The organism is Micromonospora sp. NPDC007271 (assembly GCF_040634005.1).
Classification (GTDB): Bacteria; Actinomycetota; Actinomycetes; order Mycobacteriales; family Micromonosporaceae; genus Micromonospora.
The window spans coordinates 1-55,740 of the sequence record NZ_JBEYER010000042.1 but is presented as its reverse complement, the minus strand read 5'-3'; the positions used below and the strand labels follow the sequence as shown (position 1 = coordinate 55,740).

At 73.5% G+C, this 55,740-nt stretch carries 58 protein-coding genes and 1 riboswitch (1 of these 59 only partly in view); of the genes, 44 read left to right on the top strand and 14 right to left on the bottom strand.

What is annotated here, in order from left to right; all coding sequences use genetic code 11:
• The 3 genes from fmt to ABZ570_RS17070 all read left to right on the top strand — a co-directional run.
• On the top strand, positions 1–101 hold the 3' portion of the coding sequence (fmt, locus tag ABZ570_RS17080) for a methionyl-tRNA formyltransferase (protein WP_358063743.1). Its footprint begins 826 nt before the window's first position; only the last 101 of its 927 coding nucleotides appear in the window; the start codon falls outside the window, past its left edge; its stop codon occupies positions 99–101.
• 101 nt (positions 102–202) lie between these two features.
• Entirely contained in the window at positions 203–1,609 is a 1,407-nt protein-coding gene (locus tag ABZ570_RS17075) for a transcription antitermination factor NusB (protein ID WP_358063767.1), read from the top strand.
• A gap of 316 nt (positions 1,610–1,925) precedes the next feature.
• Entirely contained in the window at positions 1,926–3,653 is a 1,728-nt protein-coding gene (locus tag ABZ570_RS17070) for a M28 family peptidase (RefSeq protein ID WP_358063740.1), read from the top strand.
• 55 nt (positions 3,654–3,708) lie between these two features.
• Here ABZ570_RS17070 and ABZ570_RS17065 read toward each other — a convergent pair whose 3' ends face one another.
• Entirely contained in the window at positions 3,709–4,599 is an 891-nt protein-coding gene (locus ABZ570_RS17065) for a septum formation family protein (protein ID WP_358063737.1), read from the bottom strand.
• A 214-nt stretch (positions 4,600–4,813) separates the two neighbouring features.
• Here ABZ570_RS17065 and rpe point away from each other — a divergent pair, with 214 nt between their 5' ends.
• From rpe to pheT, 17 genes are all read left to right on the top strand, one after another.
• The gene (rpe, locus tag ABZ570_RS17060) at positions 4,814–5,494 is read left to right on the top strand and encodes a ribulose-phosphate 3-epimerase (protein ID WP_358063734.1); all 681 of its coding nucleotides are present in this window, start codon (positions 4,814–4,816) and stop codon (positions 5,492–5,494) included.
• A 1-nt stretch (position 5,495) separates the two neighbouring features.
• Positions 5,496–6,452 carry a response regulator gene (locus ABZ570_RS17055; RefSeq protein ID WP_358063731.1) on the top strand — a complete coding sequence of 319 codons (957 nt, stop codon included), beginning with the start codon at positions 5,496–5,498 and terminating at the stop codon, positions 6,450–6,452.
• 81 nt (positions 6,453–6,533) lie between these two features.
• Positions 6,534–6,706: riboswitch (FMN riboswitch) on the top strand.
• Between the two features lie 168 nt (positions 6,707–6,874).
• Complete coding sequence (gene ribD / locus ABZ570_RS17050; protein WP_358063728.1) at positions 6,875–7,936, top strand: bifunctional diaminohydroxyphosphoribosylaminopyrimidine deaminase/5-amino-6-(5-phosphoribosylamino)uracil reductase RibD; 1,062 nt, start codon at positions 6,875–6,877, stop codon at positions 7,934–7,936.
• Positions 7,937–7,938: 2 nt separating this feature from the next.
• Complete coding sequence (locus ABZ570_RS17045; RefSeq protein WP_358063725.1) at positions 7,939–8,553, top strand: riboflavin synthase; 615 nt, start codon at positions 7,939–7,941, stop codon at positions 8,551–8,553.
• Positions 8,553–9,248: a nicotinamide riboside transporter PnuC gene (gene pnuC / locus ABZ570_RS17040; RefSeq protein WP_358063722.1), complete on the top strand. Its 696-nt coding sequence runs from the start codon at positions 8,553–8,555 to the stop codon at positions 9,246–9,248. Before ABZ570_RS17045 ends, pnuC begins: the two co-directional genes overlap by 1 nt.
• Positions 9,245–10,510: a bifunctional 3,4-dihydroxy-2-butanone-4-phosphate synthase/GTP cyclohydrolase II gene (locus tag ABZ570_RS17035; RefSeq protein ID WP_358063719.1), complete on the top strand. Its 1,266-nt coding sequence runs from the start codon at positions 9,245–9,247 to the stop codon at positions 10,508–10,510. The genes pnuC and ABZ570_RS17035 overlap by 4 nt, the downstream gene beginning before the upstream one ends.
• A gap of 2 nt (positions 10,511–10,512) precedes the next feature.
• On the top strand, positions 10,513–11,010 hold the full coding sequence (gene ribH / locus ABZ570_RS17030; protein WP_358063716.1) for a 6,7-dimethyl-8-ribityllumazine synthase: 498 nt from the start codon (positions 10,513–10,515) through the stop codon (positions 11,008–11,010).
• Between the two features lie 609 nt (positions 11,011–11,619).
• Positions 11,620–11,892 (top strand): phosphoribosyl-ATP diphosphatase, encoded by a 273-nt coding sequence (locus tag ABZ570_RS17025; protein ID WP_358063713.1) that lies wholly within the window; start codon positions 11,620–11,622, stop codon positions 11,890–11,892.
• A gap of 48 nt (positions 11,893–11,940) precedes the next feature.
• A complete protein-coding gene (gene hisG / locus ABZ570_RS17020) occupies positions 11,941–12,786 on the top strand; it encodes an ATP phosphoribosyltransferase (RefSeq protein ID WP_358063710.1) in 846 nt (281 codons plus the stop codon).
• Entirely contained in the window at positions 12,783–13,745 is a 963-nt protein-coding gene (locus ABZ570_RS17015) for a DMT family transporter (protein WP_358063707.1), read from the top strand. Before hisG ends, ABZ570_RS17015 begins: the two co-directional genes overlap by 4 nt.
• A 26-nt stretch (positions 13,746–13,771) precedes the next feature.
• The gene (locus tag ABZ570_RS17010; protein ID WP_358063704.1) at positions 13,772–14,242 is read left to right on the top strand and encodes a PH domain-containing protein; all 471 of its coding nucleotides are present in this window, start codon (positions 13,772–13,774) and stop codon (positions 14,240–14,242) included.
• Positions 14,243–14,575: 333 nt separating this feature from the next.
• A complete protein-coding gene (gene infC / locus ABZ570_RS17005) occupies positions 14,576–15,211 on the top strand; it encodes a translation initiation factor IF-3 (protein ID WP_073835293.1) in 636 nt (211 codons plus the stop codon).
• Positions 15,212–15,229: 18 nt separating this feature from the next.
• Positions 15,230–15,424, top strand: a complete 195-nt coding sequence (rpmI, locus tag ABZ570_RS17000) for a 50S ribosomal protein L35 (protein ID WP_358063700.1) — start codon at positions 15,230–15,232, stop codon at positions 15,422–15,424.
• Positions 15,425–15,456: 32 nt separating this feature from the next.
• Positions 15,457–15,849 carry a 50S ribosomal protein L20 gene (gene rplT, locus ABZ570_RS16995; RefSeq protein WP_089008309.1) on the top strand — a complete coding sequence of 131 codons (393 nt, stop codon included), beginning with the start codon at positions 15,457–15,459 and terminating at the stop codon, positions 15,847–15,849.
• A 32-nt stretch (positions 15,850–15,881) separates the two neighbouring features.
• On the top strand, positions 15,882–16,721 hold the full coding sequence (locus tag ABZ570_RS16990) for an RNA methyltransferase (RefSeq protein WP_358063696.1): 840 nt from the start codon (positions 15,882–15,884) through the stop codon (positions 16,719–16,721).
• 214 nt (positions 16,722–16,935) lie between these two features.
• Positions 16,936–18,009, top strand: coding sequence for a phenylalanine--tRNA ligase subunit alpha (gene pheS / locus ABZ570_RS16985; RefSeq protein ID WP_358063693.1), 1,074 nt, complete (start codon positions 16,936–16,938; stop codon positions 18,007–18,009).
• A 40-nt stretch (positions 18,010–18,049) separates the two neighbouring features.
• The gene (pheT, locus tag ABZ570_RS16980; RefSeq protein WP_358063690.1) at positions 18,050–20,599 is read left to right on the top strand and encodes a phenylalanine--tRNA ligase subunit beta; all 2,550 of its coding nucleotides are present in this window, start codon (positions 18,050–18,052) and stop codon (positions 20,597–20,599) included.
• A 73-nt stretch (positions 20,600–20,672) separates the two neighbouring features.
• Here pheT and ABZ570_RS16975 read toward each other — a convergent pair whose 3' ends face one another.
• Genes ABZ570_RS16975 through ABZ570_RS16965 form a run of 3 tightly spaced genes read right to left on the bottom strand, consistent with a single transcriptional unit; the run spans position 20,673 to position 22,688 of the window.
• Complete coding sequence (locus ABZ570_RS16975) at positions 20,673–20,906, bottom strand: hypothetical protein (RefSeq protein WP_358063687.1); 234 nt, start codon at positions 20,904–20,906, stop codon at positions 20,673–20,675.
• A gap of 22 nt (positions 20,907–20,928) precedes the next feature.
• Entirely contained in the window at positions 20,929–21,771 is an 843-nt protein-coding gene (locus ABZ570_RS16970; protein WP_358063684.1) for a hypothetical protein, read from the bottom strand.
• Complete coding sequence (locus ABZ570_RS16965) at positions 21,768–22,688, bottom strand: ABC transporter ATP-binding protein (RefSeq protein WP_358063681.1); 921 nt, start codon at positions 22,686–22,688, stop codon at positions 21,768–21,770. Before ABZ570_RS16965 ends, ABZ570_RS16970 begins: the two co-directional genes overlap by 4 nt.
• Before the next feature lie 488 nt (positions 22,689–23,176).
• Here ABZ570_RS16965 and ABZ570_RS16960 point away from each other — a divergent pair, with 488 nt between their 5' ends.
• From ABZ570_RS16960 to argH, 18 genes are all read left to right on the top strand, one after another.
• Entirely contained in the window at positions 23,177–25,309 is a 2,133-nt protein-coding gene (locus ABZ570_RS16960; RefSeq protein WP_358063678.1) for a TOMM precursor leader peptide-binding protein, read from the top strand.
• 53 nt (positions 25,310–25,362) lie between these two features.
• On the top strand, positions 25,363–25,545 hold the full coding sequence (locus ABZ570_RS16955; RefSeq protein ID WP_046564715.1) for a hypothetical protein: 183 nt from the start codon (positions 25,363–25,365) through the stop codon (positions 25,543–25,545).
• Between the two features lie 188 nt (positions 25,546–25,733).
• Complete coding sequence (locus tag ABZ570_RS16950; protein WP_358063675.1) at positions 25,734–25,949, top strand: thiazolylpeptide-type bacteriocin; 216 nt, start codon at positions 25,734–25,736, stop codon at positions 25,947–25,949.
• A 77-nt stretch (positions 25,950–26,026) separates the two neighbouring features.
• The gene (locus ABZ570_RS16945) at positions 26,027–26,212 is read left to right on the top strand and encodes a thiazolylpeptide-type bacteriocin (RefSeq protein WP_046564718.1); all 186 of its coding nucleotides are present in this window, start codon (positions 26,027–26,029) and stop codon (positions 26,210–26,212) included.
• 101 nt (positions 26,213–26,313) lie between these two features.
• The gene (locus ABZ570_RS16940) at positions 26,314–28,281 is read left to right on the top strand and encodes a TOMM precursor leader peptide-binding protein (protein ID WP_358063672.1); all 1,968 of its coding nucleotides are present in this window, start codon (positions 26,314–26,316) and stop codon (positions 28,279–28,281) included.
• 10 nt (positions 28,282–28,291) lie between these two features.
• Positions 28,292–29,971: a SagB family peptide dehydrogenase gene (locus ABZ570_RS16935; protein WP_358063669.1), complete on the top strand. Its 1,680-nt coding sequence runs from the start codon at positions 28,292–28,294 to the stop codon at positions 29,969–29,971.
• A 38-nt stretch (positions 29,972–30,009) separates the two neighbouring features.
• Positions 30,010–32,796, top strand: a complete 2,787-nt coding sequence (locus tag ABZ570_RS16930; RefSeq protein WP_358063666.1) for a lantibiotic dehydratase — start codon at positions 30,010–30,012, stop codon at positions 32,794–32,796.
• Positions 32,793–33,842 carry a thiopeptide-type bacteriocin biosynthesis protein gene (locus tag ABZ570_RS16925; protein WP_358063663.1) on the top strand — a complete coding sequence of 350 codons (1,050 nt, stop codon included), beginning with the start codon at positions 32,793–32,795 and terminating at the stop codon, positions 33,840–33,842. Before ABZ570_RS16930 ends, ABZ570_RS16925 begins: the two co-directional genes overlap by 4 nt.
• The gene (locus ABZ570_RS16920; protein WP_358063660.1) at positions 33,839–35,062 is read left to right on the top strand and encodes a M50 family metallopeptidase; all 1,224 of its coding nucleotides are present in this window, start codon (positions 33,839–33,841) and stop codon (positions 35,060–35,062) included. Before ABZ570_RS16925 ends, ABZ570_RS16920 begins: the two co-directional genes overlap by 4 nt.
• 44 nt (positions 35,063–35,106) lie before the next feature.
• Positions 35,107–36,321, top strand: coding sequence for a low temperature requirement protein A (locus ABZ570_RS16915; RefSeq protein WP_358063657.1), 1,215 nt, complete (start codon positions 35,107–35,109; stop codon positions 36,319–36,321).
• A 142-nt stretch (positions 36,322–36,463) separates the two neighbouring features.
• A complete protein-coding gene (argC, locus tag ABZ570_RS16910; protein ID WP_358063654.1) occupies positions 36,464–37,465 on the top strand; it encodes an N-acetyl-gamma-glutamyl-phosphate reductase in 1,002 nt (333 codons plus the stop codon).
• Positions 37,462–38,634, top strand: a complete 1,173-nt coding sequence (argJ, locus tag ABZ570_RS16905; protein WP_358063651.1) for a bifunctional glutamate N-acetyltransferase/amino-acid acetyltransferase ArgJ — start codon at positions 37,462–37,464, stop codon at positions 38,632–38,634. The genes argC and argJ overlap by 4 nt, the downstream gene beginning before the upstream one ends.
• A gap of 58 nt (positions 38,635–38,692) precedes the next feature.
• A complete protein-coding gene (gene argB / locus ABZ570_RS16900; protein ID WP_358063648.1) occupies positions 38,693–39,580 on the top strand; it encodes an acetylglutamate kinase in 888 nt (295 codons plus the stop codon).
• Entirely contained in the window at positions 39,577–40,788 is a 1,212-nt protein-coding gene (locus tag ABZ570_RS16895) for an acetylornithine transaminase (protein WP_358063645.1), read from the top strand. The genes argB and ABZ570_RS16895 overlap by 4 nt, the downstream gene beginning before the upstream one ends.
• Complete coding sequence (gene argF / locus ABZ570_RS16890) at positions 40,785–41,714, top strand: ornithine carbamoyltransferase (protein ID WP_358063642.1); 930 nt, start codon at positions 40,785–40,787, stop codon at positions 41,712–41,714. Before ABZ570_RS16895 ends, argF begins: the two co-directional genes overlap by 4 nt.
• Entirely contained in the window at positions 41,711–42,226 is a 516-nt protein-coding gene (locus ABZ570_RS16885; RefSeq protein WP_358063639.1) for an arginine repressor, read from the top strand. The genes argF and ABZ570_RS16885 overlap by 4 nt, the downstream gene beginning before the upstream one ends.
• On the top strand, positions 42,223–43,428 hold the full coding sequence (locus ABZ570_RS16880; protein ID WP_358063636.1) for an argininosuccinate synthase: 1,206 nt from the start codon (positions 42,223–42,225) through the stop codon (positions 43,426–43,428). Before ABZ570_RS16885 ends, ABZ570_RS16880 begins: the two co-directional genes overlap by 4 nt.
• Positions 43,429–43,442: 14 nt before the next feature.
• Entirely contained in the window at positions 43,443–44,906 is a 1,464-nt protein-coding gene (gene argH, locus ABZ570_RS16875) for an argininosuccinate lyase (RefSeq protein ID WP_358063764.1), read from the top strand.
• A gap of 82 nt (positions 44,907–44,988) precedes the next feature.
• Here argH and ABZ570_RS16870 read toward each other — a convergent pair whose 3' ends face one another.
• Both ABZ570_RS16870 and ABZ570_RS16865 read right to left on the bottom strand, forming a co-directional pair.
• Entirely contained in the window at positions 44,989–45,342 is a 354-nt protein-coding gene (locus ABZ570_RS16870; RefSeq protein WP_358063634.1) for an MmcQ/YjbR family DNA-binding protein, read from the bottom strand.
• A 58-nt stretch (positions 45,343–45,400) separates the two neighbouring features.
• Positions 45,401–45,835 carry a DNA-binding protein gene (locus ABZ570_RS16865; RefSeq protein ID WP_358063631.1) on the bottom strand — a complete coding sequence of 145 codons (435 nt, stop codon included), beginning with the start codon at positions 45,833–45,835 and terminating at the stop codon, positions 45,401–45,403.
• A 76-nt stretch (positions 45,836–45,911) separates the two neighbouring features.
• Here ABZ570_RS16865 and ABZ570_RS16860 point away from each other — a divergent pair, with 76 nt between their 5' ends.
• On the top strand, positions 45,912–46,541 hold the full coding sequence (locus ABZ570_RS16860; RefSeq protein ID WP_358063628.1) for a DNA-3-methyladenine glycosylase: 630 nt from the start codon (positions 45,912–45,914) through the stop codon (positions 46,539–46,541).
• Positions 46,542–46,575: 34 nt separating this feature from the next.
• Here ABZ570_RS16860 and ABZ570_RS16855 read toward each other — a convergent pair whose 3' ends face one another.
• Both ABZ570_RS16855 and ABZ570_RS16850 read right to left on the bottom strand, forming a co-directional pair.
• The gene (locus ABZ570_RS16855; RefSeq protein ID WP_358063626.1) at positions 46,576–46,707 is read right to left on the bottom strand and encodes a hypothetical protein; all 132 of its coding nucleotides are present in this window, start codon (positions 46,705–46,707) and stop codon (positions 46,576–46,578) included.
• A gap of 84 nt (positions 46,708–46,791) precedes the next feature.
• Positions 46,792–46,980 carry a hypothetical protein gene (locus ABZ570_RS16850; RefSeq protein ID WP_358063623.1) on the bottom strand — a complete coding sequence of 63 codons (189 nt, stop codon included), beginning with the start codon at positions 46,978–46,980 and terminating at the stop codon, positions 46,792–46,794.
• A 14-nt stretch (positions 46,981–46,994) separates the two neighbouring features.
• Between ABZ570_RS16850 and ABZ570_RS16845 the strand changes: the two genes are divergently transcribed.
• The gene (locus ABZ570_RS16845; protein ID WP_358063620.1) at positions 46,995–48,098 is read left to right on the top strand and encodes an LLM class flavin-dependent oxidoreductase; all 1,104 of its coding nucleotides are present in this window, start codon (positions 46,995–46,997) and stop codon (positions 48,096–48,098) included.
• A complete protein-coding gene (locus ABZ570_RS16840) occupies positions 48,095–48,721 on the top strand; it encodes an FMN reductase (protein ID WP_358063617.1) in 627 nt (208 codons plus the stop codon). The genes ABZ570_RS16845 and ABZ570_RS16840 overlap by 4 nt, the downstream gene beginning before the upstream one ends.
• A 17-nt stretch (positions 48,722–48,738) precedes the next feature.
• On the opposite strand, the gene ABZ570_RS16835 is transcribed toward ABZ570_RS16840, so the two are convergent.
• Both ABZ570_RS16835 and ABZ570_RS16830 read right to left on the bottom strand, forming a co-directional pair.
• Positions 48,739–49,626 carry a universal stress protein gene (locus tag ABZ570_RS16835; protein ID WP_358063614.1) on the bottom strand — a complete coding sequence of 296 codons (888 nt, stop codon included), beginning with the start codon at positions 49,624–49,626 and terminating at the stop codon, positions 48,739–48,741.
• A gap of 192 nt (positions 49,627–49,818) precedes the next feature.
• Positions 49,819–50,100, bottom strand: a complete 282-nt coding sequence (locus tag ABZ570_RS16830) for a hypothetical protein (protein WP_358063761.1) — start codon at positions 50,098–50,100, stop codon at positions 49,819–49,821.
• Positions 50,101–50,360: 260 nt separating this feature from the next.
• On the opposite strand from ABZ570_RS16830, the gene ABZ570_RS16825 reads away from it, so the two are divergent.
• Together ABZ570_RS16825 and ABZ570_RS16820 are read left to right on the top strand one after the other, a co-directional pair.
• Positions 50,361–50,864, top strand: a complete 504-nt coding sequence (locus ABZ570_RS16825) for a GNAT family N-acetyltransferase (RefSeq protein WP_358063611.1) — start codon at positions 50,361–50,363, stop codon at positions 50,862–50,864.
• Between the two features lie 10 nt (positions 50,865–50,874).
• The gene (locus tag ABZ570_RS16820; protein ID WP_358063608.1) at positions 50,875–51,498 is read left to right on the top strand and encodes a hypothetical protein; all 624 of its coding nucleotides are present in this window, start codon (positions 50,875–50,877) and stop codon (positions 51,496–51,498) included.
• A gap of 4 nt (positions 51,499–51,502) precedes the next feature.
• Here the strand turns inward: ABZ570_RS16820 and ABZ570_RS16815 are convergent, their stop codons facing one another.
• The 4 genes from ABZ570_RS16815 to ABZ570_RS16800 all read right to left on the bottom strand — a co-directional run bounded on the left by ABZ570_RS16815 (position 51,503) and on the right by ABZ570_RS16800 (position 53,901).
• Entirely contained in the window at positions 51,503–51,820 is a 318-nt protein-coding gene (locus ABZ570_RS16815) for a PRC-barrel domain containing protein (RefSeq protein WP_358063606.1), read from the bottom strand.
• A complete protein-coding gene (locus tag ABZ570_RS16810) occupies positions 51,807–52,187 on the bottom strand; it encodes a hypothetical protein (protein ID WP_358063603.1) in 381 nt (126 codons plus the stop codon). Before ABZ570_RS16810 ends, ABZ570_RS16815 begins: the two co-directional genes overlap by 14 nt.
• Positions 52,184–53,410, bottom strand: a complete 1,227-nt coding sequence (locus tag ABZ570_RS16805; RefSeq protein ID WP_358063600.1) for a divalent metal cation transporter — start codon at positions 53,408–53,410, stop codon at positions 52,184–52,186. The genes ABZ570_RS16810 and ABZ570_RS16805 overlap by 4 nt, the downstream gene beginning before the upstream one ends.
• 101 nt (positions 53,411–53,511) lie before the next feature.
• The gene (locus ABZ570_RS16800) at positions 53,512–53,901 is read right to left on the bottom strand and encodes a PaaI family thioesterase (RefSeq protein WP_358063758.1); all 390 of its coding nucleotides are present in this window, start codon (positions 53,899–53,901) and stop codon (positions 53,512–53,514) included.
• A 100-nt stretch (positions 53,902–54,001) separates the two neighbouring features.
• On the opposite strand from ABZ570_RS16800, the gene tyrS reads away from it, so the two are divergent.
• On the top strand, positions 54,002–55,285 hold the full coding sequence (gene tyrS, locus ABZ570_RS16795) for a tyrosine--tRNA ligase (protein ID WP_358063755.1): 1,284 nt from the start codon (positions 54,002–54,004) through the stop codon (positions 55,283–55,285).
• Positions 55,286–55,740 lie beyond the last annotated feature (455 nt).

Sequence of the window (55,740 nt, the reverse complement as noted above, 5' to 3'; positions counted from 1 at the left end):
CGGTGCGGCTCGGTGAGGTGCGGGCGGCAGGCAAGAAGGCCATGTCGGCGAGCGACTGGGCGCGTGGCGCCCGGGTCGCCGCCGGCGAGGAGTTCGCGTGACCGGGCCGTCCGCGCCCGGAGGCGAATCCTTCTCGGACCGCCCGCGCGGCGGGTCCGCCGCCCGTCCGTCCCGCGCCGACGACGTCCGGCGCACCCGTGGCGTGGGCGCGGGGGACCGCGCCGACCGGCGGGGCCGTCGCCCGGTCCGGCCTGCCGTCGACCTGCCCCGGCACGTCGCGTACCAGGCGATCGCGGCGGTGCACCGGGACGACGCGTACGCCAACCTGGTGCTGCCGGCGATGCTGCGCGACGAGGGGCTGACCGGGCGGGACGCCGCGTTCGCCACCGAGTTGACCTACGGCACGTTGCGCCACACCGGCACGCTGGACGCGATCATCACCGACGCGGCCGGCCGGGACGTGCAGCGGATCGATCCGCCGGTGCGGGACGCGCTCCGGCTCGGGGCGTACCAGCTGCTGCACACCCGGGTGCCGGCGCACGCGGCGGTCTCCTCCACGGTGGACCTGGTCCGGGCCGTCGGCCCCGGAGCCACCGGCTTCGCCAACGCGGTGCTCCGCGAGGTGGCGGGCCGCGATGTCGACGGCTGGGTGGCGAAGCTCGCCCCGTCGGCCGAGACCGACCCGATCGGTCACCTCGCGTTGGCGTACAGCCATCCGCAGTGGATCGTCCGAGCGTTCGCCGAGGCGCTCGGCGGCGACCTGGGCGAGACCGCTCGCCTGCTCATCGAGGACAATGAGCGGCCGCCGGTGCACCTGTGCGCGCGTCCGGGCCTGGCTGACCCGGTGGAGCTGGCCGACGAGGTCGGCGGTGCCCCCGGTGCGTTCTCCCCGTACGCGGTCTACCTGCCCGGTGGCGCGCCGGGGGAGCTGCCGGCGGTGGCGCAGGGGCGCGCCCACGTCCAGGACGAGGGCTCCCAGTTGGTGGCGAACGCGCTCGCGGTCGCGCCGCTGGACGGCCCGGACGGCCGCTGGCTGGACCTGTGCGCCGGCCCGGGCGGCAAGGCCGGCCTGCTCGGCGCGCTCGCCGCGCAGCGCGGCGCCCGGCTCACCGCGGTCGAGGTCGCCGAACACCGGGCCCGGCTGGTCGCCCAGACCACCCGGGGCCTGCCGGTGACCGTGCTGAACACCGACGGGCGCTCCGTCGGCGCCGACCCGCAGCTGGCGGAGGGGCACTTCGACCGGGTACTGGTCGACGCCCCGTGCACCGGGCTCGGCTCGCTGCGGCGCCGGCCGGAGTCCCGCTGGCGGCGCCAGCCGTCGGACCTGCCGCCGCTGACCCGGCTGCAGCGGGAACTGCTCACCGCGGCGCTGCGCGCTGTCCGGCCGGGCGGGGTCGTCGCGTACGTGACCTGCTCGCCGCACGTGGTGGAGACGCACGTGACGGTGACCGAGGCGTCCCGCCGCTGCGGTTTCCCGATCGACTTCGTCGATGCCAGGCCCCTGCTGCCCGCCGGCATGCCCGGGCTCGGGGACGGGCCGACCGTACAGCTGTGGCCGCAGCGGCACGGCACCGACGCGATGTTCCTGGCGGTGCTGCGCCGGGGCTGATCCCCGGGGCAACCCGTGCCACCCGCGACCCGGGGCAGGAGACCTGCCCCGGGTCGCGTCGTCCGGGGCGTACCCCGGTGGCCCGGCCCGTCCGCCCGGCGGACGCGGCGCGGGTCCGGTCCGCGCGGCCGGTACGACCGTTCCGCCGGCACGTGCGAAAGCGGGCGAACGTCCACCGGTTGTGACACGCCGTTGACTTCTCTGATCGATACATGTAACTGTTTCGACCGCAGTTCGTCGACGCCGAGGCTCCCAGCTGAGCCCACCGGTCGCGCCACCCCACCGCACACCCCGCCGACCCCCACGAGGAGTCCCCATGAGACGCCGCACCCCGACCGCGGGCCTCGCACTCGCCCTGTTCGCCACCGTGACGGCAACCCTGGCCGGCGCCCCCGCCTCCGCCGCCCCGGTCGCCGCCGCTCCCGCGCTGGCCGCCGCACCGGACATCTCGGTGACCAACGTCCAGGCCCATCTGACCCAGTTCAACACCATCGCCACCAGCAACGGCGGCAACCGGCGGGCCGGCTCGGCCGGCTACACCGCCTCGGTGAGCTACGTGAAGTCCAAGCTCCAGGCCGCCGGCTACACGGTTACCGAGCAGACCTGCACCAGCTGCACCTACCCGGCGAGCAACCTGATCGCCGAGTGGCCGCAGGGCCCCGCCGACCAGGTCATCATGTTCGGCGCGCACCTGGACAGCGTCTCCGCCGGCCCGGGCATCAACGACAACGGCTCCGGCTCGGCCACGCTGCTGGAGAACGCGCTGGTGCTGGCGCAGCAGAACCCGACCATGTCCAAGCGGGTCCGGTTCGCCTGGTGGAACGGCGAGGAGCAGGGCCTGCAGGGTTCGAAGTTCTACGTCAACTCGCTCAGCACCACCCAGAAGGGGTACATCAAGGCGTACTACAACTTCGACATGGTCGCCTCGCCCAACGGCGGCTACTTCATCAACCGAATCACCTCGACCACGGCCGCGCCGCTGAAGGCGTACTGGGACTCGTTCGGCCTCCAGCCCGAGGAGAACACCGAGGGGCAGGGCCGCTCCGACGACTACTCCTTCGCCAACGCCGGCATCCCCACCTCCGGCTACGCGGCCGGTGCCAGCTACACCAAGACCTCCGCCCAGGCCAGCAAGTGGGGTGGCACCGTCGGCGCGGCGTACGACTCCTGCTACCACAGGTCCTGCGACACCACCGCCAACATCAACGCGACCATCCTCAACCGCGCCGCGGACGGGGTCGCGTACGCCATCTGGCAGCTCGGGGTCGGCGGCACCCCGACGAACGACTTCTCCGTCTCGGTGAGCCCGACCTCGGGCAGCGTGGCCCGGGGCGGCTCCACCACCGCGACCGTCAGCACCGCCACCACCAGCGGCAGCGCCCAGACCGTCAGCCTCTCCGCCACGGGTGCGCCCAGCGGGGTGACGGTGTCCTTCAGCCCGTCGTCGGTCACCTCGGGCGGCTCGGCCACCATGACGGTCACCGCCTCGTCGACGGCGGCCACCGGCACGTACACCATCACGGTGACCGGCACCGGGTCGACCACCCGCAGCGCCAGCTACAGCCTCACCGTCACCGGCACCGGCGGCTGCGCCGGCGGGCAGCTCATCGGCAACAGCAGCTTCGAGTCCGGCACCACGCCGTGGACGGCGACGTCGGGTGTGATCACCAACGCCCAGGGCCAGCCGGCGCGGACCGGGTCGTACAAGGCGTGGCTGGACGGGTACGGCAGCTCGCACACCGACACGCTGTCGCAGTCGGTGACCCTCCCGGCCGGCTGCTCCAGCTACACCCTGGCGTTCTGGCTGCACATCGACACGGCGGAGACGACCTCGACGACGGCGTACGACACGCTGACCGTCCAGGTGGGCAGCACCACGCTGGCGACCTACTCGAACCTCAACGCCGCCACCGGCTACACGCAGCGCACCTTCAACCTGGCCTCGTACGCCGGGCAGACGGTGACCCTGAAGTGGACCGGCGTGGAGGACGTGTACCTGCAGACCAGCTTCGTCATCGACGACGTCACGCTGCAGGTCAGCTGACCGGCCGCGGGTGGGGTGGGGCCGACCGGCAGCGGCGGTCCCGTCCCACCCGCCGTCAGCGGATCGGCAGGCCCTTGCTGCCGGCGCCCTTCAGGGAGCGGGTCAGCGTCCGGTTCTCCAGCCAGAGGAAGCACTGCACCCCGCGGTCGCCGTCGTTCCACTGTTCCTCGACGGGGTGGTAGATGATCGTGCCGGCCCGGTACTGCAGGTCGCTGTTGTTCGGCACCTTCACGTACGTCGCGATCAGCCCCCGGCAGGCCTTGTGCGCCCGCAGCGAGCTGCGCTGGAACTCCGCGTACGTGACGTCGGGGAACGGGTAGACGCCGACGAACTCGGCGTGGTGCTTCGCGGTGCACGCGACCGGGCGCATCTCCTCGATGTCGTCCTTGCTGAACTTCGGGTCGAAGCAGCCCAGGGCCAGCGGGGACCCCGCCTTCAGGGCGTTGCGCAGGGTGGCCGTGCGGGCCGTGACGTTGTCGTCGTCCAGGCTGGCCACCTCGAAGAGGTCGCAACGGAACCAGCGGGCGCCACCGCTCCAGGCCAGCGCCGAGGGGAAGACGACGGTGAGCCGGAGCCGCCCCGAACGCCAGTCGGCGCCGATGGCCTTGCGGACCTCCCGGTCGCACTCGGCCTGGGCGGCCCGCCTTCCGTTCGAGCCGGCGCGCGGGGGAGCGCCCCGGCCGGCGTCGGCACCGGTCAGCGTGCCGACGTGCAGGGTCTCGGCGCGGTGCGAGGTGGCGCAGTCGATCGGGTTGTAGCCGCTGAGGTATCCGACGTCCTGGATCGTGGGGTGGCAGACCCCGACCGCCGGCACGAACGCCTCGGCGGGCGGGAGAGCGCGCCAGTCGTCGGTCAGGTCCCGGTCCACGCCGGCCGGCGCGCCGCACCCGGCGAGCGCCAGCACCGCCGTCACACCCACGGCCGCCGCCGTCCACCATCGCCGCATCCCGCACCGACCTCCCCGTCGATCGTGGCCGCGCCCCGCACCGGACACCGGTGAGAAGGGACCCTTCTCTACCGAAGGCGTCGAGAAGGGGCCCTTCCTTGCACTCGTGCCACGGCGGTGCAGCATACGGCAACGGGCTCAGGTGACGGGGAGTCCCTCCGGGCCGGGGTGCCGCGCCGCGATCGGCGAAGGAGCGCGTTCGTACACTGGCCCGGTGACCGTACCGCCGCCCATCGTCGCGCCCAGCATCCTGGCCGCCGATTTCGCCCGCCTCGCCGACGAGGTCCGCGCCGTCGAGCACGCCGCCGACTGGTTGCACGTCGACGTCATGGACAACCACTTCGTGCCGAACCTGACCATCGGGCTGCCGGTGGTGCAGAGCCTGCGCGCGGCGACCGAGCTGCCGTTCGACGTGCACCTCATGATCGAGGACCCGCGCCGCTGGGCGCCCGGGTACGCCGACGCCGGGGCGTACAACGTCACGTTCCATGCCGAGGCGTGCGACGACCCGGTGGCGCTCGCGAAGGATCTCCGTTCGGCCGGGGCGAAGGCGGGGCTGGCGATCGACCGGGACACCCCGATCGAGCCGTACCTGGAGCTGCTGCCCAGCTTCGACACGCTGCTGATCATGACGATCAAGGCCGGCTTCGGCGGGCAGCGGTTCATTCCGCACCTGCTGGAGAAGGTGCGCACCGCCCGACGGCACGTCGACAGCGGCCACCTGGAGCTGCGGATCGAGGTCGACGGCGGGATCGGCGCCGACACGATCGAGCAGGCCGCCGCGGCGGGCGCCGACGCCTTCGTCGCCGGCACCGCGGTCTACGGCGCCGACGACCCCGCCGAGGCGGTACGCCGCCTGCGGGCGCTGGCGGAACGCGCGGCCTCCGGGGCCTGAGGTGGACCCCGCGGGCGAGCGACCCGACGTCGTCCTGGTCGTCGACGACGACGACGACATCGTGCGGTTCGTCGAGTTCAACCTGCGCCTGCACGGCTTCGAGGTGCTGCATGCCAGCGACGGCCTGGAGGCGCTCGAGGTGATCGCGCGGCAGCGGCCCGACCTGGCCGTGGTCGACCTGATGATGCCGCGCATCGACGGCCTGGAACTGACCCGCCGGTTGCGCGCCGATCCGATGACCTCGGCGCTGCCGGTGATCATGCTGACCGCGAAGGGGATGACCCAGGACAAGGTCAACGGGCTCAGCGTCGGGGCCGACGACTATCTGGTCAAGCCCTTCGACACCCTGGAACTGGTGGCCCGGGTCAACTCCACCCTGCGGCGTTACAAGGAGTTCCGCGAGGTCTCTCCGCTGACCGGGCTGCCCGGCAACAGCCGGATCCGGCGCGAGATCAGCGACCGGGTGCGCAACGGCGCCGACTACGCGGTCGGGTACATCGACATCGACCGGTTCAAGAGCGTCAACGACCGGTACGGCTTCAGCCGCGGCGACGAGTTCATCTCCGCCCTGGCCCGCAGCCTGCACCGGGCCGTGGTGTCGATCGGCCTGCCGCCGGCGTTCCTCGGCCACGTCGGCGGCGACGACTTCGTCATCGTCTGCGCCCCGGAGCAGGTCCGCCCGCTGACCTTCCGCGCCGTGGAGGACTTCGAGAAGGCCGCCGACGCCCTGTACGACCCGGTCGACCGGGAACGCGGCTTCGTCGAGCTGAAGGACCGGCGGGGCAACGTCCGCCGGGCCGCCCTGGTCACCCTCTCCATCGGGGTGTCCCTCTCCGACGCCAACAAGCGCTTCACCGACCCCCGGGAGGCGATCGCCGTCGCCTCCGAGATGAAGTCGGTCGCCAAGAGCCAGCCCGGCTCGTACGTCGCGGTCGACCGCCGCCGGGGCGTACCGTGACACGCCTGTTCTCCCTGTGAACTACCTCGCCTCTGTGGCGACATCCCCCGCCGAACGTGTAAGACTTCCCGTGTACCCACCACGCGCTGGCGGGGCTCGGTGAAATTCCGAACCGGCGGTGATCCACGGCCCGACCGTGGTAAGCCCGCGACCCGGACGGCTTCGGCCGGACGGTGGACCTGGTGAAAATCCGGGGCCGACGGTTGGGGTGCGGCTGGTCCGCCCCCAGACAGTCCGGATGGGAGACAGCGCGCGGGACGGGGAGGCCCCTGCCGGCCGCTGGCACCGCCAGCCGTCGCGTGGGCTCCCCGGGGTCGGCTGTGCCGTCCCCGGATCTCCGCCGCCGCTGATCCGCGGCATCCGTGTCGCCACCTCCCAGCCCCGCCCGCGCACACCGGCGAGCGAGAGGACAGGGGCGGACGATGGCGAGCGTCTCCGTTGACGAGGCGATGCGCCGCGCGATCGACCTGGCCGCCCGTGGCCTCGGCACCACCAGCCCCAACCCCGTGGTCGGCTGCGTGCTGCTCGACGCCGACGGTGAGATCGTCGGCGAGGGATTCCACGCGTACGCGGGTGGCCCGCACGCCGAGATCGTCGCCCTCGCCCAGGCCGGCAGCCGGGCCCGTGGCGGCACCGCCGTGGTCACCCTGGAACCCTGCGACCACACCGGCCGCACGGGCCCCTGCAGCCACGCGCTCATCGCGGCCGGCGTCGCCCGGGTGGTGATCGCCGTCGGGGACCCCAACCCGGTCGCCTCCGGCGGCGCGGCGACCCTGCGCGCCGCCGGGATCGAGGTGGAGTTCGGGGTACGCGCCGAGGAGGCCGAGGCCGGCAACGTCGCCTGGCTCACCTCGATGCGCCGTGGCTGGCCCTACCTGATCTGGAAGTACGCCGCCACCCTCGACGGGCGTTCCGCCGCGGCCGACGGCACCAGCATGTGGATCACCTCGGAGGCCGCCCGGACCGACGTGCACGCCCTGCGCGGCACCGTCGACGCGGTGATCGTCGGAGTGGGCACCGTGCTCGCCGACGACCCCCGGCTCACCGCCCGCAACCTACGCGACGGCACCCTGGCCATCCGGCAGCCGCTGCGCGTGGTGGTGGACAGCTCGGGGCGTACCCCGGCCGACGCCCGGGTCCGCGACGGCGCCGCCCGGACGTGGATCGCCACCACCGCCGAGGTCGGCGCCGGCCCGGACGGCCGGGTGGACCTGCCGGCGCTGCTCGCGGAGCTGCACCACCGCGGCGTCCGGGCCGCCCTGCTGGAGGGCGGCCCCCGGCTGGCGGGCGCGTTCCTCGCCGCCGGCCTGGTCGACAAGGTCGTCGGGTACGTCGCGCCGAAGCTGCTCGGCGCCGGCCCGACCGCGCTGCTCGACGCCGGCGTGACCACCATCGCCGACGTCATCGACCTGGAACTCACCGACGTGACGCAGATCGGCCCCGACCTGCGGATCACCGCGCTGCCCCGGAAGAGGGAGGCCTGACAATGTTCACCGGCATCGTCGAGGAGTTGGGCGAGGTCGTCCGGACCACCGAGACGGGGGGCGATTCCGCGCTGGTCGCCATCCGCGGCCCGCTGGTCACCTCGGACGCCCGGCACGGCGACTCCATCGCCGTCAACGGGGTCTGCCTGACCGTGGTCGACGTCGACGGGGGCGGCGTCTTCACCGCCGACGTGATGGGGGAGACCCTGCGACGCACCGCGCTCGGGGCGCTGCGCCCGGGCGACCCGGTCAACCTGGAGCGGGCCGCCGCACTGAACAGCCGGCTCGGCGGGCACATCGTCCAGGGCCACGTCGACGGGGTCGGCGAGATCCTGTCCCGGGAGCCGGCCGCCCAGTGGGAGACGGTCCGCTTCCGGCTGCCCGCCGTGCTCTCCCGGTACGTGGTGGAGAAGGGCTCGATCACCGTCGACGGCGTCTCGCTGACCGTCGCCGGGGTCGGCGACGACTGGTTCGCCGTCGGGCTGATCCCGACCACCCTCAAGCTCACCACGCTCGGTGCCAAGGGCGTCGGCGACCCGGTCAACCTCGAGGTGGACGTGCTCGCCAAGTACGTCGAGCGGCTGCTCGGCGACCGGGCGGCGGGAGGTGCCCGCTGATGGGCCCGCTCGGCTGGCTGCTCGACGCCCAGTTCCAGATCGGCGGCTCGCCGGTGCTGGTCCGGGAGGTCGTCGGCAACGTCTTCGGCCTCGCCTCCGCGCTGTTCGGGTTGCGCCGGCTGGTCTGGGCCTGGCCGGTCGGCATGATCGGCAACGCCCTGCTGTTCACCGTGTTCCTCGGTGGCGCCTTCGCCACGCCCCAGGCACACGACCTCTACGGCCAGGCCGGCCGGCAGGTGTTCTTCTTCGCGGTGAGCCTGTACGGCTGGTGGCGCTGGTCGCGTAACCGGCGCGCCGGTGGCGGGGAGCAGCCGGCGGTCACCCCGCGCTGGGCCACCGGCCGGGAGCGGCTCGGCCTGCTCGCCGCCGCGGCAGCCGGCACCGCGGCCGCGTACCCGGTGCTGGCGGCGCTCGGGTCGTGGGGGCCGCTGCCGGACGCCTGGATCCTGGTCGGCAGCCTGCTCGCCACGTACGGCATGGCCCGCGGCTGGGTGGAGTTCTGGCTGATCTGGATCGCCGTCGACGCGGTCGGCGTTCCACTGCTGCTGGGCGGCGGGTTCTATCCGTCGGCGGCGATGTATCTGGTCTACGGCGGGTTCTGCGTGGCCGGCCTGGCCGCCTGGTGGCGTACCTCCCGGGCCACGCCGCCGGCCCGCACCCCGATCCCGCCGACGTACTCGGAGGCTGTGGCATGACCATGTTCGGCAGCATTGAGCAGGCGGTGGCGGACATCGCCGCCGGCCGGCCCGTCGTCGTGGTCGACGACGAGGACCGGGAGAACGAGGGCGATCTGATCTTCGCGGCCGAGCTGGCCACCCCGGAGCTGGTCGCCTTCATGGTCCGCTACACCTCGGGCTACATCTGCGTGCCGCTCACCGAGAGCGAGTGCGACCGGCTGGACCTGCCGCCGATGCACCACACCAACCAGGACCGGCGGGGCACCGCGTACACGGTGACCGTGGACGCCCGGGAGGGGGTCAGCACCGGCATCTCGGCCGCCGACCGGTCGCACACCATCCGGCTGCTCGCCGACCCGTCGACCGGCCCGGCCGACCTGGCCCGCCCGGGGCACGTGGTGCCGCTGCGGGCCCGCGTGGGCGGCGTGCTGCGCCGGCCCGGCCACACCGAGGCGGCTGTCGACCTGACCCGGCTGGCCGGCCTGCGCCCGGCCGGGGTGCTGTGCGAGCTGGTCAACGACGACGGCACCATGATGCGCCTGCCGGACCTGGAGAAGTTCTGCGCCGAGCACGGGCTGACCCTGGTCACGATCGCCGACCTGATCGCCTACCGGCGACGTACGGAGAAGCAGGTGGAGCAGGTCGCCGAGGCGCGGATGCCCACCCCGTACGGGGTGTTCCGGGCGCTCGGCTACCGCAGTGAGCACGACACCGCCGAGCACGTGGCGCTGGTCATGGGCGACCTCGGTGACGGGGCGGACGTGCTGGTCCGGGTGCACTCCGAGTGCCTCACCGGCGACGTCTTCGGCTCGCTGCGCTGCGACTGTGGCCCGCAGCTGCAGGCCGCCCTGGCCCGGGTCGCCCAGGAGGGGCGCGGGGTGGTGCTCTACGTGCGCGGGCACGAGGGGCGCGGCATCGGGCTGCTGCACAAGCTGCAGGCGTACCAGCTGCAGGACCAGGGCCGGGACACCGTGGACGCGAACCTCGACCTGGGGCTGCCCGCCGACGCGCGCGACTACGGCACCGGCGCGCAGATCCTCTACGACCTGGGCGTCCGCTCGATGCGGCTGCTGACCAACAACCCGGCCAAGCGGGCCGGCCTGGAGGGGTACGGCCTCACGGTGAGCGGCCGCGAGGGGCTGCCCGTCCGGTCGAACCCGGAGAACGTCCGCTACCTGCGGACCAAGCGGGACCGGATGGGCCACCTCCTGGAGGGGCTGGACGAGGTGACCGAGGCGCCGATGGGCCGCCCGGTCGCCGGCGACGAGATCGGAGCGTAGCGATGGCGGGTTTCGGGGAACCGGGCGTGACCTCGGTGGACGCCGCCGGGCTGACCGTCGGCATCGTGGCCGCGCGCTGGCACGGCGACCTCACCGACCACATGGTCGAGCGGGCGGTGGCCGCCGCCGAGGCGTGCGGCGCGCGGTCCGTGGTGGCCCGGGTGGCCGGCTCGGTGGAGCTGCCCGTGGTGGCCCAGGCGATGGCCCGCCGGTACGACGTGGTGGTCGCGCTCGGGGTGGTGGTGCGGGGCGCGACGGCCCACTTCGACTACGTCTGCAAGTCGGTGACCGAGGGGCTGACCCGGGTCGCGTTGGACGAGGGCAAGCCGGTGGCGCACGGGGTGCTCACCGTGGAGAGCATCGAGCAGGCCCGGGACCGGGCCGGCCTGCCCGGCTCGGCGGAGGACAAGGGCTGGGCGGCCACCGTCGCGGCCCTGGACGCCGCGCTGGCCATCCGCCGCCTCGACGCCACCAGCGGCCACCGCCTCGGCTTCGCCTGACCCGTCACCCGTCACCCGTCACCGGGAGCGGCGCGAGGGCGGCGTGATCCCGGTGCCGACCCGCCGGTGGCCGGGCCGGCAGCTGGCTCCCCGGCGGACGCCGTCCGGCTGCCTTTCGAGCTGAGAGCACCAACGACTCAAGAACCTCGCGGGACTCACCGAAACCGTCGCGGGCCGCCGAGGCGCGGGGCGGTCCGCATGGCGCGCGGGCGGTCCGCATGGCCTGCGGCCGGTCCGCATGGCGCGCCGGCGCGCATCGCGCGCGGCCGGCCCGCCTGCCACGAGATGCCGCCGGTTGAGTCGTTGCCGACATCAGCTCGAAAGGCAACGCTCGGCAACAGCTCTCCGCGTCGTCAGCCGGCGTGGACCGGCACGGCGGCTTCGGCCGCCCGGTCGGCATCGGGCGAGGGGCCGGTGGCCGGGGCGGGGCCGGCGGACGGGGCGGTGAGGCGCCGGCCGGTGAGCAGGTAGCCAGCGGCGGCCAGCAGCAGCGCCCCGATCTCGCCGTACAGCAGCCGGTAGTCGACCAGGCCGAGCGGCCGGGCGGGTCGTCCCGGCCAGCGGGCTGACCGACCCGCCGCACGTGGCCCCGCCGGCCGGCTGGAAGAATTGCCTGCTGTGAAGACGTTCGAGGAGCTGTTCGCCGAGCTGCAGGCCAAGGCCGCCGCCGGCACCCCGGGCTCGGGCACGGTCGCCGCGCTCGAGAAGGGGGTGCACTTCATCGGCAAGAAGGTCGTCGAGGAGGCGGCCGAGTCGTGGATGGCCGCCGAGCACGAGGGCCCGGAGCGGACCGCCGAGGAGATCTCCCAGCTGCTCTACCAGGTCCAGGTGCTGATGCTCGCCACCGGTCTCGAGCTGAAGGACGTCTACCGACATCTCTGAGTGCCGCCGTCCGCCGATCAGCCGATCGATCAAAGGAGCACTCCACCCATGCTGCGTGTCGCCGTACCGAACAAGGGCGCGCTGGCCGAGTCGGCCGCCCAGATGCTGCGCGAGGCGGGCTACCGCCAGCGCACCGACCCGAAGGACCTGGTCTGCCGGGACGAGACCAACGACATCGAGTTCTTCTACCTCCGTCCCAAGGACATCGCCACCTACGTCGGCTCCGGTGACCTGGACGTCGGCATCACCGGGCGGGACCTGCTGGTCGACTCCGGCGCGCCGGCCGAGGAGGTGGTCGACCTGAACTTCGGTCGCGCCACCTTCCGGTTCGCCGCCCGCCCGGAGGACGTGGACTCCGTCCAGCAGTTGGGCGGGCACCGGATCGCCACCGCGTACCCCGGCCTGGTCGAGCGGCACCTGGCCGAGCTGGGCGTCAAGGCCGAGGTGATCCGCCTGGACGGCGCGGTGGAGAACGCCATCCGGCTCGGCGTGGCCGACGTGGTCGCCGACGTGGTGGAGACCGGCACCACCCTGCGCCAGGCCGGGCTGGTGGTGTTCGGGGAGCCGCTGCTGCGCTCCTCGGCGGTGCTGGTCCGCCGGATCGGCGCCCCCGGCTGCGCGCAGGCCGACCAGTTGCTGCGCCGGCTGCACGGCGTGCTGGTCGCCCGCCGCTACGTGATGCTCGCCTACGACGTGCCGGCCGGGCTGCTCAACCGGGCCAGCTCGCTGACCCCCGGCATCGAGTCGCCGACCGTCTCCCCGCTGCACCGCGAGGGCTGGGTCGCCGTGCAGGCGATGGTCCTGCGCGACGACGTGCACCGGATCATGGACGAGCTCTACGAGCTGGGCGCCCGGGCCATCCTGGTCACCAACATCCACGCCTGCCGGCTGTGAGGCCGCTGCCGGCTCCGGCCGCCCTGTCGCTGGTGGTCCTCGGCGGGGTGGCCTCGGCCGCCCAGGGGTTGGTCAACGCCGAGCTGGGGCAGCGGGCCGGCGACCCGATGCTCGGCGCGGTGGTCAACAACCTCGGCGGCTGCCTCCTCGTCCTGGTCGGGCTGTTCGTGGTCCCGTCGATGCGGGCCGGGCTGGCCACCTTGCGCCGCGCCGGTCTGCCCTGGTGGTCGTACCTGGGTGGGCTCGGCGGCGCGGCGATCGTGATGATCGGCGCGTACGTCGTGCCCGTGCTCGGGGTGGCCGTGTTCACCATCGCCCAGGTGACCGGCGGCAGCCTCGGCGGGCTGGCCGTCGACCGGGTCGGCCTGTCCCCGGTGGGGCGGCTGTCGCTCACCGTGCCGCGGGTCGCCGGAGGGCTGCTCGGCATCGCCGCGGTGGCCCTCGCCCAGCTCGGCCGCCCGGTCGGTGACCTGGCGGTGGGGCTGCTCCTGCTCGCCGTCGCCGGCGGGCTGGCGGTGGCCCTGCAGTCCGCGCTGAACGGCCGGGTCTCCGCCGCCGGGACCACCGCGGCCAGCATCGCGGTGAACTTCGCCGTCAGCACCCCGCCCATCTTCGTCGTGGCCGCGCTGGTCGGGGCGTTCGCCGCGGGGCCGCACTGGCCGGGGCAGTGGTGGCTGTACCTCGGCGGCCTGCTGGGGGTCGGCATCGTCCTCGCCCTGCTGGTCGGCGTCCGCGCGGCCGGGGTGCTGCGGACCGGGCTGGCGCTGGTCGCCGGGCAGCTCGGCGGCGCCCTGGTGCTGGATCTCGCGCTGCCCGGTGGCGCCGACGCGCGCTGGCCGGTGCTGGCCGGCGCCGCGCTCACCGCGGTGGCGGTGCTGGTGGCCGGCGTGTCGCGGCGCGCGCCCGTCCGTGTGGCGGCGGAACCCGAGCCCGAGCCGGATGGCAGACTGGTCGGGTGAGCGAGCGAACCATCGGGCTCAGTGGCGTGAGCGATTCAGTGGTGACCGTGCGACCGCGCCGGATCCGGCTGGTCTGCTGGGTGTCGGCCGCCGCCCTGCTGCTGGTGTTCGGCCTGGTGGCCACCTCGCTGACCGGGGGCGTCGGCAACGGCTACGGCACGTTCCAGCGGGGCGACCAGCTCGCCATGATCGGGCTGGGCGTCTTCGGCGCCCTCGGCATCCTGCTCTTCACCCGGCCCAGGGTGGTGGCCGACGCCAGGGGCGTCCAGGTCCGCAACGTGATCGGCTCCCACGAGCTGCCCTGGGAGGTCATCCGCGGGGTCCGGTTCGACCGCGGCGCCCCGTGGGCCAGCCTGGAGCTGTACGACGACGACCTGCTGCCGATGGTCGCCCTCCAGGCCGCCGACAAGGAGCGCGCGGTCGAGGCGGTACGCGCCCTGCGCCGCCTGCACCAGGCCCACCTGGCCACCGTGGCCGGCGACCCCGCCGCCCGCTGACCCGCCCGGCCGCCGCCCCGGTTTGGGGTTGTTGGGGCGAGGGTGTAGTGTTGCCGAGTCGACCAGACCGTCCCCGTCCCTGACGGGTGGGCGGTCCTGAAGCGGAGCGCCTGCTCCCACCCGAGTCGCCGCACAGGTGGCCGGGTCCGGTCCCCGGTTCCGGGCACATCCCGGCTCCGGATGCGCGATCATGTGATCGTGCCGACCGGTCGAGTGGGCCCTGGCATGCGCCGGGGCCTTCTGCTTTCCGGGTCGGCTCCCGCCCGGGAGCCCGCGGAGTCGGCACCCGTAGGAGACTCGACTCGAGGAGGCCCCATCAGCGTCGAACCACGCGTGAACGAGCAGATCCGGGCACGTGAGGTCCGACTGGTCGGCCCTGAAGGTGAGCAGGTGGGCATCGTCCCGCTGGAGCGCGCCCTTCAGCTGGCCGCGGACGTCGACCTGGACCTGGTCGAGGTTGCGCCGATGGCGCGCCCGCCGGTGTGCAAGCTCATGGACTTCGGCAAGTTCAAGTACGAGAGCGCACTGAAGGCGCGCGAAGCGCGGCGTAACCAGCAGCAGACCGTCATCAAGGAGATGAAGCTCCGGCCGAAGATCGATCCGCACGACTACGAGACCAAGAAGGGTCACGTGGTGCGGTTCCTCAAGGCCGGCGACAAGGTCAAGGTGACGATCATGTTCCGCGGTCGCGAGCAGAGCCGCCCGGAGCTGGGTTACCGGCTCCTGCGCCGGCTCGAGTCCGAGATCTCGGAGCTGGGGTACGTCGAGGCCGCGCCGAAGCAGGACGGCCGCAACATGATCATGGTGCTCGCGCCGCACCGCGCCACCAAGGCCGCCGCGGTCGCCGCGACGGCCTCCCGGGGCGGGGCGCCCCGGGAGCGGGCCGCGGAGGAATCCGTCGCTCCGGAGGCCGGCGAGACCGCAGCAGCCGGTGAGACCGGCACGACCGCTGACACCAGCGGCCAGTAACAGGGGAGAGACGTTCCAATGCCGAAGATGAAGAGCCACACGGGCATGGGCAAGCGGGTCCGGGTGACCGGCAAGGGCAAGGTCGTTGCCCAGCAGGCCGGCATGCGGCACAACCTGGAGAAGAAGCCCTCCACCCGTACGCGCCGGCTGACCGGCACCGTCGAGGTGGCCAAGGCCGATGTCAAGCGAATCAAGAAGCTGCTCGGCCGCTGACGCGCGCCACCTGAACCGAAGAAGGAGTTGAGATGGCACGCGTCAAGCGGGCTGTGAACGCCCAGAAGAAGCGTCGTACCCTGCTGGAGACCGCGAGCGGCTACCGCGGTCAGCGCTCCCGCCTCTACCGCAAGGCCAAGGAGCAGGTGCTGCACTCGATGCAGTACGCCTACCGGGACCGTCGTGACCGCAAGGGCGACTTCCGGCAGCTCTGGATCCAGCGGATCAACGCTGGCGCCCGGGCCAACGGCCTGACCTACAACCGGCTGATCCAGGGCCTGCGCCTGGCCGGCATCGAGGTCGACCGCAAGATCCTGGCCGACATGGCCGTCAACGACGCCGCGGCCTTCGCCGCGATCGTCGAGCTGGCCCGTGCCGCCGTGGCGGCCGAGGGCACCGGTGGCGCCGCGGCCCAGGCCGCCTGATCCACCCGCAGCAGCAGATCGAGGCGTCTCCCATGCCCACACCATCGCGCGGGAGGCGCCTCGACGCTGTCTCCGGCCCGTTCACCCCGCGTACCCCGAGGGTCGTCGCGGCCTGCCGGCTGCACCGCCGCCGCGACCGGGACACCACCGGCCGGTTCCTGGCCGAGGGGCCGCAGGCCGTCCGCGAGGCCCTGGCCCGCGCCGGCACCGTCGTCGAGCTGTTCGGCACGCCGGCCGCCCTGGACCGGTACGCCGATCTCGCCGCCGAAGCCGCCCGGGTCGACGTGCCGGTCTCCGAGGTCACCGAGGAGGCCCTCGCGGCGCTCGCGGAGACCGTCGCCCCGCAGGGTCTGGTCGCCGTCTGCCGGCACCTCGACGTACCCCTCGACAAGGCCCTCGCGGGCCGGCCGCGGCTGGTCGCGGTGCTCGCCGAGATCCGCGACCCGGGCAACGCCGGCACGGTGCTGCGCACCGCCGACGCGGCCGGCGCGGGTGCCGTGGTCTTCGCCGGCGACGCGGTCGACCCGTACAACGGCAAGTGCGTGCGGGCCTCCGCCGGCAGCCTGTTCCACGTCGACGTGGTCCGCGCCGCCGACCCGGTCGCCGTGGTCGACGCGCTGCGGGCGGCCGGGCTCTCGGTCTTCGCCACCACGGGGTACGGCGACAGCGACCTCGACGATCTCGCCGACGCCGGCCGGCTCGCCACCCCCACCGCCTGGCTGTTCGGCTCCGAGGCGCACGGCCTGCCCGAGGAGCTGACCGCCGCGGCCGACGCCCGGGTCCGGGTGCCGCTGCACGGGCGCGCCGAGAGCCTGAACCTGGCTGCGGCCGCGGCCGTCTGCCTGTACGCTTCAGCGAGAGCACTGCGCTGACCTTGTGTCACGCGCGCACACAGCAGGGGAGTCGTCCACGTGATGACCGCGTCACGGCGTTCGTTTAGCCAGCCCGCCGGTGTCGGCGGGCGGCGGGCCTGACCCTTCCTCCTGCGTATCTCCCCACCGGCGGGCTGCGGCGAAGCCGCGCGTCCGTAGACTCGCCTAGCCGCCCGTGAGGGCCGGCGCCGCCGTGAGGGAGTGCCCGTTCGCCATGAGCTACCGCAACGATCCGTACGACCCGAAGCAGGTCGCCCTGCTCGACCCGGACGCCCTGGCCGAGGCCGTGGCCGAGGCCGAGAAGGCGTTCGCCGCCGCCACCGACCCGGACGCGCTGCACGCGCTGCGCCCCGCGCACCTCGGTGACCGGGCGCCGGTCTCGCTCGCCCGCCGGGAGATCGGCGCGCTGCCGCCGGCCGCCAAGGCCGACGCCGGCAAGCGGGTCAACGAGGCCCGCCGCGCCATCGAGACCGCGTACGCCGCCCGCCTGGAGGTCTTGGAGCGGGAGCAGGCCGAGCGGGTGCTGGTCGAGGAGCGGGTCGACGTGACCCTGCCGTACGACCGCCGGCCGCGTGGTGCCCGCCACCCGATCAGCACGGTGATGGAGCAGATCAGCGACCTGTTCATCGGGATGGGCTACGAGATCGCCGAGGGGCCCGAGGTCGAGCTGGAGTGGACCAACTTCGACGCCCTGAACATCCCCGCCGACCACCCGGCGCGCGGCCTGATGGACACCTTCCACATCGCCCCGCCGCCCGGGGCCGAGAGCTCGGGCCTTGTCCTCCGCACCCACACCTCGCCGGTGCAGGCGCGCACCATGCTGACCCGCAAGCCACCGATCTACGTGGTGGTGCCCGGCCGGGTGTACCGCACCGACGAGCTGGACGCCACCCACGCTCCGGTCTTCCACCAGGTCGAGGGCCTGGTGGTGGACAAGGGCATCACGATGGCGCACCTGCGCGGCACGCTGGACCACTTCGCCCGGGCCATGTTCGGCGAGGGCGCGAAGACCCGGTTCCGGCCGCACTACTTCCCGTTCACCGAGCCGTCGGCCGAGTTCGACGTGTGGTTCCCGGAGCACCGGGACGGGCCGCGGTGGGTCGAGTGGGGCGGTTGCGGCATGGTCAACCCGCGGGTGTTGCGCGCCTGCGGCATCGACCCGGAGGTCTACTCCGGATTCGCGTTCGGCATGGGCATCGACCGGACCGTGATGTTCCGGCACGGGGTCAGCGACATGCGGGACATGGCTGAGGGCGACGTGCGGTTCACCCGCGCGTTCGGGGTCTGAACGGCGCCAACGAGCTAACGGAGACGGTGGTCAAATAGTCATGCGAGTTTCTGTCAGTTGGCTGCGGGAGTACGTCGACCTCCCCGCCGACCTGCCCTCCGGTGACCTGGAGCAGGCGCTGGTCGACCTCGGCGTCGAGGTCGAGTCCATCGAGGACCTGCGGGAGTCGGTCACCGGCCCGCTGGTGGTCGGTGAGGTCCTGGAGATCGAGGAGCTGACCGGCTTCAAGAAGCCCATCCGGTTCTGCCGGGTCGACGTCGGCACCGCGAACGGCACCGGCGAGCCGCAGGAGATCGTCTGCGGGGCGCGCAACTTCGCCCCGGGCGACCGGGTGGTGGTGATCCTCCCCGGCGGCGTGCTGCCCGGCAACTTCGCCATCGGCGCGCGCAAGACGTACGGCCGCAACTCCAACGGCATGATCTGCTCGGCGAAGGAACTGGGCCTGGGCGACGACCACTCGGGCATCATCGTGCTGCCCGAGGACACCAAGGCCCAGCCCGGCGACGACGCCCGCCCGGTGGTCGGCCTCGACGACGTGGTGGTCGACCTGGAGATCACCCCGGACCGGGGGTACGCGCTGAGCGTGCGCGGCATCGCCCGCGAGCTGTCGCACGCCCTCGGTGTGCCGTTCCACGACCCGGCCGCGATCCCGGCGCCCGGCGGCACCGCCGAGCCGGCGTACCCGGTGCAGGTGCGGGACACCGTCGGCTGCGACCGGTTCGCCGCCCGGATGGTCCGCGGCGTCGACCCGACCGCGCAGACGCCCGGCTGGATGTCCCAGCGACTCACCGTGGCCGGCATCCGCAGCATCTCGCTGCCGGTCGACATCACCAACTACCTGATGCTCGAACTCGGCCAGCCCATGCACGCGTTCGACGCCGACCGGGTCAGCGGCCCGCTGGTGATCCGCCGGGCCGAGCCGGGGGAGAAGCTCACCACCCTCGACGGCGTCACCCGCACGCTGTCGGCCGAGGACATGGTGATCTGCGACGACACTGGCCCGATCTCGCTCGCCGCCGTGATGGGCGGCGAGACCAGCGAGGTGGTCGCCGCCACCACGAACGTGCTCTTCGAGGCGGCGCACTGGGACCCGGCCATGGTGGGCCGCACCGCCCGCCGGCACCGGCTGTTCAGCGAGGCGGCCAAGCGCTGGGAGCGGGGCGTCGACCCGGCCCTGCCGCTGGTCGCGCTGGAGAAGGCGGTCCGGCTGCTCACCGAGCACGGGGGCGGCACGACCGGCGCGGAGATCCTCGACATCGACCACGTCCGGCCGCGTACCCCGGTCACCCTGCCGGCCGACCTGCCGTCGCGGCGGGTCGGGGTGGCGTACTCCCCGGAGCGGGTGGTCGAGCTGCTGGAGCAGGTCGGCTGCACGGTCGAGCGGGGCACCGACCGGCTCGGCGAGGACCCCGGCGAGGTCGGGGTGCCCGTCGCCGGCGGCGGTGAGGTGTTCACCGTGACGCCGCCGAGTTGGCGGCCGGATCTCACCGATCCGGCCGATCTGGTCGAGGAGGTGGTCCGGCTCGACGGGTACGACCGGGTGCCGTCGGTGCTGCCCACCGCGCCGCCCGGCCGCGGCCTCACCTGGCAGCAGCAGCGCCGCCGGGCGGTCGCCCGGTCGCTCGCCGAGCGCGGGTACGTCGAGGTGCTCGCCCACCCGTTCGTCTCCGGCGAGCTGGCCGACCAGCTCGGCCTGCCGGCGGACGACCCGCGCCGCCCGGCGGTGCGGGTGGCGAACCCGCTGTCCGAGGAGGAGCCGCTGCTGCGTACCACGCTGCTCGGCCCGCTGCTCGGCATCCTCAAGCGCAACGTCGGCCGGGGCCAGCGCGACGTGGCGATCTACGAGATCGGCGCGGTGTTCCACCCGCGTCCCGGTGCCGGCGCCCCGCCGGCCATGGGCGTGGACCGCCGCCCCAGCGACGAGGAGTTCGCGGCCGCCGACGCCGTGGTGCCGGACCAGCCGCGGCACGTCGCCGTGGCGTTGGCCGGCGACGTCGAGCCGGCCGGCTGGTGGGGCGCGGGCCGGGCGGCCGGCTGGGCGGACGCCGTCGAGGCCGGCCGGGCCGTCCTCGCCGCCGCCGACATCCCGGCCGACCGGGTCACCGTCCGGGCCGTCGAGCGCGCCCCCTGGCACCCCGGCCGCTGCGCCGAGCTGCTGGTGGACGGCACGGCGGTCGGGTACGCCGGCGAGCTGCACCCGGCCGTGGTGGCGACGCTGGAGCTTCCCCGCCGCACCTGCGCCATGGAGCTGAACCTGGACGCGCTGCCCCCGGCGCCGATGGTGGCCGGCCCGGCCGTCTCCACCTTCCCGCCCGCGCTGATCGACGTGGCGCTGGTGGTGGACGAGTCGGTGCCCGCCGCCGAGGTCGAGAAGGCCCTCGTCGAGGGGTCCGGCGAACTGCTGGAGGACGTCCGGCTCTTCGACGTGTACGCCTCCGAGCAGCTCGGCGCGGGCCGCAAGTCGCTGGCGTACAAGCTGACGTTCCGCGCCCCGGACCGGACGCTCACCGTCGAGGAGGCGGTGGCCGCTCGGGACGCGGCGGTGGCCGAGGCGGCCCGGCGCTTCGGCGCCACCCTGCGCGGCGCCTGACCGGTACCGCCCGGCGGATGGCTGATGGTGGCGGCCGTGCTCGTGCCGGCCGCCACCACCGCCGGCCCGTCGCTCAGCGCTCGGGGTGGCGCCGGACGAAGTCCTGGTAGGTCTCGTTGGCGAGTTCGATCTCGCGGACCTGCGCGGCCAGCTCGGCCCGGCGGATGTCGGCCGCCGCCCGGGCGCGGGCCAGCCGCAACTCGTGCCGACGGTCCCGGATGCGCGACCAGCTCCGGACGGCGGCCCAGGCGATCCAGCCGCCGGAGGCGGCCAGCCCGGTCACCGCGAAGGCGAGCAGGAACTCCATCTCGGCATTCTCCTCCGCCCGGTCAACCGACGTCCCGGCGTGCCGCCAGCCAGCTGCCGAGCCCGAACATCAACAGTACGTAACCCAGCAGGACGACGGTCGGCACCAGCGGGCCGGCAGACTCGATCACGCCCGGGGTGCCCCCGTCGAACTGCGACCGTGCGCCCAGCGCGCCGGCCAGCGCGCCGGAACTCGGTGCCAGCAGCACCTTCTGCGCCGCCGTCAGCGGGCTCAGCACGAGGGCGAGCCCGCTGATCGCGTTCTCCAGCACCAGCGTCCAGATGAGACCGACCGCGATCGCCGTGGTGGCGCTGCGGAACGCGATCGCCAGGAACCAACCCACGCTGGCGTGCGCGGTGCAGATCAGCCAGGCGGCAGCCACGGCGCCGGCGAGGTCGGCGGCGGGTGGCCAGTCGGCGGCCCGTCCCTCGGCGGCGGCCAGCGACCCGGTGGTCACCGCCAGCAGGACGAAGGTGAGCACGGCGATCAGCAGGGTCAGGCCGCACAGGACGACGGCGTGCCCGGCCATCACCTGCGCGCGCCGGGGTCGCTGGGTGAAGAGGAGGTTCCAGGTCCCCCAGCGGTACTCGTTGCCGACCACCAGCGCGCCGAGGATGACCACGATGGCGCCGCCGAAGAGCGGGAACAGCCCGATCCCGGTGGGCACGAGCTGACCCGGCAGGACGGTGGCCAGCAGGGACTCGGCGGCGTCCGTCTCCTTCGGATCGCCGGCGAGGGCCAGGTGCACGAGGTACGGGACGCCGATGCCGAAGGCGAGCGCGAGGGCGGCCCAGGTCGCGGTGACCGTCCAGACCGCCGGCCGCTTCCGGTCGGCGAACCAGGCCGCCCGCACCGAGGCCATCATCGGGTCCCTCCCGTCGTGGTCGTCTGCTCCTGGCGGGTGTGCCGCTCGGGCGCGGTCAGTTCCAGGAAGGCCTCCTCCAGCGAGTGGCGCAGCGGGCGCAGTTCCCGTACGTCGATCCCGGCCTCGATCAGCCGCCGGTTGAGTGCCGCGGCGAGCGCCGGGTCCGTGGTGACCCGCAGCCGCCCGTCGACCGCCTCGACCGCCCGGACCCGGTCGTGTGCGCGTAGGCACGCCGCCGCCTCGTCCAGCGGGTCGGCGTCGATCAGCAGCACCGCTTGGCCCAGCGTCCCGCGCAGCTCGTCGGGCGTGCCGTCGGCGATCAGCCGGCCGCCGTCGATGACCACGATGCGGTCGCAGATCTGCTCCACCTCGCCGAGGACGTGACTGGACAGCAGCACGGTGCGGCCGTTGCGGCCGAGCTCGCGGAGCAGCTCGCGGATGTCGGTCACCCCGGCCGGGTCGAGGCCGTTGGTGGGTTCGTCCAGGATCAGCAGGCTCGGCTCCTTGAGCAGGGCGGCGGCCACACCGAGGCGCTGCTTCATGCCGAGGGAGTACGTCCGGAACGTCGATCCCGCCCGGTCGGTCAGCCCGACGTCGGCCAGCACCCGGTCGGCGGCCGTGTCCGGCACGCCCGCGTACCGGGCGGCCAGCCGCAGGTTGTCCCGGCCGGACAGGTGCGGATAGAAGGCCGGCGACTCGATGAGCGCGCCCACCTTGGCCAGTTGCTCCGGTGTGCCGGGTGAGCGGCCCAGCACCCGGATCGAGCCGCTGGTCGGCCGGACCAGCCCGACCAGCATCCGCATGGTGGTGGTCTTGCCGGCCCCGTTGGGGCCCAGGAAGCCGAGGACCTCGCCCTCGCGTACCCGCAGGTCGAGGCCGTCGACCGCGGTGACCCCGCCGGGATAACGCTTCGTCACCTCATGGACTTCAATGGCAAAACGGTCACTGCTCAACGTGGTACCGCAATCGGGTGATGCCGGGCGAGTGCCGGTCGACCGGAATTTCCTTTGCGTTCATCCGCAGTCCTTCGAATTCCCGACCGCATCACAGGGTTAATTGTGTGCCGTCAATTAACTGTTCGTTTCGATGGAGTTGGGTCGGTCACGTCCGGTTTGCCGCACGGTCGCGTAGCCGTAACTCGCTGTCGCCAACGGCCAGCCCTGCCGTCATGAAAGGCGCTCTGACCTGCTGCGGCATGGACGGCGCCCATAGCCTAGCGGAGGTTGATCGGCTCTGGAAGGTCGGCCGAGCGCGCGGGCGGCGAGCTTTGTCTTAGCCGCAGCTCAATGCCGTTGAATTTACGTACGACACTGCGCGGCGCGAAACATTCTGTTGACTTAATACTTGATCTTGGGCAGCATGAAGACACTTTCAAGACCGCCGAAGTCGTTCTCATGGGGGGCGCATGAACCAGCCGTCGGACGGTGGAACAAGCCTGGAAGTGCGTCCCAAGCTGCGGCATGACGTGGTCTTCCTGGACGCCCCTGCCGGCGCGTACCTGCGCGGCCCGGACAGCGCATTCCTGATCAAGGGCAAGTCGGCCTTCCGCTGGTTGACGTCGCTGAGTCCCTACCTGACCGGCGAACACACGCTGGGCCAGCTCACTGCCGCCCTCGACCCGGGGCAGCGGCAGACCGTGCTCACCCTGGTCCGCGCCCTGATCTCCCGGGGTTTCGCCAAGAACGCGGGGGACCGCACCGAGCTGTCGGAGCCGGTTTCCCGTCGGTTCGCCGCCCAGATCGAGTTCATCGACCACTTCGCGGATGACCCCACTGCCCGGTTCCAGCGCTTCCACACCGCCCGGGTGGCGCTCTGCGGCGGGGGAGAGGCGTTGCTCGCCGCGGCGAGCGGCCTGCTCCGCAACGGGTGCGTGCGGCTGGACCTCCACCCGGACGACGACCCCGCCTCGTACGCCGAGGCGCTGCAACACGAGCTGGCGGAGCTGCGCGCCGACGGCCTGCCGGCAGAGGTCACGTTCCCCGGAGGGGCGCCCGACCTGCGCGCGGTGGACGCGGTGGTCCACTGCGCCGGCCCCGCCGGCCTGGCCCGCCTGGCCGAGCTGGCCCGCGCCGCACACCGGGAGGGTGCGCTGCTCGTACCGGTGACCTGGGACGACCGGCGGGCGGTGGTCGGACCGACCGTCGCGGCGGGGCAGAGCCCCTGCTGGCACTGCGCCCAGCTCCGCCTCACGGCCGGCGACGATCCGGCGGCGGCCGCGGAGTTCTGGCGACAGCTCGCCCTCGGCGACCCCGCCGCCGCGGCGCCGCTGCCCGAGGTGACCGCGCGGATGCTCGGCAACGCCGCCGCCTTCGAGCTGTTCCGGGCCCTCACCGACGCGATCGCCCCGGACACCGCCGGCGGGGCGCTGCTGCTCGACACGGACACCCTCGAGTCCAGCCGGGAGCGGGTGCTGCCACACCCCGGGTGCCCGGTGTGTCGGCACGTCGAGGTGACCGAGCCGGGGCCGCCGGCGGTCTCCGACGACGAGACCTACCAGCGGGCCGAGGCCCTGGTGTCGCCGAATGCCGGCGTCTTCACCCGGTTCGTCGACGACCCGCTGGAGCAGGCCCCGCTGAAGACGGCCCGGCTGCGGCTGCCCGGCCGGCGCGGCCCGCGTGAGGTGACCGCCTTCGACGTGCACACCGTGATGGGTGCCCGACTGGCCGCCTACCGGGCGGCGGTCCGCGACCACGCCGCCCGGTACGCGGATCCGGCCGCGGCGGTCACCGCCTCGGCGGCCGAGCTGCGCGAGCGGGGCGAGCGTCCGGTGCCCTGGGCGGAACTCACGTCGGCGACCGCCGTGCCCGAAGACAGGCGGCCGGTCCGCTGGCTGCGGGCGGTCGTGCTGGGGCGGGCGGAGTCCGTGTGGGTGCCCGCTGCGCTGGCGCTGGCCACCTCCGCGTTCAACGCCGAGGGCTGGGCCGAGCCGACGGTGGCCGGCGCGGCCGCCGGCGGCACCCTCGACGAGGTCATCGACCGGGGGCTGGCGGACGCGCTGGCCTACCGGGCGCTGACCGCCGCGCTGCGGGGCCGGGACGAGATGCGCGTGGTGAACGAGGAGGACCTGGTCGGCGACGAAGACACGGCCTTCGTGGTCAAGGCCGCCCACCGGTTCGGCCGCCGGCTGTCCGTGTTCGCGCTGGCCGGGGCCGACCCGGCGCACGCCGTGCTCGCCGTCGCCGAGCCGCCCGGGGGCGGCGACCGGGACTGGGCGTTGGCCGGCGGGTTCGACCCGGTCGCCACCCGGCTGGCGGCCGTCCGGGACGCGGTCGGGCGCGTCCAGGTGCGGCACTTCGAGAACGCCGTCGCCGACCTCGGGGACCCGGTGCTGCGCGACTTCGATCCGGCCACCCTCACCGCCGCCACCCCCGCGGGTACGGCGGGAGCGACCACCGACCGCGCGGCCGTGCTGGCCGCGCTGGACGAGCAAGGAATGAGCGCCCTGCTGGTCGAGACGACCACCCGGGACGTCCGGGCCACCGGGGCCTTCCGCAGCGGGGTGGTCCTGCTGCGCCGGCCCGCTCCGGCGGCCGACTGAACCACCACGTCAGTGGTTTCGGCGAGGCACGCACCACGAAGGGAGGTGGAAACATGCCGATCACCCTGAACGACGAGCTCCGCGAGCTGGAGACCGAGACCTTCGAGATCGAGGAGGTCGAGGACGGCGGCGAGGCGCTCGCCGCGACGAGCTCCAGCTGCTCCTGCTCCAGCTGCTGCAGCTGCAGCACCTCGAGCTGCTGCAGCACCAGCACCAGCACCTCCAGCTGCGGCTGACCGGGTGAACGGGGTTGCCCCCGACGCTGACGACTTCCAGTCCCCGGTGGGACGCCGCACGAACGACCGCACCATCCGCCGCCGGCCCACACCGGCGAGTAGCCCCTGCGTGCCTCCGCTGGATCCACCGTGGTGGTGCAACGCGGACCCACCGATGACTGGCGCCACCGCGGCTCAAGGAGAGGCCCGTGACTCAACCCCCGACATCCGGCGTACTGCCCGAATCGGTCCGCAGCGAGTTGCACGACCTGCAGACCGAGACGTTCGAGGTCGAGGACATCGCTGAGCTGTCCGCCGACCTGATGGACATCTGCAGCAGCAGCACGAGCACGTCCAGCTGCTCCAGCTGCAGCACGTCCAGTTGTTGCAGCTGCACCTCGTCGAGTTGCAGCAGCACCAGCTGAGCCACGGTGCCGCCCGGTCGCTCCGGACGTCCGGCCGGCACCGCGGCCCTGATCGCCTTGAGGGGAGGTAGAAGGAAATGCCGGAACTGACTGAGGAACTCCGCGCGTTGGAGACGGAGACGTTCGAGATCGAGGACGTCGACGCCATCGACGCGATGGTCATGGACTGGTCCAGCTCCAGCTGTTCCTGCTCCAGTTGCTGCAGTTGCAGCACGTCGAGCTGCTGCAGCAGCAGCACCAGCACCGGATGCGGCGGCGGCTGACCGAGCCCATCGCCGTAACCGTCCCCGCCGGCGAGCCACGTCGGCGGGGCGCCGGTCCCATCCCATCCGCACCAGGTAGCGAATGCAGACAGGTGAACCGCATGATCGTCGATGTCCGGACCACCTCCACCGGCTGGGACAGCAGCCTCAAGCAACTTGGCGAGGCGTTCCACGAGCGACGCCAGGACCGGGTGCGGCAGTCGGCCCGGCCGGCCGCGCCGCTCGACGGGGTCACCGTGCGCATCGCCGCCCTCGGCCTGACCGACGCGTACGCCGACGGCGGCGAGGGCCTGACCGGGGACGTGGTGCCGATCTGGCTGCACGGCGCGACCGCGCTGGTCGGGCCACGCTGGACGGACACCGACGACGCGACGGGCGACCGCCCCGGCCCGTGCCCGCTCTGTGTGCAGCGGCGCTGGCAGGCCATCCGGGTACGCGAGGAGCGGCACGCCCTCGAGCACCAGGCCCGGGTCGGCACCGTGGCACCGCTGCCCCACCTGACGCCGTTCGCGGTCGACGCGCTGTGGCAGCTCCTGCTGGACGCCTGCCGCCCCCGAGCCGACCGGCCCGGCGTCGGACGCCTGCGACAGCTGCGGATGGACACCCTGGAGACCATCGTCGTCGAGGTGCTGGCCGACTCCGAGTGCCCGGCCTGCGCGACCATCCGGCCGGACACCGCCGAGGCCGCGGTCATCCCGCTCACCAGCCGGCCCAAGCCGGACCCGTCCGCTTACCGGCTGCGGTCGGCCGACGCGCTGGACCTCCCGGTCGCCGCGTTGGCGAACCCGGTCGTCGGAGCGCTGGGCGGCGGCGCGCTGCGCGCGTACAACGCCACCGCCACCGCGCCGGTGACCGGCTACTTCCGGATCCGCAGCCGCTACGACCTGCACGAGATGTGGTGGAGCGGGCACGCCAACAGCTACGGCAGCAGCGAGACCTACGCGCTGCTGGAAGGGCTGGAGCGGTACGCCGGTCAGTTCCCCCGGGCGCGGCGGACCACCGTTGTCGACAGCTACGCCAACCTGGCCCCGGACGCCCTCGACCCCGCCGGCCTCGGCTACCACCCGGCGTTCTACCACGGGCACGGGCTCTACTACGCCCCGTACTCGCCGGATGCGCCGATGCCCTGGGTCTGGGGGTGGTCCCTGCGCGACCGCGCCCCCCGCCTCGTACCCGAGCAACTCGTCTACTACCTGGACCGCCGCACCGACCACCGCAAGTTCGTGCAGGAGTGCTCCAACGGCTGCGCCAGCGGCAGCTGCCCGGAGGAGGCGCTGCTGCACGGCATGCTCGAACTCATCGAGCGGGACGCCTTCCTGCTCGCCTGGTACGGCTCGGCCCGGCTCGCCGAGATCGACCCGGCCACCTGCCGCGACGAGCGGGTGCACTTCATGCTCGACCGGGTGGACCTGCTCGGGTACGACATCCGGCTGTTCGACACCCGCGCCGACCTGCCCGTGCCGGTGGTCACCGCGGTGGCGGTCAAGCGCGGCGACGGGCTCGGTCAGCTCTGCTTCGCCGCCGGCGCCAGTCTCGACCCGGACGACGCGGTGCGCGCCGCCGTCTGCGAGACCGCCTCCTACGTGCCCGGCTTCGACGAACGGGTCGCCGCCAGCGAGCCGGAGCTGCGCGAGATGACCCGGGACTACACCAAGGTCACCGAGCTGAGCCACCACGCCCTGCTGTACGGGCTGCCCGAGATGACCCGCCACGCCGCGTTCCTCTTCGACGACCCGCCGCGGCGGTCGATGGACGAGTTGTACGCGGACTGGCTGTCGGTCCGGCCGACCCACGACGACCTGCGGGCCGACGTGGAGTACCTCACCGGGCTGATCGCCCGGCTCGGCGGCGACGTCGTCGCGGTCGACCAGACCTGCCCGGAGCAGGAGGTCGCCGGAGTGCACACGATGGCGGTGGTGGCGCCCGCCCTGGTGCCCATCGACTTCGGCTGGCAGCGGCAGCGGGTGCTCTGGAGCGACCGGCTGGAGCGCCACCTGGCCCGGGGCACGCAAGGACCAGACCGGCTCGGCGCCACCGGCCGCAACCCCCGCCCGCACCCCTTTCCGTAGGAGCACCGACATGCAGCAGGAGGCCCTCGCGGTCGTCCGGGAGTACGCGGAAGCGGTGTTCCGCCGGGCCCGGGTCCCGATGGAACCGCTCAACTACGAGGTGGACTGGGCCGACCAGCCCTCCCGGCACACCAGCTACCCGGGCGCCCCCCGGGTGCCGCTGCCGGTGGCGCTGCCCGACCTGCCCACCCTGCGTGACCTGTTCACCGGGGAGCACCTGCCGCCGCCCCGGGGCTGGTCGTTGGACAGCCTGGCCACGCTGCTGCGTCTGTCGTACGGGGTGCTCGACCGCCGGCTCACGGTGAACTGGAACCAGGACCTGGCCAAGCGGGCGCACTTCGAGCACGCCGTCTGGGGGCGGGGCACCGCCTCCGGCGGCGGCATGTACCCGGTGGAGCTCTTCCTGGTCGCCGGGCCCGCGGCGCCGCTGCTGCCCGGGGTCTACCACTACGGCACCGGCCAGCACGTGCTGGAGCGGCTGGTGCTCGGCGACGTCAGCGGCACGGTACGCGCCGCCGTGGGCGACCGGGCGGGGAACGCGGACAGCTTCCTGGTGGCGAGCATCCGGTTCTGGAAGAACTCCTTCAAATACAACAGCTTCTGCTACCACGTGGTCACCCAGGACCTCGGCGCCCTGCTCGGCTCCTGGGACCTGCTCGCCCGCGCGCTCGGCGTGCCGCTGCCCCGGCTGCTCGGCTTCGATCCCACGCCGGTGGACCGGCTGCTCGGCTTCGACAGCGACCGGGAGAGCGTCTTCGCGGTCGTACCCCTGGACTGGGCCGACGCCCACCCGGACGCCGGCACCTGCCTCGACGCCGGCTCCGGCCTTGACCGCCGCACCGGGCCGGACGGCGGCGGTCGCGTGGTCGGACCCGCCGGCGCCCGGCCGGCCGCAGAGGTCCACGTCGGGTATCCGGCCTTCGAGCGGTCCCGCCGGCTGCGGGACTTCCCGGCCGTGACCGGCGTGCACCGCGCGGCGGCGGCCCCCGCCGATCCCGCCCCGGACGCCCTGGCCGACGCCGCGCCCCGGGACGTGTCCGGCGACCCGCTGGCCCTGCCCGCGCCGCAGCTGGAGCGGCTGCAGCGTCCCCTGTCGACGGTCCTCACCACCCGGTCCAGCAGCTTCGGCCGGTTCCGGCGGCCGCCCGAGCTGACCGCCGCCGACCTCGGCACCACCCTCGCCTTCGCCACCGCCGGCCGGCACCACCCGGCCGACGTCGGGCTGCCCGGGGACGCGCCGGCCCTCACCCGCCTCTGGGTCTTCGCGAACCACGTCGACGGCCTCGACGCCGGCACCTACGCCTACTGCTCCCGCCAACACGCGCTGCTGCCCGCCGCGGCCGAGCCCGACGGCGGCATGTCCGCCTTCCTGCAACAGCAGTACTTCCTCACCAACTACACCATGGGCCAGGTCGGAGCGGTGCTGGCGATCGCCGGCCGACTCGACGCCGTGCTCGACGCCGTCGGCCCGCGCGGCTACCGCATCCTCAACGCCGAGATCGGCGCCGTCGCCCAGCGCGCCTACTGCGCGGCCACCGCGCAGCGGCTGGGCTGCGGCGCCGTGCTGGGGTTCGACAACGTCGCCATGGACGCGGCCCTCGGCCTGACCGGGACCGACGAACGGACCGTGTTGTTCCTGCTGCTCGGGCGGCACCCGGACGGCGCCGCCGACCTGGTGTACCGGCTGTGACCACCCGCCTCGCGAAGACGTCGACGAAGGAGAGCCCCGTGACGGTGTCCCTGCCCGCACCAGCGGTCACCGAGCTGACCTGGCGGATGCCGGAGGTGTTCATGCTCCGCACCGCCGGCCTGCCGCTGGAGGTCGCCGACCGGCTCGCCTTCGACCGCAGCGCCGCCTGGGCCCGCCGCGTCCTCGACCTGGAGGACCGGCTGCGGGCGACCGGGCCGCCGCTGGCCGACGCGCTCCAGGAGGCGGTGGCCCGCAACCTCGAGGACGACCGGCTGCGGCGGCGGCTGATCCGGCTGCGCCGGGACGTGTGGAACCTGCGCCGCCCCGATCCCGCCGACCCTGCCGGCTGGCCGGCCGGGCCGCTGGGCGGGGACACGCACCGGATGCTGGTCGGCTGGCTGGAGACCTTCGCCGCGTACCGGCGGGAACTGGCCGACGGCGCCGAGGTGCTGGACGGTGAGCTGGCGGAACGCCGGGCGGTGCTGCACGAGCTGGCCGAGGACCCGGACCTGCGCGGGGGCATCCTGCTCGCCTCCCCGTCGCTGGACCAGTACCTGCCCGCGTACCTCAGCACCCCTGGGCGGCTCGGCAAGCGGGCCCGGCGGGTGGAGCGGTCGCTGCTGGAGTACGCGCTGCGCACCGCCGCGAAGACCAGCCCGTTCAGCCGGCTGACCACGGTCAACGTCGGCACCTTCGGCCCGGGTGCCGGCAGGCTGCTCGATGTGGTGCCGGTGACCGACCGGACCGGGGCGGCGAAGCGGGGCGCGGCCCGGCTGAACCTGGCCGCGCTGGGCCGGTTGTCGGCTGTCGTGCTCGCCGACGAGGCGCTGCGCGCGGACCTGCCGGTCGCCCTCACCACCGGCTGGCGCATCGAGCGTGGCCGGCTGCGCTACCTGCGCCGGCGGCGGACCAGCTCGGAGGACGGCGAGGCCGCGATCACCCTGGAGTCGATCCACGAGTCGCTGTTCGTGCTGCCCACCGGCCGGGTGCTGCACGACATCCTGGCCGCGCTGGACGGCGGCCGGGTGCGGCGGATGGCCGACCTGGTCGCCGACCTGGCCACCGCCGACCGTCCCGCCGCGGAGATCGAGCAGTACCTGCACCACCTGCTGCGGGTGGGCCTGCTGGTGGTGCCGAACCTGCACCTGGACATCCACGCCGACGATCCGGTCGAGGGCTACCGGCGGGCGCTGGGGAAGATCGGCCGGGACTGGGCCGACCGGCTCGCCGCGCGGGTCGACACCGTCAACCAGCTCGCCGCCGGCTATCCCGACCACGACGTGGCCGGCCGTCGCCGGGTGCTCGCCGACATCCGGCGGGAGCTGGTCGCGGCCCACGCGGACCTCGGCCGCGCCGACGTCCCGGCCCCCCGGACCCTGGTGTACGAGGACGCCACGCTGCGTACCCGGGTGCCGGTCACCGCCGACCGGGGCCGGTGGGAGCGGGACGTGCTGCCCGGGCTGCGGGCGTTGGCCCGGATCATGCCGGTGTTCGACATCAACCTGCCGCGCCGGCTGGCCACGAAGGGCTTCTTCCTGGCCCGCTACGGCGCCGGTGGGCGCTGCGACGACCTGCTCAGCTTCGCCCACGAGTTCCAGCAGGACTTCTTCGAGCACTACAGCGGGCGGATGATGCGCCGTCGGGCGTTCGACGCGGACAACGCGTACGTGCGGCAGGAGAACTGGTTCCGGCAGGCGGAGATCACCGCGCTGGACGACGCCCGGATCGAGGTGGCCCGGCGGATGAACGAGGCGTACGACCGGTTGCCGGCCGGCGCCGAGGAGCTGCGCCTGGACGACGACTTCATGGTCGACATCGCCGCCATGGTGCCGGAGACGCTCGGCACGCTCGATCCCCGGTCCTTCTTCCTTCAGCTCGCCGACCAGGGCGACCGGCACCGGGTGGTGGTCAACCGGATCTACTCCGGGATGACGCTGCTCTTCTCCCGCTTCGCCCACCTCTTCGCCGATGAGGATCTCGCCGGCACGCTCCGCGCCGAACTGGCCCGGCTCCAGCCGCCCGGCGCGGTGCTCGCCGAGCTGAAGGGCGGGTACGACGCCACCAACCTGAACCTGCACCCGGCGGTCACCCCGTACGAGCTGGTCTGCCCGGGGGAGATCAGCTTCCGCCCGGCCGCCGAACAGGTCCACATGGACGACCTCACCGTCGAACACGACCCGGCGACCGACCGGCTGCTGTTGCGTTCCCGCCGGCTCGGTGCCGAGGTCATCCCGGTCTACCTGGGATTCCTGCTTCCGATGGCGCTGCCCGAGGTGCAGCAGGTGCTGCTCACCTTCGCCTACCTGGGCATGGCCCAGCCGGACCTGTGGGCCGGTACCACCGTGCCGCTGCCCGGTCGCGGGATGGCCGGCTATCCCCGGATCGTGCACGGCGACCTGGTGCTGCAGCGGCGGATGTGGAAGCTGCACCCGGACCACCTGCCGCCGGCGCGTACCCCGGAGCAGAGCGACGCGGACTGGTTCCTGCGCTGGCAGCGGTGGCGGCGCGACAACGGCCTGCCCCGGCGGGTCTTCGCCACGCCGGAGGGCACCCGGCTCACCCCGGCCGCCGGCGACGACGGCCAGCCCGGGGGCCAGCCCGGCGCGGGCGGCCGGCCGGACCACAAGCCGCTCTACGTCGACTTCGACAGCCACTTCTGCCTGCAGTTGCTGGAGGCGACCGGCCGGGGAGCGGGCAGCCGCCTGGTGCTCACCGAGATGCTGCCGAACCGCGACGAGCAGGTGCTCCGTGGCCCCGGCGGCACCCACGTCACCGAACTGACCGTGGAACTCAACGGCGTCCGCGCCGGAAAGGTGGACCGATGACCGACTTCCCCTCCCCGGTAGAGCACGGCTGGCTCAGCGTCCACGTCTTCTACGCCAGCAACGCCAACCCGATGCTCGTCGAGGGCGTCCGGCCGTTGGTGGACGAGCTGCGGGCCGAGGGGCTGATCAGCCGGTACTTCTTCATCAAGTACTGGATGGAGGGGCCGCATGTGCGACTGCGGGTGCTGCCGGCGCCCGGCGTCGACCCGGCGGTGGTCCGGGCCCGGGTGGACGAGGCGATCGAAGCGTTCCTGCGCCGCCGACCCGCGCTCTACGAGGTGGACAGCGAGGGGCTGGGCGACCTGTACAAGCAGATGTTCCTCGCCGAGTACGGCCGGCAACGGTGGGACGAGGAGTACGGCCCGGACGGCGTGATGCCGATGCGGGGGAACAACAGCTACCACCACATCCCGTACGAGCGGGAGTACGGCCGCTACGGCGGACCGGCCGGGATCGAGCTCGCCGAGTGGCACTTCGAGCACTCCAGCGACGTGGTGCTGGACCTGCTGGCCACCACCAACGTGCACGTCCGCCCGGTGCTGCTCGGGCTCTCCGCCCAGCTCAGCATGATGATGTGCGCGGTCTTCCTCGGCGACGACCGGCGGATCGCCGACTTCCTCGACGAGTACCGCCGGTTCTGGGAGGTCTCCTACTCCGAGCCGAGCGACGAGTACCACGCCAGCTTCGACACCAGCTACCGCCGGATGGACGCCGCGTTGCGCGGGCGGCTGGCGCAGATCCGCGCCTCCGCCCGGGGCGGGGCCGACGTCCGGCCGGGCGGCGTGGAGGGCCGCTGGTCGGCGCACTGCCGGGAGCTGCGGGACCGGGTGGGCGCCGCGGTCGACCGGGGTGACCTGGTGTTCCAGCGCGGCGGCGGCGAACCCGTCCCGGTCCGGGACCTGGACGTCGCGCTGCCCATCCTGCTCAGCTCGTACGTGCACATGACGAACAACCGGCTCGGCGTGAGCATCCTCGACGAGATCTACCTGTCGTACGTGATGCGGACCGCGCTGCTCGACGACCTCGCCCCGGCCGGTCCGCGATGACCACGGTGGACGCGACCTGGACCCGGCCCCGGCTGCGGGCCGGGATCGTGCTCGGCCCGGGCCAGTGGCGGGGCGAGAAGTTGGTCCACCACGTCAAGGACCCGGAGACCGGCTGGTACTACCGGATCGGGCCGCGCGAGCACTTCCTGCTGGCCCGGATGGACGGCACCCGGACGCTCGACGACCTGGCCGCCGAGTACGCCGCCGAGTTCCGGCGGCGGCTCGGGCCGGAGAACTGGCAGCAGCTCTTCGGCATGCTGCACCAGCGGCAACTGCTCGACGGCGCCACCGATCCGGCGACCGTCGCCCGGCTCACCGCGACGGCCGCCGACGGCGCGGCGAAGACCCGGCGCGGCCCGCTGTCGGCCCGCTGGCCGCTGTACGACCCGGACCGGTTCTTCGACCGGCTGCTGCCCCGCCTGGCGCCGCTGTTCACCTGGTGGTTCGTCCTGCCGGCGCTGCTGGTGGTGCTGGCGGTCGCCGGCTACGTGGCGCTGGACCTGCCGGCGCTGCTCGACCTGGTCGGCCGGGGCGACCGCCCCCTCGCGGCGATCCTGGCCGCCGTGGTGATCACCTGGGTGATCGTCTTCCTGCACGAGTGCGCCCACGGCCTGACCTGCCGGCACTTCGGCGGGCGCGGCACCGAGATCGGGCTGATGTGGCGCTTCCCGCTGCTGGCCCCGTACTGCAAGGTCGACGACATCGTGCTGTTCACCCCGCGCCGGCGGGTGGCCACCGCGTTCGCCGGCGTGTTCGTCAGCATGCTGGCCCTGGTGCCGTTCGCCGCGATCCGGCTCTGGGGCCCGCCCGGGGCGTTCCACGACCTGGCCGGCACCATGCTGCTCTTCGGCACCGCGACCGCCGCGCTCAACCTGGTGCCCTTCCTCCGGCTCGACGGCTACTACATGCTCAGCCACGCGCTGAACCTCGGCGATCTGCGGACCGACAGCTACCGGTTCTACGGCCGGCTGCTGCGGCAGGGCCCGAGCGCGGTCCGCGGCTACCGTCCCCGGGACCGGGTGGCGTACGCCCTCTACGGCCTGGCCTCTCTGGTCTTCGCGGTGACGGTGCTGACGCTGCTGGTCCGCTACTGGTACGTCTCGCTGGCCCGCTGGGTCGGCCCCGGGTGGGCCGTCGCCATCCTGGTCGCCGAGGCGGTGGTGCTGGTGGCCCTGGCCGCCCGCGTCGCCCGCCGACAGCGGGTGAATCGGGCGACCTGACTCTTCCTACGCCACCGCGTGGAATACTGCCCCGAAAGGGACGAGTGGGGCAGATCTATATGGCCATGCGGGGTGCGGCGGCTGAGCTGCCGGGGAGCCGTGAGCCCCCACAGCGGGCCGGCTTCGTCGAACTGCTGTTCGACGTGGTGCTCGTCTTCGCCCTCACCCGCCTCTCCGACCGCCTGGTCGCGCACCTGAACTGGCACGGCTTCTACTCGGCGATGGTGCTGACCCTGGCTCTCTGGTGGCTCTGGTACCGCATGGCCTGGACCACCAACCGGTACGACCCCACCCGCCCGATGATCCAGGTCATGGTCATCGTGACCATGCTCGGCGCCCTGTTGATGGCCGCCGCGCTGCCGGCCGCCTTCGAGGCTTACGCGGCCGTCTTCGCCGGGGTCTACGTCGCCGTCCAGGTGTTCCGGCACCTCTGGCTCGTGCTGTTCGGCGGGGACGGTTACGCCCGCGGGGTCAGCATCCGGATCGTCTTCTGGTCCTGCATCTCGGCGGTGCCGTGGATCGCCGGGATCTTCGCGGCCGGCGGCCTGCGACTGGCCTGCTGGACCGTGGCGGTCCTCGTCGACTACGCCGCCGGGGTGCTGGACTTCCCCACGCCGTGGCTGGGCCGCGCCGGACTGCGCGGCCAGCCGATCGCGGAGGAGCACCTGACGGAGCGCTACCGGCAGGTCCTCATCATCGCCTTCGGCGAGACCATCCTGACCTCCGGCATCCAGATCAGCCCGTACGGCTTCCAGAGCGAGCGGACGGCCGCCCTGCTCGTGGCGTTCGTGATCACCGTGCTGCTCTGGCAGATCTACTACTACCGGGCGGGCGAGTTGCTCCCCACCGCCATCGCGTCGTCCCGGCGCCCGGCCTACGTCGGCGAACTCGCGTCCTACGCGCACCTGGTGATGGTGATCGGCGTCGCGGTCAGCTCCGTGGGTGACCGGCTGATCATCGCGCAACCCTTCGACAAGAGCACGTTGTCGCGGATCATGGTCATCCTCGGCGGACCGGCGCTGTTCCTGGCCGGCCGGGCGATGCTCGACTACGCCGCCTTCAGTCGGGTCTCCTGGTCGCGGCCGATCGGCCTGGTGCTGCTCGCGGTCCTGGTCCCGGTGGTCCATGTGCTGCCGCCCCTGCTGGTGGCCCTGGCCGCTGCCGTGGTGCTGGCCGGCATCGCCACCTCCAACGCGATCAGCTGGCGCCTGTTCCCGAGGGAGACGGCGCCGCCGTCCGACGTGCGGGGCGGGAGCTGACGGTCCGGCAGTGCCCCGCCGCGCCGGACGAAGGCGCCCGGGCCGACCAGCCGCCGTCGAATTTCATGCAGTCTGCCGTATGAAGTTGCAGTGCCGTCTCGATCTCTGTTAGCCTGTGTTGCATAGTCATGCGGAGGTGAGTATGGGTATCCGGGTAGCGGTCGCCGGGGCCAGCGGGTACGCCGGTGGTGAACTGCTGCGCCTGCTCGCCGGGCACCCCGAGTTCGACCTCGTCGCGGCCACCGCCCACGCCCAGGCCGGCCGACCCGTCGCCGCCGTACACCCGCAGCTCGCCGGGCTGGACCTGATGCTCGGGACGACCGACCCGGCCACCCTGGCCGACGCGGACCTGGTCTTCCTGGCCCTGCCGCACGGCGAGTCGGCGGCCCTCGCCGCGGCCCTGCCCCCGGCGGTCAAGGTGGTCGACCTCGGTGCCGACCACCGGCTGCGCGACGCGGCTGCCTGGTCCCGGTACTACGGCGGCCCGCACGCCGGCGCCTGGACCTACGGCCTGCCCGAGCTGCCCGGCCAGCGGGCCGCGATCGCCGTGGCGTCGCGGGTCGCCAACACCGGCTGCTACGCGGTGGCCACCACCCTCGCCCTGGCCCCGCTGATCGCGGCCGGCGCGGTCCTGCCCACCGACGTGGTGGTGGTCGCGGCCTCCGGCACCTCCGGCGCCGGCCGGGCCGCCAAGGCGCACCTGCTCGGCAGCGAGGTGATGGGCGACCTGTCGCCCTACAAGGTCGGCGCCCACCAGCACGTGCCGGAGATCAAGCAGGCCAGCGGGGCGACCGGCCTCTCCTTCACCCCGATCCTCGCGCCCATGCCGCGCGGCATCCTCGCCACCGTCACCGCCGTCCCGACCGGCGGGGCCGACCCGCGCGAGGTGTTGGGGCGGGCGTACGCGGACGCGCCCTTCGTGCACGTGCTGCCCGAGGGGCAGTGGCCACACACCGCCGCCACCGCGGGCTCGAACTCCTGCCACCTCCAGGCCACGGTCGACGTCGACTCCGGCCGGGTGATCGTGGTCAGCGCCATCGACAACCTCGGCAAGGGCGCGGCCGGCCAGGCCGTGCAGAACGCCAACCTCATGCTCGGCCTCCCCGAGGCCACCGGACTCTCCACCTTCGGAGTGGCCCCATGACAGTGACCAGCCCCCGGGGCTTCCGCGCCGCCGGCGTGGCCGCCGGGCTCAAGGCCAGCGGCGCCAGCGACGTCGCCCTCGTCGTCAACGACGGCCCCGACGCCGGGATCGCCGGCGTGTTCACCGCCAACCGGGTCAAGGCCGCCCCGGTGCTCTGGACCCAGCAGGTCGTCCGCGGTGGCGTGGTCCGCGCCGTGGTGCTCAACTCCGGCGGGGCCAACGCCTGCACCGGCCCGGCCGGCTTCCAGGACACCCACGCCACCGCCGAGCACACCGCCGCCGCGCTCACCGCGGGCAGCCCCCGGCTGATGCTCGGCGCGGGCGAGGTCGCGGTCTGCTCCACCGGCCTGATCGGCGAGCGCCTGCCCATGCCCGCCCTGCTCTCCGGCGTGGGCAGCGCCGTGCGCCGGCTCTCACGGGAGGGCGGCCGGCCGGCCGCCGAGGCGATCATGACCACCGACACCCGGCCCAAGACCACCGTGGCCACGGGGAGCGGCTGGACCGTCGGCGGCATGGCCAAGGGCGCCGGCATGCTCGCCCCCGCGATGGCCACCATGCTCTGCGTGCTCACCACCGACGCGGTGGCCGGGCCGGAAACCCTCGACGCCGCGCTGCGGGCCGCCACCCGGGTCACCTTCGACCGGATCGACTCCGACGGCTGCATGTCCACCAACGACACGGTGCTGCTGCTGGCCAGCGGCGCGTCCGGCATCGAGCCGAGCGAGGCGGAGCTGACCGCCGCGGTCACCGCCGCCTGCCACGACCTGGCCCAGCAGCTCATCGCCGACGCCGAGGGCGCCACCAAGCAGATCGCCATCGAGGTGGTCGGCGCCGCGAGCGAGGAGGACGCGGTCGAGGTCGGCCGGACGGTGGCCCGGAACAACCTGGTCAAGACCGCGCTGTTCGGCAACGACCCGAACTGGGGCCGGATCCTCGCCGCGGTCGGCACCACCGCCGCCGCCTTCGAGCCGGACGGCGTCGACGTCGCGGTCAACGGGGTGTGGGTGTGCCGGGGCGGGGCCGCCGCCGAGGACCGCGCGAAGGTCGACCTCACCGGGCGGGACGTCACCATCCGGATCGACCTGCACGCCGGGGACGCGGCGGCGACCATCTGGACCAACGACCTGTCACACGCGTACGTGCACGAGAACTCGGCGTACTCGACGTGAGCGCGAGGAACGCAGCGAAGCGGAGTCCCGCAGTCGCGAACGAAAGGCAGGCTCGAGCATGAGCCTCACCGCTGACCTCACCCGCGCCCAGGCCAAGGCCGAGACGCTGATCGAGGCCCTGCCCTGGCTGGCCCGCTTCTCCGGCGCCACCGTCGTGGTCAAGTACGGCGGCAACGCCATGGTCGACCCCGAGCTCCAGCGGGCCTTCGCCGCCGACATGGTCTTCCTCCGGTACGCCGGCCTGAAGCCGGTCGTCGTGCACGGCGGCGGGCCGCAGATCTCCGCCATGCTCGGCCGGCTCGGCATCGTCAGCGAGTTCCGGGGCGGGCTGCGGGTCACCACCGCCGAGGCGATGGACGTCGTCCGGATGGTCCTCGTGGGCCAGGTCGGCCGGGAACTGGTCGGCCTGATCAACGCGCACGGCCCGTTCGCCGTCGGGCTCTCCGGCGAGGACGCCGGCCTGTTCACCGCCGTGCGTCGCCCGGCGTACGTGGACGGGGAGCCGGTCGACGTCGGCCAGGTCGGCGACGTGGAGTCGGTGGACGTCTCGGCGGTGACCGATCTGATCGCGGCCGGCCGGATCCCGGTGATCTCCACCGTCGCGCCGGACGCCGACGGAGTGCTGCACAACCTCAACGCCGACACCGCCGCCGCCGCGCTCGCGGTCGCGCTGGAGGCGCGGAAGCTGGTCGTCCTCACCGACGTCCCCGGCCTGTACGCGGACTGGCCGGACAGGTCCAGCCTGGTCAGCGAGATCACCACCGACGACCTGGCCAAGCTGCTGCCGTCCCTGGAATCGGGGATGGTCCCGAAGATGGAGGCCTGCCTGCGGGCGGTGGGCGGGGGAGTGCCCGCCGCGCACGTCGTCGACGGCCGGGTCGCCCACTCCACGCTGCTTGAGGTGTTCACCTCGGAAGGGTTCGGAACGATGGTGATCGCGCCATGAGCACGCTGGTGGAACGCTGGGGTGCGGCCATGATGGACAACTACGGCACCCCGCCGCTCGCGCTCGTCTCCGGCTCCGGCGCCGTCGTGGTCGACGAGGCCGGCCGGGAGTACGTCGACCTGCTCGGCGGCATCGCGGTCAACGCCCTCGGCCACGCCCACCCGGCCGTGGTGTCCGCCGTCGCCAAGCAGGTCGCCACCCTCGGGCACGTCTCCAACCTGTTCGTCGCCGAGCCCCCCGTCGCCCTCGCCGAGCTGCTGCTGGCCCTGGCCGGCCGGCCCGGCCGGGTCTTCTTCGCCAACTCCGGCGCGGAGGCCAACGAGGCCGCCTTCAAGCTGTCCCGGCTCACCGGGCGGACCCACGTGGTGGCCACTGAGGGCGGCTTCCACGGCCGGACCATGGGCGCCCTGGCGCTCACCGGCCAGCCCGCCAAGGCCGACCCGTTCCGCCCGCTGCCCGGCGACGTCACCCACGTCCCGTACGGCGATCCCGCGGCCCTGGCGGCCGCCGTCACCGACGCGACCGCCATGGTGATCCTCGAGCCCGTCCAGGGCGAGAGCGGCGTGATCGTCCCGCCGCCCGGCTACCTGGCCGAGGCGCGGCGGATCACCGCCGCGCACGGCGCCCTGCTGGTGCTCGACGAGGTGCAGACCGGCATCGGCCGCACCGGGCACTGGTTCGCCCACCAGGCCGAGGGCGTGGAACCGGACGTCGTCACCCTCGCCAAGGGGCTCGGCGGCGGCCTGCCGCTCGGTGCCTGCCTGGCCTTCGGCCGGGCCGCCGACCTGCTCCGCCCCGGCTCGCACGGCACCACCTTCGGCGGCAACCCGGTCAGCTGCGCGGCCGGCCTCGCGGTGGTCTCCACCATCGCCCACGAGGGGCTGCTCGACCACGTCAAGCGGATCGGGGAGCGGCTGCGGCGCGGGATCGAGGCGCTCGGCCACCCGCTCGTCGCCGAGGTACGCGGCGCCGGCCTGCTGCTCGGCATCGTGCTCGACCAGCCCGTGTCCGGCGCGGTGGCGACCGGGCTGCGCGACGCCGGCTTCCTGGTCAACCCGGTGCAGCCCGGCGTGGTCCGCCTCGCCCCGCCGCTGATCCTCACCGCCGAGCAGGCCGACGCCTTCCTCGCCGCCCTCCCGGCCGCCCTCGACGCCGCCGCCCCGGCGCCCGTCGACGGCGCCCCGACCACCACGGAGGTCCCCGCATGATCCGGCACTTCCTGCGGGACGACGACCTGACCCCCGCCGAGCAGTCGGCCGTGCTCGACCTCGCGGCCCGGATGAAGGCGGACCGCTTCGGCCAGCAGCCCCTGGCCGGGCCGCGGTCGGTGGCGGTGCTCTTCGACAAGCAGAGCCTGCGGACCCGGTTCTCCTTCGACGTCGGTATCGCCGAGCTGGGCGGGCACCCGCTCGTGGTGGACACCCAGGTCACCCACTTCGGGCGGGGCGAGACCCTCGCCGACGCCGGCCGGGTGCTGTCCCGCTACGTGGCGGCGATCGTGCTGCGTACCCACGGCGACGACCGGATCGCCGAGGTGGCCGCGCACGCCACCGTGCCGGTGGTCAACGCGCTCACCGACGCCTACCACCCCTGCCAGCTCCTGGCCGACCTGCTCACCGTCCGGGAGCGGTTCGGCGCCACCGCCGGGCGCACCCTGGCGTACGTCGGGGACGCGGCGAACAACATGGCGCACTCCTACCTGCTGGCCGGGGCGACCGCCGGGATGCACGTCCGGGTCGCCGGGCCGGCCGGGTTCCAGCCCGACCCCGAGGTGGTCGCCCGGGCCGAGAAGATCGCCGCGGGCACCGGCGGGTCGGTGCGCGTGCTCACCGACCCGGTCGAGGCGGTCCGCGCCGCCGACGTGGTCGCCACCGACACCTGGACCTCGATGGGCCACGAGTCGGACGGTCACGACCGGATCACCCCGTTCCTGCCGTACCAGGTCAACGACGCGCTGCTCGGCCACGCCGCGGCCGACGTCATCGTGCTGCACTGCCTGCCCGCCCACCGGGGCGAGGAGATCACCGACGAGGTGCTCGACGGGCCGCACAGCGCGGTCTTCGACCAGGCGGAGAATCGCCTGCACGCGCAGAAGGCGCTGCTGACGTTTCTCCTGGAGGCATCCACCCCATGACCGCTCCGTCGACCCGCGCCGCCCGGCACGCCCGCATCGTCGAGCTGATCCGCGACCGGGCCATCCACTCGCAGACCGAGCTGGCCGACCTGCTCGCCGGCGACGGCATCCAGGTCACCCAGGCCACCCTCTCCCGGGACCTCAAGGAACTGGGGGCGGTGACCGCCCGCGGCGGCGACGGGCGGGGCGTCTACCTGATCCCGGAGGACGGCCACCGGCCGCTGCGCGAGGCCGAGGCCGCCCCGGCCCGGCTCGTCCGGCTGCTGCGCGAGCTGCTCAACGGGGTCGACGCCAGCGGCAACATCGCCGTTCTACGCACCCCGCCGGGCGCGGCCCACTACCTGGCCAGCGCGTTGGACCGAGCGGGCCTGCCCGAGGTCGTCGGCACCATCGCCGGCGACGACACCATCCTCGTCGTGGCCCGCGAGGCCGTCGGCGGCGCCGCGTTGGGCGACAAGCTCGCCGCGTGGGCCCGCCGGGAAGAGACCATCGAAGGGAGCAGCACACCATGACCGAGCGGGTCGTCCTGGCGTACTCCGGAGGGCTGGACACCTCCGTCGCCATTCCGTACCTGGCCGAGCAGACCGGCGGCGAGGTGATCGCGGTCGCGGTCGACCTCGGCCAGGGCGGCGAGGACATGAACGTCATCCGGCAGCGCGCGCTGGACTGCGGCGCGGTCGAGTCGGAGGTGGTCGACGCGCGCGACGAGTTCGCCGCCGAGTACTGCCTGCCGGCGATCCGCGCCAACGCCCTCTACATGGACCGCTACCCGCTGGTCTCCGCGCTGTCCCGCCCGCTCATCGTGAAGCACCTGGTCACCGCCGCCAAGAAGTACGGCGGCACCATCGTGTCGCACGGCTGCACCGGCAAGGGCAACGACCAGGTCCGCTTCGAGGTCGGCCTGGCCGCGCTCGCCCCCGACCTGAAGATCATCGCTCCGGCCCGGGACTTCGCCTGGACCCGGGACAAGGCGATCGCCTTCGCCGAGGAGAAGGGCCTGCCGATCGACGTGTCGGCCAAGTCGCCGTACTCCATCGACCAGAACCTGTGGGGCCGCGCGGTGGAGACCGGCTTCCTGGAGGACATCTGGAACGCGCCGATCGAGGACCTGTACTCGTACACCGCCGACCCGGCGCAGGAGCGGGACGCGGACGAGGTGGTCATCACCTTCGACGCGGGCGTGCCCGTCGCCATCGACGGCGAGACCGTCACCCCGTACCAGGCGATCCTGGAGCTGAACCGGCGGGCCGGCGCCCAGGGCGTCGGCCGCCTCGACATGGTCGAGGACCGCCTCGTGGGCATCAAGAGCCGCGAGGTGTACGAGGCTCCCGGCGCGATCGCCCTGATCACCGCCCATCAGGAGCTGGAGAACGTCACCGTCGAGCGGGACCTGGCCCGGTTCAAGCGCGGCGTCGACCAGCGCTGGGGCGAGCTGGTCTACGACGGCCTCTGGTTCTCGCCGCTGAAGCTGGCGCTCGACGCGTTCATCGACGACGCCCAGCGGCACGTCTCCGGCGAGGTGCGGCTCACCCTGCACGGCGGTCGGGCCACCGTCACCGGCCGGCGTTCCGAGGCGAGCCTGTACGACTTCGGCATGGCCACCTACGACACCGGCGACACCTTCGACCAGTCCCTGGCCAAGGGCTTCGTGCAGCTGTGGGGCCTGCCCAGCAAGATGGCCGCCGCCCGGGACGCCCGGCTGGGCGGCTCCTGATCGTGAACAGCACAATGGGTGGGGTGGACGACAAGAGCCTGACCGAGAACAGCGCCGCCGCCAACCGGACGAGCCTCTGGGGAGGCCGGTTCGCCGGCGGGCCCTCCGAGGCGCTCGCGCGGCTGTCGGTGAGCGTCCAGTTCGACTGGCGCCTCGCCCCGTACGACATCGCCGGCTCCCGGGCGCACGCCCGGGTCCTGGCCGGCGCCGGCCTGCTCGACCCTGAGGAACTGGGCAAGATGCTGGCCGCGCTGGACGACCTGGAGGCCGCCTGCGCCTCCGGGGCGTTCCGCCCGACCGTCGACGACGAGGACGTGCACACCGCCCTCGAACGCGGTCTGCTGGAGCGGCTCGGCAGCCTCGGCGGCAAGCTGCGCGCCGGCCGCTCCCGCAACGACCAGGTCGCCACCGACCTGCGGCTCTACCTGCGCGACCACGCCCGGGGCGTGGCGGCCCGCCTGGTCGAGCTGGCCGAGGCCCTGGTCGAGCAGGCGGGACGGCACGTGGACACCGCCGCCCCCGGCATGACCCACCTCCAGCACGCCCAGCCGGTCACCTTCGGGCACTGGCTGCTCGCCCACGTGCAGCCGCTGCTGCGCGACCTGGAACGGCTGCGCGACTGGGACGAGCGGGCGGCGGTCAGCCCGCTCGGCGCGGGCGCACTGGCCGGCTCCGGGCTGCCGCTGGACCCGCTGGCGGTCTCCAAGGAGCTGGGCTTCCGGACGTCCTTCGCCAACTCCATGGACGCCGTCGCCGACCGGGACTTCGTCGCCGAGTTCCTCTTCGTCACCGCGATGATCGGCGTGCACCTGTCCCGGCTCGGCGAGGAGGTGGTGCTCTGGACGTCCCACGAGTTCGGCTGGGTGGAGCTGGACGACGCGTTCGCCACCGGGTCGTCGATCATGCCGCAGAAGAAGAACGCGGACATCGCCGAACTGGCCCGGGGCAAGTCCGGCCGGCTCGTCGGCGGGCTGATGAGCGTGCTCACCATGCTCAAGGGCCTGCCGATGACCTACGACCGGGACATGCAGGAGGACAAGGAGCCGGCCTTCGACGCGGTCGACACCCTGGAGCTGCTGCTGCCGGCGCTCGCCGGGATGATCTCCACGATGACGGTACGGGTCGACCGCCTGGTCGCCGCCGCGCCGGTCGGCTTCTCCCTCGCCACCGAGGTGGCCGACTGGCTGGTCCGCCGGGGCGTGCCGTTCCGGGACGCGCACGAGATCACCGGCCGGCTGGTGGCACTCTGCGTGGCCCGGGACTGCGCCCTGGACGAGGTCTCCGACGCCGACCTCGCCGCGGTCAGCCCGCACCTGGACCCGTCGGTGCGGGACGTGCTCTCGGTCCGCTCCGCCCTGGCGGCCCGGACCACCCCCGGCTCGACCGGCCCCGGGCCGGTGGCCGACCAGCTCGCCACCGCCGCGGACAAGCTGGCCGGCTGGCGGGAGTGGGCCGCCGAGCGGGTCGTGCCCCGCTGACCCCGGGACAGCCAGAAGGCCCCCAGCGTCGTGCTGGGGGCGTTCTTTTGGCGCTCGGCGCTGTTTCTCAGGGTGAGAGCCGTCAGGCCGGCGGGCGCTCTCGCTTGGGCAGCTTCGCCACCACCGCGTCGTACGACCCGTCGAGCGCCTCCCGCAGCTCCTCGTCGGGGATGCCGCCGTCGAGCCGTAGCGTGTTCCACCCCGACCGGCCGATGTAGGGGGAGGGGCGGGCGTCGTCGGGGAACCGGTGCAGCCACTCGTCGGCGACCTCCCGGGACGGGCCGCACTTCAGGCCCACCCGCGCTTCGCCCTCGGTTGAGCCGAGGAAGGCGAAGATCCGGCTGCCGACCTTGACCACCTCGTCGCCCTCCCACGGCTGGTCCAGCCACGCGCCCGGCTTCGCCAGGCAGTACGCCAGCATCTCGTCGCGTCTCATCGCGCCCCTGTCCCGTCCATCCGGACAGTCCCGCCCGGCCCTGTGACCTTTCCGCCGTTCAGTCGGCGGTGCCGGTGCGTACCGTCAGCCGCTCGTAGCGTTGCCGGGCCGCCTGAGCGCTGCCCAGCCCCAGCCCGAAGGCGATCGCCTGCCAGGTCAACCCCCGGGCCCGGGCCACCTGCAACAGCCCCGCCTCGAGCACGTCGACCTCCGCCCGCACGTGCGGGACCAGGGTCAGCGCCGCCATCAGGTCGGCCTGGTCGACCGGCTCCTCGCCCTCCTCCAGCTCCGCCCCGCCGGCCAGGGCCATCACCAGCGTGGCCGCCTCGTACGCGTCGGGGACGTCGGGGTGGGCGTACCGCCGGCGGCGGGAGTTGGTGCCGGCGTGCCGCTCGGCGATCCGCATCAGCGCCGCATAGTTGCGGTGCGCGCGGGCCTGGGCCGCGTCCGGAGCGGTGAACGGGTCGTTGTCCAGCGTGGGCATGGCTCTCATCAGACACCTTTGAACGGGCTCTTGTCAACGGTGTATTGAAAATCGGGAGCGCAGGGGTGCCGGATATTGTCGAGCCATGACCAGCGCCGAGCCCGTCACCGCCGCCGCCGACCTGGCCGACCTGCTGGCCGGGCCCGTCGTGCCGGCCGCCCGCGGCCTGCTCGGCTGCCTGCTCACCGCCGGCGGGGTCACCGTCCGGATCACCGAGGTCGAGGCGTACGCCGGCACCGCGGGCGACCCGGCCTCCCACGCGTATCGGGGCCGCACCCCGCGCAACGCGGTGATGTTCGGCCCGTCCGGGCGGGCCTACGTCTACTTCACCTACGGCATGCACTGGTGCGTGAACGTGGTCACCGGGGCGGACGGGGAGGCGTCGGCGGTGCTGCTGCGCGCCGGTGAGGTGGTCGACGGCCTCGACGCGGCGCGGGCGCGGCGACCCGCCGTACGCCGGGACGTCGACCTGGCGCGCGGGCCCGCGCGGCTCTGCGCGGCGCTCGGCATCGACCGCACGGTCTACGGCGCCGACCTGCTGGGCGACGGCCCGGTACGGCTCCGGCCCGCCGTAGCGCTGGTGCCGGCGGCGGCGATCGCGGCCGGCCCGCGGGTCGGGGTGACCGGGGCGCACGACGTGCCGTGGCGGTTCTGGATCGCGGGCGATCCGACGGTGAGCGCCTACCGCCGCCACGTGCCCCGCATCCGCCGCTGACCCACGACGCCGGGCGCGGTGGCCCCGGCCGTGGTCACCGGGGTGCGCCGGCCGGGGCCGGGCGGGTGTGGCTGCGCAGCGGGGCCAGGTGCGGTCGCAGCGCCCGACGGGCGACCAGGCTGCCCAGGGCGATCATCGCGACCCTGGCGTGCCCGATCCGCGCCACCGGCCGCGACGGTGTGTCGCGACCGGGTGAAGATTTCCTGGTGAGCGATATGACTCTGAGGCATGAATATGCCAAGGAGTCATGTCACTCCCAGTGCCATCCTTCGCCCAGGGTGTGCCGCTCGCCGTCCCGCCCGCCGGCGGTCGGTCTGCCGCTGTGAGCTGAACCACCCGCGAGGGTGTCGCCGATGGCGCCGGGGCGGGTCGACGGAATAGTTGACTCGTCAAATATGTTGTGCGGTGCGATCCGGACCACCCGGTCTCGGACGTCCACGCGAGGAGCAGGTCATGCAGTTCGGAGTCTTCACCGTCGGCGACGTCACGGTCGACCCGACCAAGGGGCGGCTGCCGTCCGAGCGTGAGCGGATCAAGGCCATGGTCGCCATCGCCCTGAAGGCCGAGGAGGTCGGCCTCGACGTCTTCGCCACCGGCGAGCACCACAACCCGCCGTTCGTGCCGTCGTCGCCGACCACCATGCTCGGCTACATCGCGGCCCGTACCGAGCGGCTGCTGCTCTCCACCTCGACCACGCTGATCACCACCAACGACCCGGTGAAGATCGCCGAGGACTACGCGATGCTGCAGCACCTGGCCGACGGTCGGGTGGACCTGATGATGGGGCGCGGCAACACCGGCCCGGTCTACCCCTGGTTCGGGCAGGACATCCGCAACGGCATCCCGCTGGCCATCGAGAACTACGACCTGCTGCACCGGCTGTGGCGGGAGGACGTCGTCGACTGGAAGGGGCGGTTCCGCACCCCGTTGCAGTCGTTCACCTCGACCCCGCGCCCGCTCGACGGCGTGCCGCCGTTCGTCTGGCACGGCTCGATCCGCAGCCCGGAGATCGCCGAGCAGGCCGCGTACTACGGGGACGGCTTCTTCGCCAACCACATCTTCTGGCCGAAGGAGCACACCCAGCGGATGGTCGGCCTCTACCGGCAGCGGTTCGAGCACTACGGCCACGGCTCCGCCGACCAGGCCATCGTCGGCCTCGGCGGGCAGGTCTTCATGCGAAAGAACTCCCAGGACGCCGTCCGCGAGTTCCGGCCGTACTTCGACAACGCCCCGGTCTACGGGCACGGGCCGTCGCTGGAGGAGTTCAGCCGCGAGACCCCGCTGACCGTCGGCAGCCCGCAGCAGGTCATCGACCGTACGCTGGGCTTCCGCGAGTACGTCGGCGACTACCAGCGGCAGCTCTTCCTGATGGACCACGCCGGCCTGCCGCTCAAGACCGTCCTGGAACAGCTCGACATGCTGGGTGAGGAGGTCGTACCGGTGCTCCGCAAGGAGTTCGACTCGCTGCGCCCCGCGCACGTGCCCGAGGCGCCGACGCACGCCTCGCTGGTCGCGGCCCGCGAGGCGAGCCTGGCCGGCACGGAGGAGGGCCGATGACCCGGCGTACCCTGGCCGTGGTCTCGGCCGGCCTCGGCCAGCCCTCGTCGACCCGGCTGCTCGCCGACCAGCTCGCCGCGGCGGCCCGCGACGAGCTGGTCCGGCGCGGGGCCGAGGTGGAGATCCGACCGGTCGAGCTGCGCGAGCATGCCCACGACGTGGTGAACCACCTGCTCACCGGCTTCCCGTCGGCCGCTCTGCGGGAAGCGCTGGACACGGTGGCGAGCGCGGACGGGCTGGTCGCGGTCACCCCGATCTTCAACGCCTCGTACAACGGGCTGTTCAAGTCGTTCTTCGACGTGGTGGACCGGGACGCGTTGGCCGACCGGCCGGTGCTGGTCGGGGCCACGGGCGGCACCGCCCGGCACTCGCTGGCCCTGGAGCACGCGGTCCGGCCCATGTTCGCGTACCTGCGGGCGGTGGTGGTGCCGACTGCGGTCTTCGCGGCGCCCGAGGACTGGTCCGGGGAGGGCGTCGGAGGCGCCCTGCGAGGCCGGATCCGGCGGGCCGGCACCGAACTGGCCGAGCAGGTGGACCGCCGTCCGGCCGCGGCCGGCCCGGCCGATCCGTTCGCCCTCACCACCAGCTTCGAGGACCTCCTCGCCGGCCGCGACCCCGCCTGACAGCCCCTCCTGACACGTCAGTCCGCCGGCTCGTACGGGTGGGCCACCAGCACCGGGCAGTGGGCGTGCTGCACGAGGGCCTGACTGACCGAGCCGAGCAGCAGCCCGGCGAAGCCGCCCCGGCCGCGTGAGCCGACCACCACCAGCGCCGCCTCCCCGCTCGCCGCGATCAGCGCCTGCTCCGCGGACGCGGCCCGGAGCGGCCGCTGCGACACGGTCAGCACCGGATGGTCCGCGCGGATCCGGGCGGCCGCGGAGGCCAGCAGCTGCTCCGACTCGGCCTGTTCGGCCGCAGCGGACCCGGCGGCCTCCTCCGGCACCGCGCCGGCCCGCTCCGGCGGGCGGACGTGCACCAGCACCAGGTCGGTGCCCCGGTGCTCCGCCTCGTCGGCGGCGAGCCGGACGGCGAGCGCGGCCGACTCGGAGCCGTCCACCCCGACCAGCACCGGCCCGTCGACCGGGACCGGCTGCTCGGCCGGGCGCACCACCAGCACCGGGCAGCGCGCGTGCTGGGCAACCTGGTTGCTGACCGAACCGAGCAGCAGCCCGGCGAAGCCGCCGACGCCGCGGCTGCCCACCACCACGAGATCCGCCCGGCGGGACTCCTCGACCAGGGTGGCGCCGGGGCCACCGGCCACCTGCCGTACGTCCACCCGCACGCCCGGATGCCGCTCGGCCAGCTCGGCGGCCACCCGTTCGAGCATCTTCTGCGCCTCCGTGGTGGGTGCCGGCACCCCGAGGTCGTACGGGTTGAGCGGCACTCCGTAACCGAGTGGGTGCAGGTAGCCGTGCACCAGGTGCAGCGGCCGGGAGCGCCGCCCGGCGGCCCGGGCCGCCTGCTCGGCGGCGGCCAGGCTGGACGGCGATCCGTCGACGCCCACCACGACGGGTCGATTCATCGGCACCCCTTCCGATCGGCTCGGCTCAGGTCGTTGTCGACGGCCGGCTCCCCATCCGCCCGGATCCGCCCCGCGCCCCACCCCCCAGGCTGCCCCGGCCGCGCGCATCCACCAAGGTCAGCTGCGCGTCGGTGGACTCCCGCACCAGCCCCGGGGCGCGCAGCTCCTCCGGGTCGTACGCCAGATCGAGCTGTACGGCTACCCGACGGCGCTGCCGCCCACCGGCTGACCCGGCGTCTGCCGGTGGACGATCAGCTCGTCCACCTCCAGCCGGCCGATCCGTAGCTCCTTCACGACCGCCCGGCGGATCACCAGGCGGCCGATCGCCATCGTGCCGACCGCCACCGCGCCGAGCGCCGCCGCGGCGAGAGCCAGCGGCGCGGCCGCCGTCGGGCCCAGGGCCCGGGGGCCGGCCAGCGTCGGACCGGTGACGGAGGGGGTACGCATCGGGAAGGCCGGCCTGTGCCGGTGCTGGCGCATTCTGTTCACCCGGCGATCCTCCGCTCCCACCCGGCGCGTTCCGGACCGGTCCGAGCGCTGGTCCACCGCCCGGGTGATGTCGCCCGTTCGCGCGGTGCCCGGTCAGCGCCCGCCGCGCCGGGCGCTGACCTGGGCGAGGGTGACGCCCGGTAACGGGCAGTTCAGCGCTCGGCCACCAGCCGCCGTGCCCGCGCCCCCCCAGGGCCGGCCGACGGGCCGGAGGTCCCGGGTCGTGCCGGCGGCCCGCGTACCCTCCGACTATGGCCAGTCAGGTGCGGCTCCGTCCGGTGCGCGACGAGGACCTGTCCGCGTTCTTCGCCCACGAGCAGGATCCGCAGGCCAACTGGATGGCCGCGTTCGGCCCGAAGGACCCGACCGACCGGGCCGCCTTCGACGCCCACTGGGCGCGTATCCGCGCCGACCCGCGCATCGTCCCGCGGACGGTGACGGTCGACGGCGAGGTGGTCGGGCGGGTGGTCGCCTTCCCGGTGGGGGAGCACACCGAGGTCAGCTACTGGATCGACCCGGCGCGCTGGGGCCGGGGCCACGCCAGCGCCGCGCTCGCCGAGCTGCTGCGCGAGCTGCCGCGGCGGGCGGTGCGGGCCCGCGCCGTCAAGGACAACGCCGCCTCCCTGTCGGTGCTGCGCAAGTGCGGCTTCGCCGTGGTCGGCGAGGACTCCGGATACGCCGAGAGCCGCGGCACCGAGGTCGAGGAGTACGTGCTGGAGCTGCCCGCCGAACCGGCCGACCAGCGCGACCACTAGTGTCCCCCGGGTGAACTGGCTGGAACTCGTCGGCTGGGCCGGCTCCGCGCTGCTGGTCTGGTCGCTGCTGCAGACGCGCATCCTGCGGCTGCGTGCGCTCAACCTGCTCGGCTGCCTCATCCTGATCGGCTACAACGCCGCCGTACACGTGTGGCCGATGGTCGGGCTGAACGTCGTGCTCGCCGTGATCAACGTCTGGTACCTGCGCGCGATGCTGGCCACCCGGCACGACGATCAGACGTACCAGGTGGTCGAGGTGGGCACCGACGACGCGTTCCTGGCCCACACCCTGAACGTGCACGGCGCCGACATCGCCCGGTTCAACCCGGGCTTCCGCTGGGACCCGGCCGCCGACCGCTCCGCGTTCCTGGTGGTGCGGGCCGACGAGGTGGTCGGCGTGGTGGTCTCACACGCGGCGACCGGCGGGGTGGCCCAGATCGACCTGGACTACGTCACCCAGCGGTTCCGGGACTTCACCCCGGGCGAGTTCGTCTACCGGCGCAGCCGCCTGTTCACCGAGCGCGGCTTCCGCCGGGTGGTCAGCCCGCCCGGCATGGTCGCCCCCTACTACCACCGGCTCGGCTTCCGCCGAGAGGGCGACGCGTACGTCCTCGACCTGCCCGCCGCCGCCTGACGGGTCAACCCGGCCCGCCGGGCGGGCCGAAGGGGAAGCCCCGCACCGGCGGTACCAGCTGCACCTGGTCGGCGGGGAACTGGTGGGTGCTGCGCCCGAGGGTCCGGGCGATCGCCCGCAGCAGCCACGGCCCGGACGGGTGCAGCTCGGGTCCGATCAGCCGCCCGCTCACCTGGGCCCACCAGTGGCCGGCGACGATCACGTCGGTGATCCGCAGCCGCTCCGGTGGCCAGCCGCCCCGGACCACCACGTCGACTACCCGGCCCAGCCGCCGCCCGTGCAGGTCGTACGCCGTCCTGCCGAGCAGCTCACCCGCTCGCACGGTGCGCCCCCGGGATCCGGTCGATCAGATGCCGCCGCAGCCAGGCCTCGCCCGGGGAGGGCGGCAGGTCCGGCGCCGAGCAGCGCAGCCGCACCGCGCTGTCCACCCGGGCGACCTGGGCGAGCGGGATGTGCAGCGGCGGCACCCGCGGCTCGTCTCTGACCAGCTTGGCGGCCGCTATCAGGATGCGCCCGACCCGGCCGCCGATCCGCTCCCCGAGCGCCGCCGGGCCGGTCAGCAGGCTGTCCACGTACGGGAAGCCCTCGGCGTCGAGCGCGAAGGCGATGTCGTCGACGCGGCCGACCAGGCGGCCGTCCCGGTCGACGATCTGCCGGTCGAGCAGCTGCTTGGCGAGCTGGATCCTCATCGTCCCATCCCCGTGATGATCGCCAGCGGGATCGCCGCCACCGAGGCGGCCACGATGACCAGCAGGAACACCGCCCCGAGCAGGTTCATCCACCGTCCGTTGACCCGGTCGCCCAGGTAGCCGCGGTCGTTCGCCACCACCAGGATCGGCAGGTACGTCAGCGGCAGTACCACCGCGCTGAGCACCAGCATGTACTCGGTGAGCTGCACCGGGTCGACGGTGGTCATCAGCAGCAGTACCCCGAGCAGCACGCTGAGCAGCAGCACGCTGTGGAACCGGGCGGCCTCCCGGGGGGTGACCCGCTTGCCCCACTGCCAGCCGAAGTACTGGGCCGCGGCGTACGCGGCGGACAGCCCGGTCTCCAGCGCCGCGCCGAACGTCACCGCGAAGAACGCCAGCGCTGCCACCGCCAGCCCCACCCCGCCGAACGCGGTGGCCACCGGCCGTGCCACCTGGTCGAGGGTGGTCAGCGACGTGCCGCCGGGGTGGTACGCCACCGCCGCGACCGCGATCAGCGACAACGCCAGGAAGCCGCCGACCGGGAAGCCGATCAGCACGTTCGAGCGGGCGTGGGCCAGGTCGGCCGGGCTCCACCTCTCCTCCACCCCGCCCGAGGAGAAGAAGAACACCTCGTACGGGCTCACCGTCGAGGCGAACAGGGCCACCGCGACGAACCAGTACACCGGCCAGCCCTGCCCGCCGGAGCTGATGTGCAGCGTGCCGTGCCCCAGCTGCGCCCAGTCGGTGGGCAGCGCGAACAGCGCGACGACGAAGACCAGTAGCGACAGCCCGGCCATTCCGAAGATCCGCTCCATCAGCTCGAAGCGCATCCGCCACAGCACCAGCCAGACCGCCACCGCGGCCACCGGCACCCAGACCAGGTAGCTCACCCCGCTGGCCAGCTGCAACGCCAGGGCCACCCCGCCCAGCTCCGCGGCCAGGGTGATCACCGTGACCAGCCAGGAGGCGACCAGGTTGAGCAGCGCCACCCGTGGACCCAGCCGCTCCCGGACCAGGTCGAACACCGCCCGGCCGCTGACCGCCGCGATCCGCCCGGCCATCTCTGCGTACGCGCAGATGCCCAGCACGCCGACGAGCAGCACCCAGGCGTGCGCCATGCCGAAGCGGGCGCCGGCCTGACTCGCGGCCACCAGATCGCCGACGTCGACGAAGCCGCCGATGGCGGAGAGGACGCCGAGGGTGACGGCGAGGAGCTTCCTCACGTCGGGTCGGGATCGGGTGATCTCATCGACGCGACGATATCGGTGTCAGGTATCTCTTTTCGGGCGAATCGGCCAGGCCGTCGGCCCCGTCCGGACCGGGGTCAGCCGGCGGTGAGGTTCTGCAGCCGCACCTGACCACGCGAGACCAGTCGGCCGGCCCCGTCGGTGATCTCCACCAGCCACAACTGCTGGCTCCGGCCCCGGTGGACGGGGGTGCCGACCGCGGTCAGGTCGCCGTCGCGCACCGCGCGCAGGAAGTCGGTCTGGTTGGACACGCCGACGACCCGGCCCTTGTCGCCCAGCCACAGAGCACCGCCGATGCTGGCCGCCGTCTCCACCACCGAGCAGTAGACGCCACCGTGCTGAATCCCGTACGGCTGGTGCAGTTCCGGGCGGACCTGCCAACGGATCACCACCCGGTCCCCGCTGACCTCGTCGAACTTGAGGCCCAGCAGGGCCACGAAGCCACCCGTGAGGTCCGACATCTCCACCACAGCCCCTCCTCGCCCTCGATGGCGCCGCCAGCCTAGTCGTCCCGGCTGGGCAAACCCGCTACGGGCGGAGGCCGGCGATGGGGGAGAATCGGTGACCGTGACCGACAGCAACCTCCCGCACGGGCGGGACTCCCTGACCGAAGACCTGCGGTGGCGGGGCCTGATCCAGGACTCGACCGGCCTCGACGAGCTGCGCGAGCTGCTCGACGGCGGGACGGCCACCTTCTATGTGGGCTTCGATCCGACCGCCCCCAGCCTGCACGTCGGCCACCTCATGCAGGTCATCACCGCGCGCCGGCTCCAGCTCGCCGGGCACCGGCCGCTGCTGCTGGTCGGCGGCGCCACCGGCCAGATCGGCGATCCGAAGGAGACCGCCGAGCGCACCCTCAACCCGCCCGAGGTGGTGGGCGGCTGGGTCCGGCGCATCCACGACCAGCTCGCCCCGTTCGTCTCGTACACCGGGGAGAACGCGGCCCAACTGGTCAACAACCTGGACTGGACCGGCGAGATGTCGGTGGTCGAGTTCCTCCGGGACGTCGGCAAGCACTTCCCGGTGAACAAGATGCTGGCCCGCGAGGTGGTCAAGGCGCGGCTGGAGACCGGCATCAGCTTCACCGAGTTCAGCTACCAGCTCCTGCAGGCCAACGACTTCTTCGAGCTGCACCGCCGGCACGGCTGTCAGCTCCAGTACGGCGGCTCGGACCAGTGGGGCAACATCACCGCCGGGGTCGACTACATCCGCCGGCGGGGCGCCGGCCCGGTGCAGGCCTTCACCACGCCGCTGGTCACCAAGTCGGACGGCACCAAGTTCGGCAAGACCGAGGGTGGCTCCATCTGGCTCGACCCGGAGATGACCAGCCCGTACGCCTTCTACCAGTTCTGGGTCAACGCCGACGACCGCGACGTCGTCCGCTACCTGCGCTACTTCAGCTTCCGGTCCCGTGAGGAGCTGGAGGAGCTGGAGAAGGCGACGGCGGAGCGCCCGCAGGCGCGGCTCGCCCAGCGGGCGCTCGCCGAGGAGCTGACCGCGCTGGTGCACGGCGAGCGGGAGATGGCGCAGGCGGTCGCCGCGAGCCAGGCGCTCTTCGGCCGCGGTTCGCTCGACGAGCTGACCCCGGAGACCCTGCGCGCCGCGCTGGCCGAGGCCGGCCTGGTCCACCTGACCGAGCTGCCGGACGTCGCCGGGCTGCTCAAGGAGTCGGGCCTGGTGCCGAGCATGAACGAGGCCCGGCGGGTGATCGCCGAGGGCGGCGCGTACGTCAACAACAACCGCATCGCCGAGGTGGACGCCACCGTCTCGCTGGAGGACCTGCTGCACGGGCGGTACCTGGTGCTGCGCCGGGGCAAGCGTTCCTTCGCCGGGGTTGAGCTGCGTAAATAGCCGTATCTCGACGATGTGACGCGGGACGCGCCCAGCGGATTTGACGATCAAACCGCTGGGCGCGTAACTTTTTCTCTGCCAGCGCGGAACGGACGAAACAGGGCGAAAGTCCTGGGAGGCCGGAGCGCGGGAATGACCGCCAGGTGCGGATGGTTGCTCCATCTGACCTGGACCCGGGTGGTGCCCCAGATTCGCCGCGAGGCGGATTTGGCGAGGCGAGACCGACCGGGTAAGGTTGTCGGCCGGCAGGGAAACGGGCGAGCGAGCGGGAAACCGCTGCGGCCGTCCTGCCGAATTCCACGAAGCGCCCGGCGCGAGTCGGCCCGAGTCGTGGTGCCCGGCAAAAGGGTGGAAGCATGACAAGCCGCGAAACACCGGTTTGACACGGCAGAAACCACCGGGTAACGTAGTAAAAGTGCCCGGCGCGAGAGCGGCGGGTGTGGGACGAAATGCCC

Bases quoted from the DNA above. Each gene is read 5' to 3' on its own strand.
- ABZ570_RS16865 (WP_358063631.1), bottom strand. From the start codon at position 45,835: ATGAGAGCCATGCCCACGCTGGACAACGACCCGTTCACCGCTCCGGAC.
- ABZ570_RS16860 (WP_358063628.1), top strand. From the start codon at position 45,912: ATGACCAGCGCCGAGCCCGTCACCGCCGCCGCCGACCTGGCCGACCTG.
- pheT (WP_358063690.1), top strand. From the start codon at position 18,050: ATGCGAGTTTCTGTCAGTTGGCTGCGGGAGTACGTCGACCTCCCCGCC.
- argB (WP_358063648.1), top strand. From the start codon at position 38,693: ATGAGCCTCACCGCTGACCTCACCCGCGCCCAGGCCAAGGCCGAGACG.
- ABZ570_RS17035 (WP_358063719.1), top strand. From the start codon at position 9,245: ATGACCATGTTCGGCAGCATTGAGCAGGCGGTGGCGGACATCGCCGCC.
- ABZ570_RS16830 (WP_358063761.1), bottom strand. From the start codon at position 50,100: ATGCGCCAGCACCGGCACAGGCCGGCCTTCCCGATGCGTACCCCCTCC.
- pheS (WP_358063693.1), top strand. From the start codon at position 16,936: ATGAGCTACCGCAACGATCCGTACGACCCGAAGCAGGTCGCCCTGCTC.
- argH (WP_358063764.1), top strand. From the start codon at position 43,443: ATGGGTGGGGTGGACGACAAGAGCCTGACCGAGAACAGCGCCGCCGCC.
- ABZ570_RS16885 (WP_358063639.1), top strand. From the start codon at position 41,711: ATGACCGCTCCGTCGACCCGCGCCGCCCGGCACGCCCGCATCGTCGAG.
- ABZ570_RS16935 (WP_358063669.1), top strand. From the start codon at position 28,292: ATGCAGCAGGAGGCCCTCGCGGTCGTCCGGGAGTACGCGGAAGCGGTG.
- ABZ570_RS16895 (WP_358063645.1), top strand. From the start codon at position 39,577: ATGAGCACGCTGGTGGAACGCTGGGGTGCGGCCATGATGGACAACTAC.
- ABZ570_RS16990 (WP_358063696.1), top strand. From the start codon at position 15,882: ATGCCCACACCATCGCGCGGGAGGCGCCTCGACGCTGTCTCCGGCCCG.
- ABZ570_RS16975 (WP_358063687.1), bottom strand. From the start codon at position 20,906: ATGGAGTTCCTGCTCGCCTTCGCGGTGACCGGGCTGGCCGCCTCCGGC.
- argF (WP_358063642.1), top strand. From the start codon at position 40,785: ATGATCCGGCACTTCCTGCGGGACGACGACCTGACCCCCGCCGAGCAG.
- rpmI (WP_358063700.1), top strand. From the start codon at position 15,230: ATGCCGAAGATGAAGAGCCACACGGGCATGGGCAAGCGGGTCCGGGTG.
- argJ (WP_358063651.1), top strand. From the start codon at position 37,462: ATGACAGTGACCAGCCCCCGGGGCTTCCGCGCCGCCGGCGTGGCCGCC.
- ABZ570_RS17065 (WP_358063737.1), bottom strand. From the start codon at position 4,599: ATGCGGCGATGGTGGACGGCGGCGGCCGTGGGTGTGACGGCGGTGCTG.
- rplT (WP_089008309.1), top strand. From the start codon at position 15,457: ATGGCACGCGTCAAGCGGGCTGTGAACGCCCAGAAGAAGCGTCGTACC.
- hisG (WP_358063710.1), top strand. From the start codon at position 11,941: ATGCTGCGTGTCGCCGTACCGAACAAGGGCGCGCTGGCCGAGTCGGCC.
- ABZ570_RS17070 (WP_358063740.1), top strand. From the start codon at position 1,926: ATGAGACGCCGCACCCCGACCGCGGGCCTCGCACTCGCCCTGTTCGCC.
- ABZ570_RS16920 (WP_358063660.1), top strand. From the start codon at position 33,839: ATGACCACGGTGGACGCGACCTGGACCCGGCCCCGGCTGCGGGCCGGG.
- ABZ570_RS17045 (WP_358063725.1), top strand. From the start codon at position 7,939: ATGTTCACCGGCATCGTCGAGGAGTTGGGCGAGGTCGTCCGGACCACC.
- ABZ570_RS16945 (WP_046564718.1), top strand. From the start codon at position 26,027: ATGCCGGAACTGACTGAGGAACTCCGCGCGTTGGAGACGGAGACGTTC.
- ribH (WP_358063716.1), top strand. From the start codon at position 10,513: ATGGCGGGTTTCGGGGAACCGGGCGTGACCTCGGTGGACGCCGCCGGG.
- ABZ570_RS16810 (WP_358063603.1), bottom strand. From the start codon at position 52,187: ATGAGGATCCAGCTCGCCAAGCAGCTGCTCGACCGGCAGATCGTCGAC.
- pnuC (WP_358063722.1), top strand. From the start codon at position 8,553: ATGGGCCCGCTCGGCTGGCTGCTCGACGCCCAGTTCCAGATCGGCGGC.
- ABZ570_RS16925 (WP_358063663.1), top strand. From the start codon at position 32,793: ATGACCGACTTCCCCTCCCCGGTAGAGCACGGCTGGCTCAGCGTCCAC.
- ABZ570_RS16880 (WP_358063636.1), top strand. From the start codon at position 42,223: ATGACCGAGCGGGTCGTCCTGGCGTACTCCGGAGGGCTGGACACCTCC.
- ABZ570_RS16970 (WP_358063684.1), bottom strand. From the start codon at position 21,771: ATGATGGCCTCGGTGCGGGCGGCCTGGTTCGCCGACCGGAAGCGGCCG.
- ribD (WP_358063728.1), top strand. From the start codon at position 6,875: ATGGCGAGCGTCTCCGTTGACGAGGCGATGCGCCGCGCGATCGACCTG.
- ABZ570_RS16825 (WP_358063611.1), top strand. From the start codon at position 50,361: ATGGCCAGTCAGGTGCGGCTCCGTCCGGTGCGCGACGAGGACCTGTCC.
- argC (WP_358063654.1), top strand. From the start codon at position 36,464: ATGGGTATCCGGGTAGCGGTCGCCGGGGCCAGCGGGTACGCCGGTGGT.
- ABZ570_RS16840 (WP_358063617.1), top strand. From the start codon at position 48,095: ATGACCCGGCGTACCCTGGCCGTGGTCTCGGCCGGCCTCGGCCAGCCC.
- ABZ570_RS16870 (WP_358063634.1), bottom strand. From the start codon at position 45,342: ATGAGACGCGACGAGATGCTGGCGTACTGCCTGGCGAAGCCGGGCGCG.
- ABZ570_RS16960 (WP_358063678.1), top strand. From the start codon at position 23,177: ATGAACCAGCCGTCGGACGGTGGAACAAGCCTGGAAGTGCGTCCCAAG.
- ABZ570_RS16955 (WP_046564715.1), top strand. From the start codon at position 25,363: ATGCCGATCACCCTGAACGACGAGCTCCGCGAGCTGGAGACCGAGACC.
- ABZ570_RS16940 (WP_358063672.1), top strand. From the start codon at position 26,314: ATGATCGTCGATGTCCGGACCACCTCCACCGGCTGGGACAGCAGCCTC.
- ABZ570_RS16845 (WP_358063620.1), top strand. From the start codon at position 46,995: ATGCAGTTCGGAGTCTTCACCGTCGGCGACGTCACGGTCGACCCGACC.